Below are 55676 nucleotides of genomic sequence, written 5' to 3' on the forward strand. Positions count from 1 at the left end.
GCGGCCAGCAGATCGGCAACCGGCTGGACGATCCGGGCCTGACTGCCCTCGACATAGGTTTCGGCCGCAACCTTGCCGCGCAGCGAGACATGCGCCACGCGGCCATTCGCCGGCAACAGACGCCGATCCGACGTCACTTCAGCACCTCTGGCAGGGCATCCAGCAAGGCCCGCGCACCCTGCCCAACGCCTCCCCTGGGGCGGGCCGGCGCATCCTTGGGCTGCCAGCCATAGATATCGAAATGAAGATAGCTGCGGCTGTCGCTGACAAACCGGCGCAGGAACAGCGCGGCCGTGATCGACCCCGCCATGCCCCCGGATGGGGCATTGTCCAGGTCGGCAATGCCCGGTTCGATCATTGGTTCGTACGGATCCCAGAACGGCATCCGCCAGACCGGGTCGGCCACCCGGGTGCCCGCCAGTGCCAAGGCATGGGCGCGCGCGTCGTCATCGCAATAGAACGGCGCGAGGTCCGGCCCCACCGCAACACGCGCCGCGCCGGTCAAGGTGGCCATCGACACGATCAGATCGGGCCGTTCCTCATCCGCAAGGGCCAAGGCGTCGGCCAGAACCAGGCGTCCTTCGGCATCGGTATTGTTGACCTCGACCGTCAGCCCCTTGCGGCTTTTCAGGATATCCTGCGGGCGGAAAGAATTGCCCGACACGGCGTTCTCGACCGCCGGCACCAGAACACGCAGGCGGATGGGCAGGTTCAGCGTCATGATCATATGCGCAAGCCCCAGAACGGTGGCGGCGCCGCCCATATCCTTTTTCATCAATCCCATGGACGACCCGGGCTTGAGATTGAGTCCCCCGGTATCAAAGCACACGCCCTTGCCCACAAGCGTCAGCGACGGACCCGACTGGCCCCAGCGCATGTCCAGCAACCGCGGCGCGCGGGGCGACGCGCGCCCAACCGCGTGGATCAGGGGAAAGTTCTGCGCGATCAGCTCCTCGCCCCGGATCGCGCGCGCCTCGGCGTCGTGCCGTCCAGCAAGTGCCATGAAGGCATCTTCAAGCTCGTCCGGGCCCATGTCCGAGGCCGGCGTGTTGATCAGATCGCGCGTCAGGGCTTCGCCCTCGGCGATTGCCAGGATCCGCGCGGCATCGATGCCGTCGGGCGCCTTCAGCCGGGCGATCTGCGCGGGGCGATCGCACGGGCGATAACGGTCGAAACGATACCCGGCCAGCAACCAGCCCAATGCAGCCTCTTCGGCCTGCTTGGGCGTCAGGTCACCGGCCAGATGCCAGTCGCCCTGCGGCAGGCGCGGCGCGGCGGCCGCGACATGGAACCGCCCCCGCTTTCGCGCCGAGGCCGACCCCATGCCGAACACCGCCCCCTGTGGCTGGCCCTCTTCGCCCGGCAGCACGCAAAGCTGCCCCAGGGATCCCGTGAATCCCTGCGCCTTCAGCCAGTTGCGATGCGGCGCGGGGCAGACGGAAAGGAAATCCTCGAGCCGCGATTCCTCGACCAGATGCAACGGCAGGGACGGCGCGGACGGATCGGCAAAGGCAAAGCGCATGGTGTGGGTCTCCTGTCTGGATCTGGCCCCACCCTAGCGCCGCGCGCGTCACCTGCAAGGGGCGCTCAGAGCGTCATGTCCTTCAGATCCCAGACGGCCCGGACCGAACGATCGGCAATGCGCATCAGCCGGGCCACGGTCGCCGCCCGCGCCGCGTCATCGCCGGTTTCCGAAGCCGCGACGACGTCCAGCGCGACGCGCGAAAGCGACTCCATCCCGATCTGATCGGCCATCTTGGACAAGGTCCGGGCCGAGCGGATCAGCGCCGCCACCTGTCCCGTGCGCGACAGGCGGTCGATGTCGTCCAGCCGCGCATCGATGTTTTCCATCGTGCGCAGCATGACGCGTTCCGCGCCGGTTTCGCCCAGCTCTGAATACAGCAGCACCAGCCGATCGGGATTCAGGCAAACCCCTTCGGCGTGGCGCAAGACACGAAGTTCTGCCACCCTTCTACCCCACGTTCATCACCCAAGTTCGTGGTGCCAAGCTGCGGGGAAAGGCTCAAGGTTTTCTTGCGATTGCGCGCAAATACCTCTCGAATTTTCACGGTCTTGCGGCTAATCACGCTGTCGAGAGATCAAAGGTGCACTTCATGCAACACGCACGACCACTGCCCGGTTTCCTCGTCCAGCGCTACCACGGCTGGCGCGCCACGACCTGGAGCGAGAATTCCGCGTGGTATCGTCGCCTGGCCGAGGAAGGCCAGCGCCCGCGCGCAATGGTGATTTCCTGCTGCGACTCGCGCGTTCATGTCACGTCGATCTTCGGGGCCGATCAGGGCGAATTCTTCATCCACCGCAACATTGCCAATCTGGTGCCGCCCCATGCGCCGGACGGTCAGCAGCACGGGACCTCGGCCGCGATCGAATATGCCGTGAACGCGCTGAAGGTCGCCCATCTCATCGTGGTCGGGCATTCGCGCTGCGGCGGCGTTCAGGGATGTCACGACATGTGCTCGGGCAAGGCGCCGGAGCTGGAACAGGCGTCCAGCTTCGTCGGGCGCTGGATGGATCTCTTGCGACCCGGCTATGAGCGCGTGAAGGACCTGCCCGAAGACGAGCAGCTGACCGCCCTGGAAAAGCAGGCGGTGCTGATCAGCCTGGAGAACCTGATGACCTTTCCTTTTGTTGCAAGCGCGGTCGAAAGTGGCGACATGACCCTGCATGGTCTTTGGAACGACATCGGCGAAGGCCGGCTTGAACAATACGACCCGAAGGTCGGCCGCTTCGTGCCGATCTGATCCGGCATCGATTGCATGTGGGCGATAACCATCGCTTAACCATGTTGCGGCAAGGTCGCGGCATGGAACACGCCAAGGCCCTGACCGCCCCGCACTCTCCCCACGACGCCGCGCCATCGTTGCAGATGGCAAGCGATGACGCACGGCGACTGCCTCCTGACGCCGCGCCCCATGCCGCAACCCATCTCGCAAACCCGGTTCGCTGGCGGGAAACTGAATCCATCCGCAAAGCCGCCCACCGGGCAACGGATTGGGTCGATCTCTTCCGGCGGCTCCGGGCGCTGGGCTATGATCTTAGTCCCACGCGCGATGGTGGCCTGATGGTGCGCAGCTGGCCCCGCGGGCGCCCCGTCCTCCGGCTCGAGGAGCTGGGCTTTGACATGGGCGCCCTTGTCATGCGGTTCGGGCAGTCCTGGCCCGGCCCGAACGGGCGCCGCCGCCGTTCGACCATGTCCGTCCCCATGACCCGTGCCGCGATCATGGATCGCGAGGATGTGCGCGCCGAGCCCGGCCATCCGTGATAGAGTGTCACCGATCAACGGAAAGACGGGAGGACGGCCATGATCCGAGCATGCTCCGCGACGCCCCTTCGGGCGATGTCTCTTGCATTCGGGCTGATCCTGGCCGCGGCGCCAGCCCTTGCTGCCGCGACCGGCGGAGACACGGCAACCGTCCTGTCCCCGCTGGCCCAGGCACGGGCCGAGATCGACGCGGGCCGCTACCCGCAGGCCCTGCGCCTGCTGGCCGCGATCGTACGGGATGATCCGCGCAATGCCGACGCGCTGAATCTCATGGGATTTGCCAATCGCAAGATGAAACGGTTCGGCGAGGCAGCGCGATGGTACGACGCCGCACTGAAGGTCGATCCGCGCCATGTCGGGGCGCTGGAATATCAGGGCGAGCTGTTTGTCGAGCTTGGGCAGATGGACCGCGCGCGGCAGAACCTGCTGGTTCTGAAATCGGTTTGCGGAACTTGCGCAGAATACCGCGATCTGGCGGAGGCGATCACGGCGGGCGGCAACAGCTGAACACGAAACGGGGCGCCCGAACGGCGCCCCGCGATCATTTTCCCCGGGATGCAGTCCCTAGCCCTTCTTGAGACAGCGATTTCCCAGAACCTCGGCGATCTGTACCGCGTTCAGGGCTGCCCCCTTGCGCAGGTTGTCGGACACGCACCACAGGTTCAGGCCATTCTCGACGGTCGGGTCCTGACGGATGCGGCTGACGAAGGTCGCATAATCGCCGACACACTCCACGGGCGTGATGTATCCGCCGGGTTCACGCTTGTCGATCACCATGACGCCCGGCGCCTCGCGCAGGATGTCGCGCGCCTCTTCCTCGTCCAGGAAATCCTCGAACTCGATGTTGATCGCCTCGGAATGGCCGACGAAGACCGGCACCCGCACACAGGTCGCCGTGACCTTGATCGCGGGATCCAGGATCTTCTTGGTCTCGACCACCATCTTCCATTCTTCCTTGGTCGAGCCGTCTTCCATGAAGACGTCGATATGGGGAATGACGTTGAAGGCAATCTGCTTGGGGAATTTCTTCGGCGGCACGTCGGCGGTGGGGTTATAGACGGCCTTGGTCTGGTCCCAAAGCTCGTCCATGCCTTCCTTGCCCGCGCCCGACACCGACTGATAGGTGCTGACAACGACCCGCTTGATGCGCGCACGGTCATGCAGGGGCTTCAGCGCCACGACCATCTGCGCGGTCGAACAGTTCGGGTTGGCGATGATGTTCTTCTTCGCATAGCCCTCGACGGCCTCGGCATTCACCTCGGGCACGACCAGCGGCACATCCGGGTCGTACCGGTAAAGCGACGAATTGTCGATCACGACACAACCCTGCGAAGCCGCGATGGGAGCGTATTTCCTGGTGGCTTCGGAGCCGATCGCGAACAGCGCGATATCCCAGCCGGTAAAGTCAAAGCCCTCGATATCCTTGGTCTTCAGCGTCTTGTCCCCGAACGACACTTCGGTGCCCAGCGACCTGCGGCTGGCAAGCGCGACGATCTCGTCGACGGGGAATTCCCGCTCGGCGAGGATGTTCAGCATTTCGCGGCCCACATTCCCCGTGGCGCCGGCGACAACGACCTTGTAGCCCATTGGGGTCTCCTCCAGTTCAGGGACGAGGCCCAATACCGCATCGGCGCGCCTTGTTAAAGACCCCGATCGCCGCGCGCGGCCCTTATTCGTCCAACACGCGCGGGGCGTTGCGCCGACTTCATGCCCCGACCAGCCGCACCCGCCCGTCGCGCGCGATCAGATCCTCGACCATCCTGCGTTCGGCCGCGAAATCGTGCGGCACCTGGTGGGCATCGCGCGACCCGCTGAGCGACTTCGAGGCAAAGAAATCAAATCCGTGCAGGCTGAGCATCCGCAGGCGGCTGCGCATCAGCAGATCGATCATCATGGCCCCGGTCGTGGGCGGCGCGCCCAGACGATCGCGCAGCGTTGTCCAATCCACCAGCGGGTGCAGGTAGAAGCCGGGCGTGTGCGCCACGCGCCAGCTCAGCCTCTTGCGCTTGTGGCTCATCCACAGGATGCGGCGCGGCGCGATACGATCCAGCTCGGCCGGGCGGATCGAGGTTGCAAGCGCCAGCCAGTCGGTGCGCGTGCCGTGCGAGCGGGCCGACGGCATGGGCGCGCGGTTGATGCGGATGACGATATCGGCCGCGTCGATCATCGCGCCCTCTTCCCGCGCGGCCAGGGATCGCGCATTGCCGACAAGCGCCACCGCCCGCCCCTCCAGTTCGTCCATCAGGGACTGCTGCGGCACGGACAGGCGTGCAAGCGGCCCTTCCTGCCGCAGGGTGCGCGCGATCAGGAAGCCCAGCCTTGTCATCTGCCCTCTCCCATCGAATGGGGCAGGGTCGCCGGCGCCTCGCGACTGAAAAGATACAGGACAAGCCCGACCGCAAGAGGGACAAGGAAGAACAGGAACAGCCGCGAAAAGGCCTGGTCGGCCGGACCGGACTCGACCGCCGCCTGATAGACCGGACGCGAGGCGAACTGCATCACGCCCGCCCCGCCGATGCTGAACATGTTCAGAAAGGTCACGCCGCGCCCAACCAGATGCGGCGGAAAGAAGGCCCGACCATGCGCCATGATCGCCGGAAAGGAGGATCCGAACAGACCCAGCCCGGCCAGAGCCAACGCAGCGGGCCACAGCCCGGCCGACGGCGCGACAACAAGGGCAGACAGGCACAGGGCCGCACCAAGATTGCCCATGAAAACCAGACGCTTGCGCGAACCCAGCAGCCGATCCATCGGGCCATAGGCAAAATTCCCCAGCACCATCGCCAGGGCCATCGCCAGCGTCACGTTCCCGATGACGATGGCAGACGCTCCGAAAACCTCCGACAGGTATGGCCCGGCCCAAAGGCCGCGGATCGCCGCGGCCGGGGCGTAATTGACCGCCATCAGCGGCAGGATCGCCCACATGCCCGGCAGCCTGAGGATGTCCAGAAGCGAGCCGCGCGCGCCTTCGGGTGCGACGGCGGGCTCGGGGTCGCGCACAAACGTCCACAGGGCAAGGGAAATCGCGATCGCCACCGCCGCCAGCGCCCAGAGCGCCGCACGCCAGCCCACCGCCTGCACGAACCACGCAAGCGGCGCGGCACCGGCGATATTGCCCAGCGAACCGATCCCGATCACCGCCCCCGCCAGCGCGCCGAAAGCCGCCGGAGGAAAGGTCCGCGCAAAGATGTAATAGGATGCCATCAGCACCGGCGCGCAGCCCATGCCGATCAGCGCCATGGCCACGTGCAGTCCCATCGCCCCCTGCGCCATCGCAAAGACCATGGCCCCGCCACCGCCGCCAAGACCGAGCAGCACAGACGCCGTCAGGCGTGGGCCCAGCCGGTCGAGCGCGGCCCCGACGGGCATCTGCATCGCGGCAAAGGCGATGAACCAGATGCCCGACGAGATTGCCAGATCCCCCGGTTCAAGCCGCAGATCGGCCTGCAGTACCGGGCTGAGAACCGCCAGAAAGGCCCTGTAGAACTGGCTGAGCACATAGGCCGCCACCAGAAAGACCAGTCCCGCTCGCATCGCCTACCTCTTGCATGGGCATGTCTTGCCGGGCAGACCCTGCGCCAGAACGCGCGGTCGCGCAAGGGCTCCACATCGGGCGATGCCTGTGCTCTGATCGCGCCAGTTTGACGGAGCAACACCCGATGCGCAGCTTCATAGCGATCCCCCTGCCCGAAGACCTTGCCGATCGCCTGGCCGATCTGGCGGAGCAGATCGACATGGGCCGGCCGGTGCCCGCCGAAAACATGCATGTCACGCTGGCCTTTCTGGACGACCAATCCGACGCGGCGCTCGAGCGGATTCATGACACGCTGTCGGGCATCGCGGCGCGTCCCTTCGAACTGGTGATCGAAGGCATATCCACCCTGGGCGGGGCAACGCCGCGCATCGTTCATGCCGCCCTGCGACACAGCCCAGAGCTGGCCGATCTGCACCGCCGCATCCGCTCGCGGCTTCACGGGGCGGGCATCATGCTGCCGCGGGAACGCTTTGTCCCGCATGTCACCTTGGCACGCCTGCCCCGCCATCCCGACGCCGAAGAGCTGGCGCGGCTGGCACGCTTCCTGTCCGCGCATGGCACATGGCCCGGCGGCGCGTTCACGGTGCATGGATTTGGCCTGTTCGCGTCTCACCTGCGGCCCGAGGGGCCGCGATACGAGATGCTGGCCGAATATTCGCTGATCTAGCATGAAGCTTCTGACCTTGATCGCCGCGATGGCGCTGGCCCCCGGCCCGGCATTCGCCCATGCGTCCGAGCGCATGGTCATCCAGACGCTGCCGACGGGCTGGTACATGCTGGGCGCTGGCCTGGCCGTTGCGATCACGGCCCTAGCGATACCCTTCCTGCGCCACCTGCCGAAGGTCCGCGCAACATGCCTGTTCGAGCGCCCGCGCCTGCTGCCGCCCGGCGTGACGAACTGGCTGGCATTCGGGTTGTTCTGGGTACTGGTGGCGGTCGGATTATCTGGCACGCCGGACCCCAAGGAAAACCTTCTGCCGCTGACGGTCTGGACCGTGATCTGGGTCGGCATGACGCTGGCCGTCGCCTTGTTGGGGAACCTGTGGCATGACATCGATCCGTGGCGCGCGCCTGTGGGATTGCTGCGCGCTGCCCTTTCACGCTGGCTGCCCCAAAAGGGAATCGGACTTTCGCGGCTGGAGCACTGGCCGGCGGTTCTGGGCTACCTGTCCTTTGCATGGTTCGAGACCGTCTCGCTGGCGCCCTCCGATCCGGCGCATCTGGCACGCGTGGCAGCGTCCTATTACCTACTGGTGCTGATCCTTGCCGTGCTGGAAGGCGAAGACTGGCCGCCACGAGGTGAATTCCTGAACGCCTATTTTGCGCTGGTCTCGCGCGTCGCGCCCTTCTGGGCGGAACCCCGTGGCGACCGACTGCGTATCATGGCCGCGCTACCCGGCTGGCGAATCCCGACCCTGCCGCCGCTATCGGTCTCGGCCATGGCGTTCGTCACGCTTGTCCTGTCGTCGGTCACGTTCGACGGGCTCAGCGAGACATTCCTCTGGGCCGGCTGGATCGGCGTCAATCCGCTGGAATATCCCGGCCGCTCGGCCGTCATGGGGGTGAACACAGCGGGTCTGGTCGCTGTCTGGGCGGCGGCCTCGGCGCTTGTCCTGGGCGCGATTGCGCTCAGCCTCCCCGGGGGCCGATCACGGCATGTCGCCGGCCCCCTGATGCTGTCCCTTTTGCCCATCGCGGCGGGTTATCACATTGCACATTACTTCGTGGCGCTGCTGACGGACGGCCAATACGTTCTTGCCGCGCTGAACGATCCATTCGGCCGGGGCTGGTCGCTGCTGGGTCTACCGGAACACTGGGTCTCGTTCGGGTTCCTTTCGACCCGATCGGGCGTCCTGGCGATCTGGTCCTTCCAGTTCGCGGTCATCCTGGTTGCCCATCTGGCCGCGGTGATCGTGCACCATTCGGTATGGCGCGGGCTGCACCTGCCCCAGACACTGACCGCGCAACTGCCCATGACGGCGCTGATGGTGGCCTATACGATTCTGGGGCTGTGGCTTTTGTCGGCGCAGACCATCGGATGACGCCACAGCAAACTTTTCACAACCGCATCGTCGCGCTACAAGGCTTTCGGGTCCGCAACCTGGGCGGCCCGGCATGAAAGGGCTTGTAACGAATGAAACGTGACGACCTGAAGGTGACGCCGACCCGGCGCGACGTTCTCAAGGGCCTGGGCGCGACCGGCGCGATAGCGCTTGGCGGCCTGTCCGCGCGCTATGCACAGGCGCAGTCGGCCGAACCGATCCGGATCGGGTTCCAGCTGCATCGCACGGGGATCGGGGCATCCTATGGGCGGTGGTATGAACGCACCGCAACCGCGGCATTGAAGGTTCTGAACGACCAGGGCGGGATCAATGGCCGGCCCGTGGAAATCCTGTTCGAGGACGACGGCACCGATCCCCGTCGCGGCGCCGAGGTCGTCGAAAAGCTCGTCATGCAGGCGCGCTGCGACGTGGTGATGGGAACGCTCTTCAGCCATGTGGTGATGGGGTCCGCCCCCCGCGCGGGCGAACTGCGCGTGCCCTATCTCGTGTGTTCGGAAGGGCACCATGTGGCCTCGGGCGCGCTGAACCGCTGGGTGCTTCAGCCGGGCATCACCGATGTCAAGAGCCAGGTCCAGTCCATGGCGCCCTTCGTCACGCAGAACCTGGGCCGCAAGGTCACCATGGTCTTTCCGGACTATGCCTTTGGCCACGATCACCGCGACTTCTTCACCGCTGCGGTGGCCGCACAGGGCGGCGAGGTCATCAAGCATATCGCAATTCCACCGACCGAGACGTCGTTTACCCGCTATTTCCCGCAGATCCCGCGCGAAACCGAGGTTCTTTATCACGTCATGGTCGGCCCGTCGGTTCTGACCTTCGTCAAGGAACTGGGCGAGTTCTATGGCTCGGGCGCGCGTCCGCAGCTCTTCGGTTTCATCGACAGTCTCGAGGCCGTGGCGATCGACTCGCCCGGGCTGGAATTCCTGGAAGGTTCGCATTTCTGGGAAGGCCATCCGCGCTATCGCCAGGACGACGCGGGCGAGCACGAAGACCTCTATCGTGCCGCAGTCGGCGTCGATGCCAACGGTGCGTCGGTCACGGACCCCAGGGACGTGTCCACCTATTCGCACATGTTCTCGGTCTGGGAGACACTGTTCATCCTGAAACGCGCCATGGAAGCGGCCGAATATCGCGGCCCTGCCGATCGTCAGGCCGTGGTCGAGGCGATGGAGGCAATGACCGAGTTCCCCGAAGGTCTGGAACATCCGCAGGGGCCCAAGCTGTTCAATGGCCGCACGCACCAGGCCTTTGGCCTGCAATCGATCAGCCAGGTCCGGAACGGTCGCCTGGTGCGCGTGCATCGCACCGCGATGGAAGATGGCTTCTATCCGGACGAAGTCGATTACACGACCATGAGCTTCTGACCCAACCGCGCCGGACGGGTTCCGCCGCCCGGCGCAAGCCTTCGGGATCGTATCGCGTGGATTTCGGACCGTTTCTGCTGCTGGCCGTGATGGAAGGCCTCGTCTCGGCCGCGGTTCTGGCGCTGACCGCCTCGGGCTTGTCGCTGGTCTTTGGCATCATGCGGGTCGTCAATGTCGCGCATGGGGAATTCTTCATGCTGGGTGCGGTTCTGGCGTGGTTCGTGTCGCAGTTCGTCCCCGGCCCGGCGGCGCTGTCCTTTGCCCTGGCACTGATCCTGTGCCCGCTTGTGGTCGGGTTGCTTGCCGCGATTGCCGACTGGGCGGTGCTCAAGCGGCTGAACTACGAACCCGAAGCGACGATCGTCGCGACGATCGGCATTCTCTACATCCTGCAACAGGCCGCGCTCAGTCTCTTTGGTCCCGACGCCCGACCGGTGCCCGCGCCCGTCGATTTCCGGGTGCAGCTGCCGTGGTTCGGCTATGCCGGCTACAAGCTGGTCGTCGTAGCTGCCGCCGCAATGATCCTGACGCTACTATGGGTCGTTCTGTCACGCTCGCGGGCCGGGCTGATCATGCGCGCCACGCAAGAGGATCGCGACATGGCGCGCGCCTTTGGCATCAATGTCGATCGCGTCTATGCCGGCGTGTTCGCACTTGGCGCGGCCCTGGCGGCGATGGCTGCGGTTCTGGTCGTGCCGATCACCCAGGCGCATTACCTGATGGGCGGTGATCCGCTGCTGTTGTCCTTCATCACCGTCATCATCGGCGGCCTTGGCAGCCTGCGCGGCACCCTGATCGCGGCCATCGTGATCGGGTTGACGGACGGCATCGTCTCGACCTTCTTCGCACCTACCCTGGCGCGTATCGTCGCCACGCTGGCCGTCGCGCTGATCCTTGTCGTCCGGCCTCAGGGCCTTTTTGGACGGACCGCGCCATGACGGCGCGCATCCTGTGGACGCATGTCGGTGCGCTGGCCGCCCTTCTGGCCGCGCATGTCCTGCTGCCGGCCTATCACCACGGCAACCTTGCGCGCATCATGGTGCTGGCGATCTACGCGACGGGCTACAACATCGCCTTTGGCTATACGGGCCTACTGAGCCTTGGCCATGCGCTGTTCTTCGGGGCGGGACTGTATGCTGCGGGCCTCACAGCCTATTACACCGGCCTGCCGGGCTGGCTGGCGCTTCTGGCAGGCCCCGTGGCGGGCGGGGCGGTTGCCCTGGCGCTGGGATCGTTCGCGCTGCGCACGGCCGGGGTGGCCTTCATGATCGTGACGCTGATGTTTGCGCAGGCCTTCCACCTGGCGATCCTCTATCTTGGGCGCTGGACACGGGGCGATGAAGGGCTGGTGATCGCCCGCGCCTCGCGCCAGCTCTTCGGGCTGGACCTGGCCGACGGGTCGGTGCGCTTCCTGGTCGCATGGGCGCTGTTTGCTCTGACCATGGTCGCGGCACTGATCATCGCCCGCAGCGGACTGGGCCGCGTCATGGTCGCCATGCGCGAGAACGAGGAACGCTCGCGCATGCTGGGCTATGATCCCTATATGACGAAACTGATCGCGCTTGGCCTGTCCGGTGCGATGTCGGGCCTTGCGGGCGGGGCTTATGCGCTTCTGTTCGGCTATGTCGGCGCGTCGCTGGCCTCGGTCCAGTATTCGATCCTGCCGCTTCTCTATGTCCTGCTGGGAGGTGCGGGAACCGTCCTTGGGCCGCTGATCGGAACCGTCGCGATGTTCTACCTGATCGATCTGGCCAGCAACGTGACCGACGCCCATCAGCTTGTCACCGGCGCGGCATTGGTGCTGCTGATCCTCTTTGCGCCCCGCGGCATACTGGGATCGATAAGGGACAGGTTCGCCCGATGGATTCCATGACGCTGCTGGAAACGCATGACCTGACCCGGCATTTCGACGGCATCCGCGCCGTCGATGGCGTAGATCTGTCCCTGCGACAGGGAGAGATCCACGCCTTGATCGGACCGAACGGGGCCGGCAAGACGACGCTGGTCAGCCTGCTGTCGGGCCGCATTCGCGCACAGTCCGGCCGCATCCTGTTCCAGGGGCGCGACATCACCGCCATGCCGGCCCATCGCCGCGTGCGGCTGGGCATTGCCTATACGTTCCAGATCACGCAGATCTACCGGGCGCTGACGGTATTTGACAACGTGGCCCTGGCCGTCCAATGGCAACGCCCCGCGAATGCCGCCGCCATGGTGATGGAGGCGTTGGAGCGTGTAGGGCTGCAAGCCGAACGGGACGCGATCGCCGGGACACTCAGCTATGGCCATCAGCGCCTGCTGGAACTTGCGATGGGGCTGGCCCTGAATCCCCGCCTGCTGATCCTTGATGAACCGACGCAGGGCCTGGCCGAGTCCGAGATCGCGCGGTTTGACGCGATCGTGCGGTCAGTGGTGCCGCAGGCGACCGTGCTGCTGATCGAACACAACATGGATGTCGTCATGCGGCTGGCCCAGCGCATCACCGTGCTGGACCTGGGTCGCGTTCTGGCCACCGGGACGCCCGAAGAAATTCGTGCCAACCGGGCCGTGCAGGCGGCCTATCTGGGGGAATGAATGCTGACGCTCGATCGGGTCACATCTGGCTATGACGCGGTGATCGTGTTGCGCGACCTTTCCCTGTCCGTTTCCGGCGGAGAGGTCCTGTGTCTGATGGGCCGCAACGGCGCTGGCAAGACAACGATCCTGCGGACCATCATGGGGCTGGTTCGCCCACGCTCGGGCCAGATCCGGCTGGACGGCCGGCGCCTGGACACGCAGCCCGCCCATGGCATTGCGCGCGCCGGCATCGGCTATGTGCCCCAGGGCCGACGCCTGTTCGGAGATCTGAGCGTAGCGCAGAACCTGACGATCGGCCTGATGGCCCGCGACCGGCCCCAGCGCACAAGGGAAACCGTCCTGCAGCTTTTCCCCCGCCTGCGCGAGCGCCTGAACCAGCCCGCCCGGACGCTTTCGGGCGGCGAACAGCAGATGCTGGCCATCGGCCGCGCGCTGTGCATGGAGCCCAAGGTGCTGTTGCTCGACGAACCCAGCGAGGGGTTGCAACCCTCGATGATCGCGCTGATCCGCGACACGATCGATGCACTCAGGCGCACCGGCGTTGCCACGATCCTGGTAGAGCAACGCGTGGACACAGCCCTGGCCGTGGCGGACCGGATCGGGTTTGTCGCGGGCGGACGGATCGCCGAATGCCATCCGGCAAGCGACCTTGGCCCCGATTCCGAAGCCTTCCATCGGCATGTCGGGGTCTGACCGGATCAGATCCGCGGTCGCCCGCGCCAGGTATCCAGCCAGTTGCGAAAACGCGCCCACAGGCCCCGCGCGTTGCCGCGAACGCGGTCGGCGCGCTCATCCACCCTGTCCCATGCATCGCTGACATCCTCGACGACCGGGTCGATCATCCGCTCGCGGAACTGCAGCCACATGCGGCGCAGCACCAGAAACAGGATGCCCAAAAAGACGAAGAAGAAGATGTTGAACCACGGGATGATGGTCACATCCGGGCCCTCGACCGGCTCGATATCGATGGCGTTGGGAAAGACCGACAGGAACACGATGCGCCATCCATAATGGGTGACGACGACCCATTTGGGATTTTCGGCGGTGGATTTCAGATCCTCGGCCTTGGTCTGCAGATTGGCCGTGTCGAACTTGAAATAGGGCGGCCAGTTCCAGCCCGTATCCTCGTTGCGATAGACCATCGGCTTGCCGTTCGGCTTCACCGCCTGAATGAACTGGACATCGCGATTGATCAGCCCGGTGGACTGGTCATCGGGCGTCGCCCAGAAGATGCGCGTCCAGTCGTTCAGGTCCTGCCGCTCCTGGTAGGTGTTCACGATGCGCACGATGTCGTGCTGTGGCAACGTGTAGTGCAGGAAAGCCCCGACGATCAGCACCGTCAGCGAAATCAGGGTCCATTTAACGTATCTCATTGGCGCCTCAGGTTCGATTCGTCAGGTAGATCAACAGCAGAACGGCCAGAGTGGGCAGGACATAGACCAGCCAGATCAGCTTGTGGCGCAGGCTGCGTTCATATTCCTGCATGCCGCGTTCGATATAGGCATCGCGCGCTTCCGCGTCACCCCCGCCGGGGTGCCGTTCGTCCCATTCCTTCTCCAGCCGTTCACGTTCGACCGATCGCGAATAGATCGACAGAAGGAAATACATCACCGTCATGCCCGCAACGCCCAGAACCGCCAGCCGGATGAAACCGATCATTTGCTCCTCCTGCCCCAGGGGCCTTCGGCGGTGTCGCGCCGCGTACGCTCCCACGGCCCGGGCGTTCGGATGGCCGCACTGTCGATCTGCCAGTCATGCCGGACGGGCATGTCGTCCATCCCCGGCTCTGCGCCGAACAGGGCGCGACGCGCGCCGGCCTTGTCGATCTGGTATTCGCGTTCCAGGTAATCGGCGACGAACTGCTTCTTGGCTTCGGGCCAATCGCGATAAAGCTGGTAGAACAGCTGCTTGTGGCAGATGAACAGCTGGCGCACATCCATCGGCGCAAGCTCGGCCAGGGCCATGTTCACCAGGTCCCGGTCCGGGCCCGGCCGCGCGCGCAGCGTATAGAAATAGGCGGGATGCATGGCCGTGATGCGCGGCCGGGGGCCGCCGGTCTCGACCCAGCGCAGGATCGCGGCGAGCCCGTGAAACTCGGGCGGCAGCCTGTCACCCAGTTCGGCGGCCGCCTTTCGCAGTTCACGCCGCGACCCATGGCCGATATCCAGCCCCAGTTCCGCCGCGACGGACACGACGATGAAATCCATCTTCTGGCGCAGGATGGCCGCCGCATCGACGCCGCGCGCCTCGTGGATGGGCTCGACCAGGTGGTTGATGTCCAGAAGCCGGGCGATCTGGTTCCGGTCGCGCAGATCCTGCACATAGTCGACCGGCAATTCGCCCAGCTTCTCTTTCGGCCCTACCGAGATGACAAAGGGTTCGGCGACGTCGCGGAACAGGTACAGGCCACCGAAATGCGCGGTCCAGAAATTGCCCTGCTCGAACGTGGTCGAGGTCAGCCGCAGGGGCGATCTGGTGACATCTCCGGCCTTTTCGGCCAACTGGATCATCTGCGCGATCAGCACGTCATCGAACCACGCATCCGTTTCGGTGCGGAACCTTTCGACCAGGCGCGACAGTTTTTCCGCCTCGGCCAGATGATTGCCGGTCGTGTCGGCCAGCACGGTGATGCGCCGGATGTCGAACAGCCGCGCGGGGCTGTCGAGGGAATAGACGGTATTGTCCAGCTCCCCCGCCACGGCATCGCGCGCGGTCAGAGAGAAGAGCTGCGGCTCGTTTTCCTCGATGAAGCGGCGCAGGATCCCGCGCGAGGTCGAGAATTTGGCGTTCAGCAGCGGCGCGCGCTTCTGTTCGGTGGTCAGAAGGATGAACTGGCGGTTGCAGCCATCCGGGTTCAGATACAGGTGGTCGTCAAGTTCATCACCGATCTCGGGGCTGTAGCCCGAAATGTCGATGTGAAACTCCTCCAGCGCCGTCTCGCGTCCGGTCAGGGCCTTCATCGCACGGCGATAGCGTTCGACCAGCGCGGGGCTGTCCACCCGCACCAGGTTGCCGAACATCAGGCCCTTTTCGATCAGGCGTTTCAACCTTTGGCCTCCAGGTACCGCCGCTTGGCCTCGTCCATCAGGCGCATCTCGCGCACGGCCTGTGCGATCGCGGCTTCGTCCGCCGTCTCGGCATAGCGGAACTCGCTGTCGGCATAGCGGTTGATTTCCTGCACGACCATGTCAACCGTGATCGGCCGACGAAGCTCCTCGATCATGGCCTTCTTGGTGTCATAGTCCTTGCGCAGGAACAGGTCGGGGTTCTCCATCCATTCGTCAGGCAGTTCGAAATCCATCGAACGGACCTTCACGGCATCGGTGATGTTCTTGATTGCACGACCGGTGAAGCGCGGATCGGCTTCCTGGATCGCCTTCAGATAGGCACCCAGCTTGGCGATCGTGTCCAGTTCGCCCAGCTCCTCGCGCACGCGGTCAAAGACCTGCGCCAGGCGCGGCTCCAGAGGCCGGGAATGCCGCTCGAAGCTTTCGGCGACGGCGACGCGGATCTCCTGCGCGGCAAACAGCTCGTGATCGCCGATCGGGATCTGGTGGTTGCGCCCCAGAAGCAGGGCCAGGATGTCGATGTAATCCTCTCGCGTCTGCGGGCCATCGACCAGGAATCGTGCGCCGGCTCGCTGGCGCAGCGCATCGTCCACGTTCTCGGGGTGGTTCGAGAACATGCCGAACGTGCAATTGCCCCGCACGACCGTGTTCGCGCCGGCAAAAGCCTCCATGAGAACGGCTGTGATCTCCTGCTGGCCGGCGCTGGACTGTCGGTCGCCGCGCTTGCCCGCGATCTGATCGATGTCGTCGATCGTGCCGAACCCGATCACGGCCGGGTCCATCACGTTGTGGATGAATGCCCGCGCGTTCTGCGCCGACTTGCCCTGATAGGAATCCACGTTGTCGATGGACAGGTTCTGGTATCGGAACGGATACCCGGCAACCGCGCAGTAGTCGTTCAACAGCCCGGCCATCATCTGGATCAGGGTCGTCTTGCCTGTGCCGGGCTTGCCATCCCCCATGAAGGTAAAGATGAACCCGCCAAGTTCGGCAAAGGGGTTCATGCGCCGGTCGAAATCATAGGCCATCATCATCTTGGCCAGCCGCATGGCCTGATACTTGGCGATATGGTTGCCGACGACCTCGTGGGGTTTCTTGAAGCTCATGACCAGCGCCGCGCCGCGCGCCTTTCGGGCCGGTTCGAACCCCGAGATCGGCAGATCGTCGGCCTCGACCCGGTAGTTGGCGGCGGTAAACGCCTCGAGCCGCGGGGCGGTTTCGGCCCGCTGGCGCACCTTGTCCATCAACTGCTCGGCAAATGCCAGGATCGTGGCGATCATCGTCGGCTCGTCCTGCGCGAAGGCGCCGATGTCCTGATCAAGTTCCCACAGGACGCCCTGCAGGGCCAGAAGCGCATTGTCGGTCAGCACTTCTTCGACGGGCCCGATCTCGATGGACGTCTCACCCGCCCGCTCGGACAGAAGAAACGCGGTCGCACTGGCAAAGACCCACAGGACAACCAGCGACTCAGCCGCCAGCAATTCGCGGAATTCCGACGCACGCGCATCCGGCAGACGGTTTTCCAGATTGGCCTTCTTCAGCTCGGTCAACCCGGTCCGATCGGCAAAGGTCTGGCCCATTGCCAGGGCAATCGCGATCGCCCGGCGCAGCGCATGCGCCGCTGCGGCCTGCGACGGCGAGATCAGGGGATCGCCGCCATCGGTCGCCCCGATCCGTTCAATCAGCCGGACACCCGCCGGCCGCACGGTCGAGCGGGTGACGAATCCGGGCGTGGTGGACCGAAACCGCCGAGTCTGCGCACCGATCCCCGGCGACCGCTCGTCCGTCTCATGCGCCAGCTTCGGGCGTGCCAATCGCGGGGCATGATCGAACCCCATCAACAGGTCATTGGCGGCCGGGTAATGGACGCGGATCGCCTCTTCCTTCAGTTCCATCTCGTTGCGCTCGGCGGTCATCGTGACTCCGCTTTGATCCGTTTCATTCCAGTTTGCGCCGGTGGCTAGCCATCCAGCACCGCACGTCCCGTCCGATCGACAACAAATTTGCGTATGCGGCGGAAAGACACAGGGTCCTTCTCGACCAGGACCTGATAGGGCCGCTCGGGCAGGATCATGAACTGCCGCGTGCGGGTCGCGCCACTTTCCCCAGCCGCACCGCCATGCGGGTCCAGCCGGAACACCTGGCGCTCGACCGAGGAAAACCAGCCCTTCTCGACTTCGCTGCGTTCGGCCTCGAGATCCTCGATCGTCCAGAACAGCGCCCAGTCCTCGCCCGACGGCGCGCGCGCCTCTTCGAGGATCTCGCGAATGGGACCTGTCTGCAACGTGAAGGCCTGAGAATACATCGGGCCCAGATGGATGCGCCGCAAGTGCTTTGGGTGAAGATCCTCGAAGTCACCATCGAAACCGCGCGCGATGGTGATCAGCTTCAATCCGCCCACCGACTGGGCCAGAAGATGCGCCTGCACCGCGGGCCAGCGTGTTTCGTCCAGAGGCAGCGCCTTGCGCCCCGAATCCTCGACCCGCATCGTGTACAGGACCGGCAGGTTGCGCTGGCTGTCATAGACCGCCCAGTGCACCAGGTATTCCCGCCGCCCGCCGGCCAGATCCCGCATCCAGACGGCACGGGGATGCACCTGCGCAAAGAACAGCCCGCCCCGCGCCAGGGCCTCGTAATACAGCCGTTGCGACATTGCATATTGCAGCCGGGTCGGCACGCGGCGTTCGGACAGGATCTGCCGGATCATCCGATCCTTCAGCTCGTCCGGGCCGGGCATCGTCTCCAGATGCGCGGCCGCCTGCGCGGCATCGTTGGCCATCGTGACCAGTTCCTGAAAGATCGGAAATCCGCTTTCGTGCAGGTCGATCGTCAGATGCTTCTGTCCGACACCGTCAAGCCGGCCGGACACCAGGTATTTCAGGCTCAGCGCATCGAACGTGGCCGCGATGCGCGTCAGGTGGTCCTGGATCGCCTCGGCTTCGGCGGGCGCGAAGACGCCGTCACGCTGCAGCCGGTCCACGACGGCCACAAGGCGGTCGATGATGCCGGCGAACTTGGCGAAATAGCGCCGCGCCGCGATATCGTCATCCAGCGCCTTGTGGTCCGTTGTCAGATCCAGCTCGGACACCTAGCCACCATACAGGTTCTTGTCGTGCTTCTCGACGATCGCGGCAAAGCGGCGGGCAAAGCGTTCGTCCGCCTTCGCCTTCTCTTCCAGCACCTTGCGCGCGAAGACCATCTGATCCTCATGCGCCTCCAGCATCTCGGCCATGCGGCGGTTGGTGGCCGCGCCGATGCCGGCCATGGCGGCCTGGGCCTCCTGGTCGGTCTTGACGCCGATCTCGTTGATGCGGTGGGCGACATCCTGCTGCTGCGCCGTCTTCAGCGACTTGGTCAGCGCATCATACAGGACCACACGCTGGCGCGTATCTGTCTGCAGCTTGTTGATCAGCACCATCTGCGTGGCCGCCTGGTTCTGAAGGCTGTCCACCCAGGTCTTGCCCTTCTCGATATAGCGTTCGAGCGTCTGCGAACGGGCCAGCTTGACCTGTTCATCCTGCACCAGCGCATTGTAGCGCCGGTTCAATTCGGCCAGCTTCGTCTCCAGCTGAGTGCGCCGGGTCGCGTCCTGTTCGACGCTGATTTCGTTTTCCAGCTTGATGATCTCGGGGTCCAGCGCCTTGATCTCGGCGCGCAGGGCCTCGAGCTCGGCCACGGTGGCCTCGCGGTCGGCCAGCGTCTCGGTCAGATTGGCCTCGACACGTGCCTTGTGTTCCTCCAGCACCGCCAGCTGATTTTCCAGAAGCCTGACGATCGTGTCGGACTTGGCGATCAGATCCTGCAGCTTGTCGTCGATCGAGGCCGCGCGCAGGCGCTCCTGCCGCATCGCCTCGGACTTGGCGGGGGCAAAGATGCCGACGAACTTTTCCCATCCCGTCTTGGAACGAAGCTGCTCGAAATCGCGCGAGAATCCCGCGGTCACGTCGTCCAGCCCCATGATCAACTCGGCGATGTTGGCATTCATCATCTCGGCATGGGCATGCACATCGTCCAGCGTGGCGTTTTCGATATCGATCGACAGGTCCTCACCCGTCTTGATCTTTTCACGCGCCGTCTCGACCCAGCTTGTCAGCTCCGAGATCCGGGCCTGAGTCTGGGCAACCTGTTCCTGGCTCTCGCGGATCCGGGTTTCGAAGTCTGACATGAAACATCCCTATGTTAACAGTATTCACAATATGGGAACGGCGAGCGCCCTCGTCCAGCCCCATGACTTGCAGACTTTATGACAAAAGCGGTTGGGCGCGTCACCCATGAAGTGAGCGCGGCGCGACTTGCGGCGGGCCTGAAGGTCCGCGTCAAAGAGGAACGGCGATATTGTCGATCAGCCGCACATCGCCCAGCATCGCGGCGGCCAGCAGGCGCGCGGGTCTGTCCGTCAGCGCATCCAGCGGCTGCAGGGTCTCGGCATCGCGCAGATCGAGATAGTCGATCGATGAAAAACCCGCCTTCAGAATTTCCCTGCGCGCCTGTCCCAGCGCGTCGGCGACCGGCGCACCGTCTGCAATGGTCCGCGCCGCCTGCACCATCTGGGCATAAAGCACCGGCGCAATACGCCGTTCGTCGGGTGTCAGGCGCACATTGCGCGAGGACATGGCCAGGCCGTCTGCCTCGCGGATCGTGGGGCAACCGATGATCTTGACGGGGATGTTCAGATCCCGCGCCAACCGCCGGACCACCTGAAGCTGCTGCCAGTCCTTTTCGCCAAAGAAGGCCCGGCCTGCCTGCGTCATGCCGAACAGCTTGGTCACCACCGTCGCGACGCCGTCGAAATGGCCGGGGCGGAACTGCCCCTCCATCGGCTCGGAGACACCCGCGACCGAAACCTTCGAGGCAAAGCCTTCGGGATAGACCTCGTCGGGTCCGGGCGCGAACATCACGTCCACGCCCTCGGCGTCCAGCAGGGCAAGGTCACGCTCCTCGTCGCGCGGGTACTTGGCCAGGTCGTCGGGGTTGTTGAACTGCATCGGGTTGACGAAAACCGTCACGATCACCCGGTCCGACTGGGCCCGCGCGGCACGGGCCAGGCTGAGATGGCCGTCATGCAAGGCACCCATCGTCGGCACCACGCCCACAAGCGCACCCGCTCGCTTCCAGCCGGCCACCTTGTCGCGCAGCTCGGCCGCAGTCCGGATGATCTGCGTCATTTGCCGCGCCCCTCGCCAAAGACATGGTCGGGGCCCGGGAAGGCGCGCGATCGCACGTCGCGGGCATAGGCCGAAATCGCCTCTTCCGCAGCCTTGCCCAACTCGGCATAGCGCTTGACGAATTTCGGATGGAAATCGGCGAACAGCCCCAGCATGTCATCGACGACCAGAACCTGGCCGTCGCATTCGGCCGAAGCCCCGATGCCGATGGTGGGTATGTCGATCGCGCGCGTGATCTCGTTTGCAAGGCTCTCGGTCACCTTTTCAAGCACCACCGAAAAGGCCCCGGCTTCGGCCACGGCGCGGGCGTCGGCCATGATCCGGGCCGCGTCCTTGCCCCGCCCCTGCACGCGATAGCCGCCAAGCGTGTTCACCGATTGCGGGGTCAGTCCGACATGGGCCATCACCGGGATGCCACGCTGGACGAGGAATTCAATCGTGTCCGCCATGTGGGCGCCACCCTCCAGCTTGACGGCCGAGGCCCCGGTTTCGGCCATCAACCGCGCCGCATTGCGGAAGGCCTGCTCGCGGCTTTCCTCATAAGACCCAAAGGGCATGTCGATGACCATCATCGCACGTCGCAGGCCGCGCGCCACGGCCTTGCCGTGAAGGATCATCATCTCCATCGTCACGCCAAGCGTCGACTCCAGGCCATGAACGACCATCCCGACGCTGTCGCCAACCAGAACGATGTCGCAATGCGCATCGACCAGGCGCGCGATCGGCGTGGAATAGGCCGTCAGCACGACCAGAGGCGTGCCCCCCTTGCGCGCCCGTATGTCGGATGGAACGGGACGTCGGGTTTCGTTGGTCGCACTCATCGCGCTGCCTCCGCTGGAACTTGCGCGCGGACTATAGCTGCGCCGCAGCACCCTTTCCAGCCCGTCCGCGCGCGACGCGGCGGCGCGTCATTCCAGCCGGGTCAGCACACCATCGGGATCGGGCGGCATGCCGTCGGCCGCGACGATGTCGGTCGCGCCATAGATCGTCTCGGGAGAGATGATCTTGGGAGGCAGTTCCACCCCCCTGGGACTGAGCGCCGGCCCCAGCAGTCGCAAGGATTCTTCGGCGCTGCGGACATAGACCGTGGTCGGAATATCGACCAGGTCGTAGAGATGGATGATGTCGTGATTGAACAGACGAATGCAGCCTGCCGATCCCGAATTTCCGATCGATTCCAGATCGTTCGTTCCATGGATGCGATAATGCGTGTCACGCTTGCCGCGATACAGGTACAAGGCCCGCGCGCCAAGCGGGCTGGCAGGGCCGCCGGGGATGCCCCGGGCAAAGGGGCCATAGACCTCGGGCTGGGTGCGCAGCATGTTGGCAGTGGGCTGCCAGCCGGGCCATTCCTTCTTGGCCCGCACGACGGTCGTCGATCTCAGAGACAGGCCCGCGCGGCCGACCGCGATCGGATAGCGCCACGCCGTTCCATCGTCCAGGACGTAGTAGAGGAACTTGGCATGTGGATCGATGACGATCGAATGCGCGGGATCCCCACCTTCATAGATGAAACGCTGGCGCCGGTTGGGCCATTGCAGGTATTGCGGCGGGACCGGGGGAATGATGTGCCCCCCATCCTCGATCAGGCCATAGCCCTCGACCGGCTGGAAACCGAAACGGGTCACGTCATCGAGCGGTTCGGGTGCCTCCATGGGCCGCGCACAAGCCGACGCCAACGCCGCGCATGACAGCGCCAGAAAGTGTCTGCGACCGGATCGTGTCGTGGCCATTTTCCCCCCGCGGCTGGTTCTTCCCCAGCCCTAGCACGGCTGGACCACCATGCAAGCGCGCAGATGACGTGGACGCGGCATCGTTGCGGCAATGCCGCGCCCAGAACGTCAGAGGATGTTGTATTCCGGCCCGTAAGGATAACCCGTCACGTTTTCGGCCCCATCATCCGTGATGATCAGGATATCGTGTTCGCGATATCCGCCCGCGCCGGGCTGGCCTTCGGGGATGGTCAGCATCGGCTCCATCGACACGACCATGCCGGGCTCCAGAACCGTGTCGATATCCTCGCGCAGCTCCAGACCGCCTTCGCGCCCGTAATAGTGGCTGAGGATTCCAAAGGAATGGCCATAACCGAAGGTCCGGTATTGCAAGAGGTCACGTTCCGCCAGGAACGCATTCAGACGCGCCGTGACTTCGGAACAGCCGATGCCCGGACGCAGCAGGCTGATCCCGTATTCGTGCGTCGCCACGTTCTGTTGCCAGATGCGCAGCGAAGCGGCGTCTGGCTGGCCCAGGAACATCGTGCGCTCCAACGCCGTGTAATAGCCCGAGATCATCGGAAAGCAGTTCAATGACAGGATGTCGCCGCGCCCCAGCCGCCGGGACGTGACCGGGTTGTGCGCGCCATCGGTATTGATCCCCGACTGGAACCAGACCCAGGTGTCGCGATACTCGGCCTGCGGAAACCGGCGGGCGATCTCCAGTTCCATGGCATCGCGCCCCGCCATGGCCACGTCCAGTTCGCGCGCGCCTTCGACGATCGCGTCGCGCATCGCATGACCGCCATGATCGGCCACTGCGGCACCCTGTCGGATCAGTTCGATCTCGGCGGCAGACTTGCGCATCCTCTGTCGCATGGTCGGACCCGAGAGATCCACCTTGCGCGAGGGAGACAGAAAGCTCTCCAGCCGCTCGGATTGCGCAAGCGTCAGGTGATCGGCCTCAAAGCCGATCGCGCGGCCCGTTCCGGCGACATGCGCGACCGCGCGCCAGAAATTGTCCCGTTTCCAGTCCGTGTAGGTCAGGGCATCGCCGTAGCTGCGACGCCAGGGCTGACCCGCATCGATACCCGCGGCGATCGTCACCGCCTGCGTTGCGGTCACGACCAGCGCATAGGGCCGCCCGAATGCGCAATACAGAAAGCCCGAATAATAGGCCACGTTGTGCATCGAGGTAAGCACCGCCGCCTCGACACCCTGCGCATCCATGATGGCGCGCAACCCGCCAAGGCGGTTTTCGTATTCCTCGGGCGCAAAGGGCAGCACCTTTTCACCCTGATGAAAGCGATAGAATTCTGGACGTTCCATCCGTCAGACCTCATGTCTCGAGGCCCGATCGCCGGGCCCCGCAAGGTCCCGGCGTACAGGACGGTTGCGGAGCCATCATCAAGGCCCCGCGGGCTGGGGACTGGCCGTGGCATGGCGGCCGTGGATCCCTGCGGCGACGCCATCGCCGCAACCCACCGTGACGATTGCACCCAAGGGCCCCACCGGTCTGGTCAGAAAGCGACACGGGCGAAACGATTGCGCAGGCCCGCCGCGCGGCCTAGCCTGACGGTGCAGCCGTCAAGGAAAGTGGTCACGATGCGCGCGGGTCCAGGGAATTGCATCACCGATATTTCCGGATTGCTTGTCGGCAATGCACAGGATGACGGGCTGCGCTCCGGGGTGACGGTGGTTCTGGGCGAAAGCCCGATGGTCGCGGCCGTCCACGTGATGGGCGGCGCGCCCGGAACGCGGGAAACCGACCTGCTGGCACCCGACAAGCTGGTGCAGGAGATCGACGCCATCGTGCTTTCGGGCGGATCGGCTTTCGGCCTCGACGCGGCCTCGGGCGTGGCGGACGGTCTGGCGCGAAAGGGGCGGGGATTTTCCGTCGGCCACCGGCGCGTGCCGATCGTGCCCGCCGCGATCCTGTTCGATCTGCTCAATGGCGGTGACAAGGATTGGGACGAAAACCCCTATCGCGCCCTTGGGCAACGGGCGCTTGACGCGGCCGGGCATGAGGTCGCGCTGGGATCGGCCGGGGCAGGCACGGGCGCGCTGACCCATGACCTGAAGGGCGGGCTTGGCACGGCTTCGGCCATTCTGGACAGCGGGATCACCGTCGGCGCGCTGGTGGCCGTCAATGCCGTGGGTTCCGTCACGGTCGATGGCGGTCCCCATTTCTGGGCCGCCCCGTGGGAGATCGGTGACGAGTTCGGCGGCCTTGGCCTGCCGCGCAACTTCCAACCGCATGCCGAGCCGGCCATCGAAAAGCGCGCGGGGCAGGCAACGACGATTGCCGTCGTCGCGACCGACGCCGTGCTGACGCGCGCACAGGCCCAGAGGATGGCAATCGCCGCCCATGACGGGCTGGCCCGCGCGATCGTGCCCGCCCATACGCCCGTCGATGGCGACCTGGTCTTTGCCGTGGCGACCGGCGCCCGGCCACTTGGCGACCCGTTGCGCGACACGATGCTGATCGGTCATGCCGCGGCCTGCTGCCTTGCCCGGGCGATTGCACGCGGGGTCTATCTGGCCGCCCCCCGGCCGGGGGACGCGATGCCCTGCTGGCAGACCCGCTTCAGCGCGCCCCCAGAAGCGCATTGAGCAACGGCGAATCCGGGCTTTCCAGCCCCTCGATCACATCGAAATGGTGACGTCCGGCTTCTATCGTGACCGGACAGGCCCAGGCATTTCCCAGCCGCCTTGCCTGATCCAGAAAGGCCGGGCGTTCGTCACCCCCGACCCAGACGTGAACCGCCTTGCCCGGTCGCGGCGGGATCAGCGCCGGGCTTTCTGCCGCAGCCATGGCCGCATCGAGCCCAAGATCGCGGTTCATCGAAGTTTCGATCAGAGGGCGCAGATCGGCGACCGGCGATATCGGCATCACCCGCAGCAGACGCGCATCGATCTCGCCAGGCAGCACGATGTCCGCGCCGACCATGCGCGCCGCCAGGTGACCGCCCGCAGAATGGCCGCAAAGCGCGATGGGTCCTGCAACCTCTGCCGCCATGGCCGGCAGGGCGGTTTCGATCTCGCGCCGGATCTGGCTTATCGAGGCCCTGGGCGCCAGCGTATAGGCGGGCATTGCGACCGCCCAGCCACGTGCCAGCGCGCCCGCGGCCAGATGCGAGAAATCGCGCGGGCCAAAGCGCAGCCAGTATCCCCCGTGGATGAAGATCATCAGCCCCGCGGGCTGATCCTCGGGCAGGAACAGGTCGAACCAGTTCCGCTCGGCCGGGCCGTAGCGGATCGCAAGCCTTGCCCGCTCGCCCAGCCCGGATCGGAACGCCCTTGCCGCCTTTTCCCAACGCGGCGGATAGTCCTTGCCGCCGGGGATGAAATCGGCATTGCTGTAGGCCAGATCGTGTCTCATGCCACGGCCTCCATCCACAGCGGATGGACAATCCGACTGTCCTGTGGCATTTGATCAAATTGCAATTCAAGGGGGGTTACCATGCTCGACACCGCCACCGATCTCCGCTCGCTTCTTTCGGATCCGACCCTGCTGGCCACCAAGGCCTATGTCGCCGGAGAATGGATCGACGCCGATGATGGCGCAACCTTCGAGGTGCGCAATCCCGCCCGTGGCGACGTGATCTGCACGGTTCCCGATCTTGGCCGCGCCGAGACCGCCCGCGCGATCGAAGCCGCAGACCGGGCGCGCCGTGACTGGGCCGCGATGACCGGCAAGGAACGCGCGGCGATCCTGCGCAAGTGGTACGATCTGATGGTCGAGAATGCCGACGACCTGGCGCGTATCCTGACCGCCGAGATGGGCAAGCCCTTTGCCGAGGCGCGCGGCGAGATTCTCTATGGCGCCTCGTTCGTCGAATGGTTCTCGGAGGAGGCCAAGCGGATCTACGGCGAAACCATCCCGGGCCATCAGCGCGACAAGCGCATCACCGTGATCAAGCAGCCGATCGGCGTTGCGGCATCGATCACGCCGTGGAACTTTCCCAACGCCATGATCGCGCGCAAGGTCGCGCCGGCGCTGGCCGTGGGGTGCGGGTTCGTCGCGCGCCCTGCTGCCGAAACGCCGCTGTCGGCGCTGGCGATGGCGGTGCTGGCCGAGCGCGCGGGCGTGCCCGCCGGCGTCTTCTCGGTCGTCACCTCGTCGCGCGCATCCGATATCGGCAAGGAATTCTGCGAAAACCCGATCGTGCGCAAGCTGACCTTCACCGGCTCGACCGAAGTGGGTCGCATCCTGCTGCGCCAGGCGGCCGATCAGATCAAGAAGTGCAGCATGGAGCTGGGCGGCAACGCGCCCTTCATCGTGTTCGACGACGCCGATCTGGATGCAGCCGTCGAAGGCGCCATGATCTCGAAATACCGCAACAACGGCCAGACCTGCGTCTGCGCCAATCGCATCTATGTGCAGGCCGGTGTCTATGACGCCTTTGCCGAAAAGCTGGCACGTGCCGTCGAGCGGCTGAAGGTCGGCGATGGCCTCGAGGACGGCGTGACCACGGGTCCGCTGATCAACGAGGATGCGGTCAAGAAGGTCGAGGAACATATCGCCGACGCGCTTGCCGGCGGCGCCGAGATCGTGACGGGCGGCAAGCGGCATGAACTGGGTGGAACCTTCTTCCAGCCGACCGTGCTGAAGGGCGTGACACACGACATGAAGGTTGCCTCTGAGGAAACCTTTGGCCCCGTCGCCCCGCTGTTCCGGTTCGAGACCGAGGAAGAAGTCATCGCCAAGGCGAATGACACGATCTTCGGCCTTGCAAGCTATTTCTATGCCCGCGACATCGGCCGGATCACCCGCGTGCAGGAGGCGCTGGAATACGGTATGGTCGGGGTCAATACGGGCCTGATCTCGACCGAGGTCGCCCCGTTCGGCGGCGTCAAGCAATCGGGCCTGGGCCGCGAGGGCAGCCGCCACGGGGTCGAGGACTACCTGGAAATGAAATACATCTGCCTGTCGGTCTGATCCGGGACTGACCGAAATGCGGCGCCGCCCGATCGGGCGGCGCCTTTCGTTTGCACGCCTTGCGCCGTGTTATCCGATAGCAGGCCCGCGTTTTTGCCTATCCCATGGCCGTCGGGTCAGATCGGTCGCAGGCAAAGACCGGAGGAACTGAACATGCCGATACTCAAGAAGACCCGCAACGGCCTGATCGCAGCGATCGCCGCGGGCGCCATGATCTCGGCCACGGCCGTGCCGGCCCAGGCCTGGGGCAAGAAGGAACAGAACCTGCTGAAGGGGCTTGCCGCAGCGGCCATCGTCGGCGCCATGATCATGAACAGCCGGCAGGGTCAGGCCCAGACGACCCGGCAAGGCTGGCAGCCCGCGCCGGCCCCGACCTATCGCAGCCCAGCGCCGCGCTATGAAAGCCCAGCCCGCTATGAGCCGCCCGCCACGCCCCGCTATCGCTCGGGCATTCATGACACGGCCGCCGCGCGTGCCTTCAATGCCCTGTCGTTGTCCGAACGCAAGCTGGTCCAGACGCGGCTTGCCGACTGGGACTATTACCACGGCGCGATCGACGGCACGTTCGGCCCGATGACCTACCGGGCGGTAAGCTCTTACGCAACCGACACGACCGGAACCGCCCAGCTTGAGACGACCGCGGGCGCTTTCGGCTTTTACGATTCGATCATTCGCTGACGCAAGAGGGGGCGCCGACAGGACCCGTGCCCCCCTGATCGCGCACGACTCAGGTCAGGCGTCGGCCTGTTCGGGCTTGGGCATTTCTTCCGCGGCCTGCGTAACCGCCTTGGGGGCGTCAGAGCTTGCCTCGATCGCGCGGGGCTCGACCTCGCGCGAGGCTCCGTCGTCGCGCGCAATCTCGATTCGGCGGGGCTTCAACGCCTCGGGCACCTCACGCACCAGGTCGATATGCAGCATCCCGTCGGCGTGGCGTGCGCCCGTCACGCGCACATGATCGGCCAGGGCGAAGCGCCGCTCGAACGCGCGTGTCGCAATTCCGCGATGAAGATAGACCTTGCCTTCATCCTCGGTCGCCTTCCGGGCGGAGACGACCAGAAGGTTGTCGCGCACCTCGACATTCAGCTCATCCGTCGAAAAGCCCGCGACCGCGATCGAAATGCGATAGGCGTTCTCGTCGGTCTTTTCGATATTGTAGGGGGGATAGGATTGCTGGCTGGTGTCGGCGGACAGGACACGATCCATCAGGTCGGCGATCCGGTCAAAACCGACGGTTGCCCGGTAAAGCGGTGTGAAATCATAGCTGCGCATCTCATCCTCCATCGAGCGATGTGTGCAGGCCGCCCGGAATCCGCGACGGCCGGGAAAGCCGGAGGCCCGTTTCGGCGCCTTCCGCGAATTGAGTTGGGACCCGTGGGCCTTCTGTCAAGTGGTCAGGGCCGGACGAACTTCGCGCCCCCGGCAGAGAGGCCCGCAGACGCCGGGCTCACCTTGCGAAACCGCGAGGCCGTGGCGTCGAATGCGGCGCGCAGTTCGGCCAGCGGCGCCCGCATCGCAGTGCCCAGCGCAACCGGCTGGCCATCCATCTCGGCCTTGGCCGATACGACGGACACGATCTGCGGCTGGCCGTTCTGCATCTGGAAGATGGGTGCTCCCGACGATCCAAAATCGACCGAGCAGGTCAGGACAAGGATCCCGGGCTGGCGGCCCAGAACCTTGCAGGCAGGCTCGAGCGATGGCGCTTCGGCCCGGTCGATGGCGTATGAAACGATCCCGACCGTGTCGCCCCGATGCGGGTCGGCCCCGATGGCAAAGGGGCGCACCATGCTGACCCGGACGGGCTGATCGAGCTCCAGGATGGCCAGATCATAGGCCACCCGATCGATCCGGTCCTGGCCTTCGTAGACATAATCGGGATGCGCCACCGCACGGCGGACCTTGCGATAGGCCACCGCGCGGCCCTCGCGCCAGCCTGCAAGGAACGTCATCTCTGACGGATCATGCGGCCGACCCGTCGTGCGGTCATAAAGGCAATGCGCAGCCGTCAGGACCTGGCTGGGCGATATCAGCGTTCCGGTGCAAAAGGCCTTGCCGCCGATATCGATCCGCCCGACGGCCTCCCAGCCACGTCCTTCGTCGAGGGTGCGCAGCCGGACCAGACCGCCCCCCTGCGCGGTGGCCGTCGTGACAAGCAGCACCCATGCCAAAGCCATAGCCAGTATCGACCGCATCCCGTTCGCCCCGGTTCCTGCCAGGAAAGGACTTTTACTGCCCGCTTGCGGCAGGATTATGACCGCCCATCGCCGGGTCCAGCGCCGAAGGCCGTGGTCCACCCGCCGCCCAATCCAGCAATTCCACCGTGTGCACGACCGGGATCTTCGTCCCCGACCCGATCTGCATCATGCAGCCGATATTGCCCGCGGCGATCACCTGGGGCGCGCGCGCCTCGAGCGTCGCCACTTTCCGGCGCTTCAGCTCGTCCGAGATTTCGGGCTGCAGCAGATTGTAGGTTCCGGCCGAACCGCAGCAAAGATGCGAATCGGCGGGTTCGACAACCTCGAAACCCGCGCTGCGCAGCAGGGCCTTGGGCGTGTCCTTGATCCCTTGTCCGTGCTGCAGCGAGCAGGCCGCGTGATAGGCGACGCGCAGGCTTTGGGGCGCCTGCCCCCGATAGCCGAGGCGTTCGAGCAATTCGGTCACGTCGCAGGCAAGCGCCGCGATCTCGGCGGCCTCGGCGGCCAGATCGGTGGTGCGGAACATGTGGCCGTAATCCTTGACCGTCGTGCCGCAGCCGCTGGTATTGATGACGACGGCATCCAGCCCCTCGCCGCGCTTCTCGGCGATCCAGGCGCGGATATTGGCGGCAGCGGAACGATGCGCCTCGTCCTCGCGCCCCATGTGATGGGTCAGCGCCCCGCAGCAGCCCGCCCCGCGCGCCACCACGACCTCGCACCCCATGCGCCGCAGCAGCCGGATCGTGGCGTCGTTGATGTCAGTATTCAGGGCCCGCTGCGCGCAGCCGGTCAGAAGCGCGACCCGCGCACGGCGGGCGCCGATCGCGGGAAAGACCTGTGGATCGTCGTTGCGGCTGACCGGCGGAATGCGCCGCGGCGCCATCCGCAGCATCGCACGCAATCGGGCATCGGGCATCAGCCCGGCAAGGGGCCGGGCGATCTTCGCGCCCAGAAGCGCCAGTCGGAACCGGCCCGGATAAGGAATGATCCGGGCCAGCGTCCAGCGCAGCAGCCGGTCGAACCAGGGGCGCCGATAGGTCCGCTCGATATGAACACGGGCATGATCGACCAGGTGCATGTAATGCACGCCCGACGGGCAGGTCGTCATGCAGGCCAGGCAGGACAGGCAGCGGTCGATATGCCGCACCGTACGTACGTCCGCCGGCCGCCCGGCCTCGAGCATGTCCTTGATCAGGTAGATACGTCCCCGGGGGCTGTCCAGCTCATCCCCCAGAACCTGATAGGTCGGGCAGGTTGCCGTGCAGAAGCCGCAATGCACGCAGGCGCGCAGGATCTCGTTCGCGCGCGCGATGGCGGGGTCCTTCAGCTGCTCGGGCGTGAAATTCGTCTGCATCAGTCCATCACCCCCGGATTGAGGATGCCCCGTGGGTCGAATTTCGCGCGCAGTGCGCGTTCGATCCGGGCGATCGGCTCGGGCTGGGGCTGAAACGGAGGGATGCGGCTGCGTGTCTGTTCACTGGCCCGGATCAGGGTCGCGTGACCGTCGAACCTGCCCAGCCGCTCGCGTGCGTCCTCGCCCTCGGGCAAGACCGCCCAGATCAGTCCGCCGCCCCAGTCGAGCATGTAATCCCCCGCAAGACGCGCTACCAGATCCGGCGCTGCCGATGGCCGGGTCGAGATCCGCCAGATCTCGCCGCCCAGATCCGCAAGCGGCGCGACCCTGGCAACCCTGTCCCACAATCCCGCCACCTCGACCGGGTCGATTTCGGTGCGCACCTCGCCATGGCGCCCGAGAAGGGCCTCAAGCCGGCCGGCGCGGTAGGCGACGGATTTCTCGAACCCTTCGACGCGGATCATGACGCCTTCGCCCGGAACATAGGCCGCCCCTGTCACGTCATAGGGCGAGGATAGCGCGGCGCTCATCGCCGCGACCGCGGCCGTGGCGCCATGAACGTCAACGATGATCGTTGCCGCCAGATCGGGCGCAGGCAGGGTCTTGAACGCAATCTCGGTGATCACCCCCAGCGTGCCCCAGCTGCCGGCCACCAGTCGCGCAAGATCGTAACCGGTGACATTCTTCATCACCCGGCCGCCATTCTTCACGATCTGGCCGGTGCCATCGACAAAGCGCACCCCCAGGATCGCATCGCGGCAGGCGCCGGCCTGTACCCTGCGCGGCCCCGAAACATTGGCCGCCACCATCCCGCCGACCGTTGGCTCGCCCTGGCTGTCCATCAGCAGACGCCAATCCGCAGGTTCGAAGGCAAGGCGCTGGTTCTCGGCCGCAAGCATGCCTTCGAGCGCGGACAAGGCCAGCCCGGCCCGCACGACGATCGTCAGCGCTTCGGGCTCGTACATCACGACGCCGTCAAGCCCCGAGACATCCAGCAGCTCGCCCGCGACGGGCCGCCCCACCGGCCGGGTTCCGCCCCCGCGAATGCGCAACGGCCCCCTGGCGTCGCGGATTGCTTCGGCCAGTTCGTTCTCGGACGTTACCCTCACTTTGCCGCTCCCTCGCTGTTGAAGGCCTGATGAAGTGGCGCGCCCGCGATCAGGCCGCGCGATGCCGGGCGCTGACGGTCAGGGGAAAGACCTTGCCCGGGTTCAGCAGCCAGTCGGGATCGAAGACATCCTTGACGCGCATCTGCGCCTCCATGTCGGCGGGGGAATACTGCACCGGCATCAGATCGCGCTTCTCGATTCCGACGCCATGCTCGCCCGTCAGACAGCCGCCGACCTCGACACACAATTTCAGGATCTCGGCCCCGAGCGCCTCGCATTTCTCCAGATCGCCGGGCTTGTTGGCATCATACAGGATCAGCGGATGCAGGTTGCCATCGCCGGCATGAAAGACATTGGCGACATCCAGGCCGAATTGCCGGGACAACGCGCCGATACGTCCCAGAACCCGCGACAGGCTGGACACAGGGATGGTGCCGTCCAGACACATGTAATCGCTGATCTGCCCCATCGCGCCAAAGGCCGACTTGCGGCCCAGCCAGATGCGCGCGGCCTCGGCCTCGTCGTGGCTTTCCCGGAACTCGACCGGGTCATGGCGTGTCGCGATCTGGCGGATCAGGCCAAGCTGCTCGTCGATCTCGGCATCGCTGCCCTCGACCTCGACGATCAGCAGCGCCTCGCAATCGGGGTATCCGGCATGGGCGAATGCCTCGCATGCACGAATGCAGGGCCGATCCATGAATTCGATCGCCACCGGCAGCACGCCCGCCCGGATGATGTCCGCGACACAAGCCCCGGCCACTTCGTTCGAATCGAAGGCGATCAGGACGGGGCGCGCGCCCTCGGGCTTGGGCAGCACGCGCAGCGTGGCTTCGGTGACGATGCCCAGCTGCCCTTCCGACCCACAGATGACCCCAAGCAGGTCCAGACCGCCCGCATCCATCCATGGGCCGCCGATATCGACCACGGTGCCGTCCATCAACACCATGCGCACACCCAGCAGGTTGTTGGTCGTGACGCCGTATTTCAGGCAATGCGCGCCGCCCGAATTCATCGCGATATTGCCCGCGATCGAACAGGCCAGTTGCGAGGAAGGGTCCGGCGCATAGAAGAATCCCTCGCCCTCGACGGCCGAGGTGACGGACAGGTTCGTGCGCCCGGCCTCGACCCGAATGAACCGGTCGGCGGGGCTGAATTCCAGAACCCGGTTCATGCGCGACAAGCCGATCACCACGGAATCCTCGGTCGGCATCGCCCCTCCGGCAAGTGAGGTCCCCGCTCCGCGCGGCACGACCGGCACCTTCATCCGGTGACACAGCCTGAGCACCTCCGAGACCTCCCTGGTCGATCGCGGCAAAACCACGGCCAGCGGGGGACAGCGATAGGCCGTCAGCGCGTCGCATTCATAGGCACGCAGCTCCACGGGATCTTCGATCACTGAATCCGGGCCAAGTGACGCGCGCAATTGGGCAACGATTTCGGCCTTGCGCCGGACAATCTCGGGGTTGGGTTCGGGAATCTGCATGGTCTCCTCCGGATTGGATAGGAAATATAACCAATTTCCCCAACTGGCAACGTTCAAACGTTTCTCTTCCCCCCGGCCATGTTACCAGTCCCCAACCACTCGGGCACAAAAAAGTGACTCCAGTCCCGCGCAATATCTGGCATGATCCTGCAATGCGAGTCGCGCTGCTGTTCATCCTGCTTGCCTGCCCTGCATTTGCCGACAGCCCGAACATTCTGGCGGCCGAGGCGGCAAGATCGTCGGATGGACGCTGGACGATCAGCGTCACGATCTCTCACCCAGACACGGGATGGGATCACTTCGCCGATGGCTGGGAGGTATTGGACCCGCAAGGCGCACGCCTGGGCCTGCGGCCGCTGGCACATCCGCATGTGAACGAACAGCCCTTTACCCGCAGCCTGAGCGGCGTCGCGATTCCCGCCGGCACTAGCCACGTCGAGATCCGCGCGCGCTGTTCGATGGATGGCTGGTCGGGCTCTCGGTTCCGGCTGGATCTGGACAACGCGGGCGGCTGACCCCACATCCGGAACGAGAGTCAAGTGCAAGACCGGCAGGGAATCGCCAGTCATGCGCAGATCGCGCAATGCAAGAATCTTGTGAGTCGCGCGAATCGTTTCTCGCCGCTAGTTTACGTTACGTAAACAAAAAGAAACCGCCGTCGCCACCTGGGAGGAAGACATGACAACCGAAGCCAGGCGTCGAGATGAAATCGACGCCATCGTGGACGATATCCTGGCCGCGCCCGAACGCGCCGAAGAACTGAAACGCCTGTTGCGTGCGCGTCTTCTCCGGCTCGAGAGTGCCCGAAGAAGACCGCGCCTGCGGCTTGTGAAGGACGATCGCGGAGATCCGGATACGTTCTGGGACAATGTTCCCGTCTGAGACCTGACACGCGGGCAGATCCAACTCCGGGCTGCAAGCCCGGCAGGCAGGATCGCCGCATGCGCGGGCGGCGTTTTCAGCGTCGCCCTTCGCGCAGCCATGCCCCGACGACCAAGGCGGCGGCAATCAGCAGGAAGGCCCAGGCCGGCAAGAGCGGCGCGATCCGCAGATCCAGCGCCTGATAGGCATCCCGCGGCGTGATCCCGATCCAGCCCCGTCCCAATGCTGGCCTGCCGGGTCGTACCTGCCGCAAGGCGGGCAGCCCATCCTCGACAAGGATCGCGCCCCCGTTGGTTGGCCGCACCACGGGCAGCAACTTCTCGGATGTGGCAATGGTTTCCTCGAATTCGCGCGGGGCTGCGGGGGCCAGCGCGACCACGCGCTCGATATCACCATCGCGCAAACGGTAAAGGCCAATCTGGCGCGCATCGATGCGCGCCTCGAACCGCCCCGGCGCGGTTTCGTTCAACGGAAGGGTCGTCTCGGTCCCGTCCGGCGCGGTCACGGTCACTTCGTGCGCCTCGTCGGTCAGGCTGCGGCGCGTGATTGTCAGAGATCCGCCCTCGGCGCGTGCGGTCAGCGACTCCTCCTCCAGTTCGGGCTCTTTCATCATCCAGTGCGCCAGCCGCCGCAGAAGCTCGAGCTGCGGCCCGCCGCCTTCGAAGCCGCGATCCCAAAGCCATGCCTGGTCCGAGGCCAGCAGCGCCACCCGCCCCTCTTCGACCCGATCCAGCACCAGCAGCGGACGCCCGTCGGCGCCTTTCATCACCACATGACCCGATGGCTCGGCCAGATCGATCTGGCGCAACCAGCGCCCCCAGGCCGGGGCGCCCGCACGGCCGTGCTCGCCCCCATCAGGACGGAACTGCTCCAGCCGCTCGGTCACCGGGTGGCGTTGGCCAAGCTCGGTCACCTCGGGCAGATAGCCACCTTCAATGACCCGCCCGGTCGGGCGGGCGGGCAGGATTTCACCCAGGCCGGAATAATACAGGCTCTCGGCCGAGGCGAATTCCGGTCCCGCGGCAACGAGAACCGCGCCCCCCCTGCGCACATAGTCGCGGATATTGTCCAGGTAATGCGCCGGCAATATGCCGCGCAGTCGATACCGGTCGAAGATGATCAGATCGAATTCGTCGATCTTGTCGATGAACAGCTCGCGCGTAGGGAAGGCGATCAGCGACAATTCCGATACCGGCACCCCGTCCTGTTTCTCGGGCGGGCGCAGGATGGTGAAATGGACCAGATCCACCGCGCTGTCGGATTTCAGCAGGTTGCGCCAGGTACGCTCTCCGGCATGAGGCTCGCCCGAAACCAGCAGAACGCGCAGACGGTCGCGCACGCCGTTGATCTGGACAACGGCAATGTTGTTCCGGTCGGTCAGTTCGGAGGGATCGGCAGCGACCTCGATCTGGACCACGTTCTGGCCCGCATGATCCAGAACCAGCGGAAGCGTCAGATCCTCGCCCACCGGGGCGCGCACGCGCAGTGCCTCGCCGCCATCCAGGGCAATCGACACCTCTACCGGGCGACCGGACAGATCAGACGGAACGGCGCCCTGTTCCTCGATCCGCAGCACCAGTTCGACACGCTCACCGATGATGCCATAGGTCGGCGCGGCCAGGATTTTCAACCGCCGATCCCAGTCGCTGCGCGACCCCGTCAGCAGCACATTGACGGGTGCGGGGAAAGGGGGCGCAGCCTGCAGGTCATGCACCTGACCATCGGTCACCAATATCGCGCCCGCCACCCGCGCCCGCGGCTCCTCGGCCAGTGCCTGCGCCAGGGCCGTCATCAGCGCGGTTCCGGTATCGTCCGCGCCATCGCCCACGACGATCTTTCGCAGCTCGGTATTGGGCAGGGCGGCGACCTCGGCCTCGATCCGGGCCACGGCCGCGCGGGTCTGGTCCAGACGATCGGACAGGCCCTGGCTTGCGCTTTCATCCACAACAAGCAGCACGATGTCCGACAAAGGGCGGCGGTTTTCCCTCTGCAGCGAAGGCTGCAGGATCGCGGCCAGCAGGCAGATCGCGGCAAGACCACGCAGCCACCACCCGGCCAGCCCGCGCCAGGCCGAAATCCCCACGACGACCAGCGCCAGCGCAGCCAGCGCGGCGATCAGCGGCCAGGGCAGCGACGGGTTCAGAACGATACGGTCGATCATTGGCCCAGCCTTTCCAGCAGCGCGGGCACATGAACCTGGTCGGATTTGTAGTTCCCCGTCAGCACATGCATGATCAGATTGACCCCAAAGCGATAGGCAAGCTCGCGCTGGCGCTCTCCGCCCAGGCCCCGGCCGACCGGGCGCAGGAAACGTCCGGCTTCATCCACCGCCCAGGCCGCGGCCCAGTCATTGCCGCCAATCACGACGGGCGTGACCCCGTCATTGAGGTTGCGAAAGGGCATGCCATCGGCCTGTTCCGCGTCGTCCGGGGCCGCTTCGACCCATACCGTGCGGCCGGCATGGCGGCCGGGAAAATCGCGCAGAAGATAGAAGCTGCGCGTCAGGACATGGTCGGGAGGGATCGGCTCGAGCGGCGGAATGTCCAACGCCGCCGCAATGGCCTGCAGCCGCCGGCCCTCGGGGGTCGCGGCGCCAAAACCGGCAATATCCGCGTCGCGCGTGTCGAACAGGATCATGCCGCCTGACCGCAAGAAGCGGTTCAGCTTCAGATAGGCCTGCGCCGAGGGCAGCGCCTGATCAGCCGTGATGGGCCAGTACAGGAAGGTAAAGACCGACAGTTCGTCGCGCTCCAGATCGACTGCCATCGGGCTGATCGGCTCGACAGATGTGCGGGCATTCAGAACCCGCGACAAGCCCAGCAGGCCCGCCTGCGCGATGCGATCGACCTCGGCATCGCCCGTCACCACATGCGCCAGGACGACATTCCCCGCCGCGCGTATCAGGCGGTCCTCCTGCTGCGCATGGGCCGGGCGAACCGCAGGCACGAGTAGAGCCAGGACAACCAGCGCAGCCACGCCGCGCGACAGCCGCCCCGACAGGGCCAGCGACGCCAGCGCATCGGCCAGAAGCAGCGTCAGCGCCGCAGCCAGCGCCCAGCCCTTCAGCGGCAGCTCGCGCGACCGCGACATTCCCTCGATGACGGCCCCTGCCGGCCATTCGGCGGGCATCAGCTCACGCCCCTGCGCGATCACGTTCACGGCACGAAGGCTTCGATCCGAACGATACAGCCCCGGCGGCAGGTCGGGGCCGACCGGCTGGCCCAGCCGCTCGCCCGGCACGCCCGGCATGTCGACGGCATCGTTCAGCGCACCAAAGCCATCCAGAACCTTTTCAGGCACCCATGTCGTACCGCTCAGGTCCTCGGGTTCGCCCCCCGTGGGCCGTCCCGCGACCGCAAGCCGGTCAAGCATCTGCACGAACAGACCCGACAATGGCAGGCTGGACCATTCCGCATTCGCGGTCACGTGGAACAGGACGATCTGGCCCTGCCCCACGATGCGCCGGGTCACCAGGGGCGTTCCATCCGACAGGCGTGCGATCGTTGCCTGGGCCAGATCCGGGCCCGGCTGGGCCAGAACCTGGGCGCGCACGGTCACGTCCGACGGAATGGTCAGCCCCGCAAAGGGCGAATCCGCATCGAACGGGGCAAGGCCCCGGGGCTGCCCCCAGCTCATCGTGCCGCCGCTGCTGCGCCCTCCGAGGCGCAAACGCACGGGCAACAGCGGGTCAAGCCTGTCCCGCCCCACATCCGAGGCGGCCAGATGCGGGCCGGCAAAGCGCAACAACAGACCGCCCGAGGCGATCCAGTCCGACAGCGCCTGCGACTCGGCCACCTGTGCGATGTCCGCAAGGATCACGACATCGGGCGCCGCGCGCAGTACGTCGGCAACGGTTCCCTCGATCAGGTCGGCATGGGCGTCCAGAGCCCGGCGAAGGTAGTAATCCGGCGCGAGCAGCTCCAACCCCTCGGCCCGCCCGGAATCCGAAACGATGGCGACCTTCGGGCGACGCAGTGCATCGCCGGCCAGCACCGTCGCGCCCGCACTGGTTTCGCCCGCGATCTGGAACCGTGTCACGCGGTTGCGCAATTCGGGTGGAAGGTCGAACCGGGCCTCGGCCCGGCGCGCATCGGTGTCGAATCGGGCCGTGGTCCGGGCAAGCTCGCGTTCGATACCCGCCGGGTCGAGCCCATGGGCAACGACTTCGGCTTCGGCCTGCTGACCGGACTGCGCGCGCAGCACCGGCAGGACGGCAGCCCCCTGATCGATCTGGGCAGGGCCCAGCGCCCGCATTGCGCGACCACCCAGCGCCACGGTCAGCCGCCCCCGTGCGGCCAGGTCGCGGGCCAGCGGCTCCTGCCCCGCGCGCGCCAGCCCGTCGGACAGCCACAGCGTGTCAAACCGCCCCTCGGGCAGGATCGACGCCAACAGCGCATGGGCATCCGCGGCAGGCTCCCACGGTCTGGGGGAAAGTCCGGGCAGGCGATCGGCCAGATCCTCGGGCTCCTGCCACACGATTTCCGGTGGCGGATCGGTCAGCTGAACCAGGGCGACGGGCCGGCCGTCGCGCCGGGCCTCGGAGATCGCCGTCTCGAGACGCGCCAGCCTTTGCGGCCAGTCCCGCGCATCGCCCCAGCCGCCATCGACCACGACCAGAAGCGGCGCGGACTGGTCCTCGGGCACGGCGTCGGGATTGAGGACGGGCCCGGCAAATCCAAGGATGACCAGCGCCGCCGCGGCCATGCGCAAGAGCAGAAGCCACCAGGGCGTCCGGTCGGTCGTGCTGTCGTCGTCCTTCAGCCCCAGAAGCAGCGCAACCCCCGGGAAACGGCGCCGGATCGGCGCGGGCGGCACCGCACGCAACAGGACCCACAGGACCGGAAGCGCGGCCAGCGCCCACAGAAGCGCGGGCGACAGAAATCCTATCGGCCCCAGCACCAGCATCAGCGCTCCCTCAGCGCCGCATACAGCCACAGCAGCGCGGACTGCGCGGCCTGATCCGTATGGTGGGTGGAAAACACCCAGCCCGCCCGCGCGGCCAGCGCGGTCAGACGCGCGCGCCGTTCCGCCATGCGGTCAAGATAGCGCGCGCGCAGATTGCCCGCCTTCAACGTCTCGTGCCGCAGGGTACCGGCCATGCTTTCGAAGATGGCGCGGCCATCGAAGGGGAAGGATTCCTCGACCGGATCAAGGATCTGCACCATGACACCTCGCACGCCCAGATCGGCGGCACGGGCCAGCGCGGCCTCGACCGGATCGAGGGGCCCCAGGAAGTCCGACAGGAACACCGCCCGCGCGCCGGGCAACAGGGCCAGCGGCGCGGGGGCGCCATAATCCTGAGGGGTCTGGGCCGTGGACAGGACATGCGCAAGGCGCATCAGCTGCACCTCTCCCGCGCGGGGCGGGCTGGCCGGTTCGGACAGCCCCACGCGCTCGCCTGCGCGGATCATCAGGACCGCCAGCGCCAGCGCCAGAAGGCGCGCCCGGGCGCCCTTGGCCGGGCGGTTGCGATCCCCGGCAAACTCCATCGAGCGCGAACCATCGACCCACAGATGCACCGACTGCACCGCCTGCCATTCGCGTTCGCGCACGAAGGTCTGATCGGAGCGCGCCGATCGGCGCCAGTCGATGAAACGCGCCTCGTCACCCGAATGGGCCGGGCGATACTGCCAGAATTCCGACCCCATGCCGGAACGTCGGCGCCCATGTTCGCCCAGCTGCACATTGGCGGCCAGATGGCTGGCCTCGACCAGCAGGGGCGGCAGCGGCGCGGCAAGGCCTTGCGCGGCACGGCGCAGGCCCATGGGCCGCGCGGCGGTATCGCGCAATGCACTCATGCGGCCTCGGCGCGGGTTGCAGACTGGGCGATCTCGTCGATCAGCGCGCCCAGATCCTCGCCCCGTGCGCGGGCGGCAAAGGACAGGGCCATGCGATGGATCAGCACGGGCCGCGCCATGGCCGCCACGTCCTCTGGAACCGGTGCCAGCCGACCACGCAGCAAGGCCCGTGCGCGCACCATCAGCATCAGCGCCTGCGCCGCGCGCGGTCCGGGCCCCCAGCTGACCGAATCGTTGACGCCCTGCGCGGATTCCGGCTGGCCGGGCCGGCAGGCGCGCACCAGGTCAAGGATCATCTCGACCACGCGCTCTCCGACCGGCATCCGTCGCAGGATCCTTTGCGCATCGGTCAGCTCTTCGGCCGTGAAGACCTGCGGGCTTTCCGTCTCCTCGATCCCGGTGGTCGCGATCAGGATGTCACGCTCGGTCGCCCTGTCGGGCCAGGCCACGTCGATCTGAACCAGAAAGCGATCGAGCTGGGCCTCGGGCAAGGGATATGTGCCCTCCTGCTCGATCGGGTTCTGGGTCGCCAGAACGTGGAAGGGGCGCGGCAATGGGCGATGCTGGCCGGCAACGGTGACCTCGCGCTCTTGCATCGCCTGAAGCAAGGCCGATTGCGTGCGCGGGCTGGCGCGGTTGATCTCGTCCGCCATCAGAAGCTGACAGAAGACGGGCCCCTGTATGAAGCGGAAGGCCCGCGTGCCATCGGCGGCGGTTTCCAGCACTTCCGAGCCAAGTATGTCGGCGGGCATCAGGTCGGGCGTGAACTGCACCCGGCCGGTCTGCAGGCCCATGACGCGGCCCAGCGTGTCCACCAACAGCGTCTTGCCCATGCCGGGCAGACCGACCAGCAGCCCATGCCCCCCGCACAGCAGCGCCGACAGGGCCAGGTCGACAACCTGGTCCTGACCGATGAAACGACGTGCAACGGCCTGGCGTGCCGCATCTATCCGGTTGCCCAGCGCCTCGATCTCGGCCACCAGCTTGTCGGGCTCGGCCATGACAAGTCCTCCGTCATTGGTCATAGTGGTAACATAAAGGCAGAAATCGGGGCGGGCACCAATGTCGAAATCGAAGAAGGAACAATTGATCGTGAAGCCGTCCGCGGAAAACCTGGCCAGCGCCGCGCAGAAGGCCGCGAAAAAGGAACCGCCGCCCGTGCATCTTTGGAACCCGCCCTTCTGTGGCGACCTGGACATGGAGATCCGGCGCGACGGCACCTGGTTCTATCTGGGCACCCCCATCGGGCGCGAGGCATTGGTGCGGTTGTTTGCCTCGATCCTGCGCAAGGAGGGCAACGAATACTTCCTCGTCACCCCGGTCGAAAAGGTCCGCATTCGCGTCCAGGACGCACCCTTCGTGGCGGTCGATGCCACCGTTTCGGGCAGCGGGCGCGACCAGACGATCACCTTCTTGACCAATGTCGGCGACGAGGTCACCGCAGGCCCGGAAAACCCGATCCGTGTCGAACGCGACCCGGAAACGGGCGAGCCTTCGCCCTATGTTCACGTTCGGCGGGGGCTGGAGGCGCTGATCGACCGCAAGACCTTCTATCGGCTTGTCGAGATCGGCAGCCACGAGATGCACGAGGGCGAGCGCTGGTTCGGCCTGTGGTCTCGGGGCGTGTTTTTCCCCATCATTCCGTCGGCGGAACTTGGCTGATCGGCCTTCGGGGGCTATCGATACTTCGGCGCACGCCCTGCCATGCGGGACATTACGGATTCGATCTGGTTCGGCCCGCCTATGATTTCCGCCTGTAACTCGGCCTCGATCCGCAGGCCTTCGCCCGGCGGCAGGGACCACGCCCGATCGACCAGCCGCTTGGCCGCGCGCAGGGCATCGGGCGAGGTCTGCATCAGCGTGGCCGCAAGATCGCGCGCCGCCGCCAAAGGGGTATCGTCAATTCGCGTCACAAGACCCATGGCCAGGGCCTCGTCCGCCGAGAGGACGCGCGCGGTCATGATCAGGTCCTTGGCCTGATCGGCCCGCACCAATCGGGGCAAGGACTGGCTGATCCCCATGTCGGGGATCAGGCCCCAACGCGCCTCCATCACCGACAGACGCGCATCGGGTGCACAGATGCGGAAATCCGCGCCCAGCGCAAGCTGCATGCCCGCGCCAAAGACGACGCCCTCGATGGCGGCGATGACGGGCACGTCCAGCTCTGCCCAGGCCGTGACCGGCTTCTGGAAACGGTTGGCGTATTCGCCCGGCAATGGGGTCAGGATGTCGCGCTTCAGCCCGGCGATGTCCCGGGCGAAGGATTGCATGACCGACAGATCAAGCCCCGAAGAAAAACACCCGCCCGCACCATGCAGAATGACAGCACGCAGGCCCGCCCGGCCGGAAAGATCCGCCGCGGCCCTGGCGAGCGCAGCGAACATCTCCATCGTCCAGGCATTCTTGCGGTCCGGCCGGTTCAGCAAGACCTCGGCCAGGCCGCTTTCGTCCATCGTCACGCGCACCACGTCTTCCATGACATCCTCCGCCCCTGACTGGTTGCGGCATGATGGCGCATCGCCGCCGGCGCCAGAAGGGGGCGCGGCGACGCAAGACGCAAGGTCACGGATTTCTCAGACGCCGCCCAGCCCGGCCTCGGCCGCGATCTGCGCACGGCTCTTGCGGGCGCGTTCGGTGGCCGATTTCAGCTGGCCGCAGGCGGCCATGATGTCCTCGCCGCGTGGCGTACGAATGGGCGAGGCATAGCCTGCCTTGTAGATGATGTCGGCGAAAGCCTCGATCCTTTCCCAGTCCGAACGTTCATACGGACAGCCGGGCCATTCGTTGAACGGGATCAGGTTGATCTTGGCCGGGATCCCGGCAATCAGCCGCACAAGCCGACGCGCGTCGTCGTCGCTGTCATTCACGCCTTTCAGCATGACATATTCAAAGGTGATGCGCTCGGAATTCGACAGGCGCGGATATTCGCGCAGGGCGTTCAGAAGCGTTTCGATATTCCATCGCTTGTTGATTGGCACCAGCTTGTCACGGACCTCATCGGTCGTCGCGTGAAAGCTGACGGCCAGCTGACAGCCGATCTCGGTCGCACAGCGGGCGATCTCGGGCACGACGCCGCTGGTGGACAGCGTGATGCGACGGCGCGAGAGCGACAGCCCCTCGCCATCCATGACGACCTTCATCGCGTCGCGAACGTTCTCGAAGTTGTACAGCGGTTCGCCCATGCCCATCAGCACGATGTTCGAGACAAGCCGGGTTTCGTTCTTCGGCGCGCCGGGGACAGGCCATTCGCCCAGGTCATCGCGCGCGACCATGACCTGTCCGACGATCTCGCCCGCCGTCAGGTTGCGCACCAGCCGCTGCGTGCCGGTATGGCAGAAGGTACAGGTCAGCGTGCAACCGACCTGACTGGAAACGCACAGCGTGCCGCGGTTCTCTTCGGGGATATAGACGGCTTCGACCTCGTGCCCGCCGGCGATGCGCAGCAGATACTTGCGCGTCCCGTCGGCCGAAATCTGACGGGTGACGACCTCGGGCACGGCGATCTCGAATCGCTCGGCCAGCATGGCCCGGTAGTCCTTGGCGAGGTTCGTCATCTGCGCGAAGTCGCGCACGCCCCAATGATAGACCCACTGCCAGATCTGGCCCACGCGCATGCGTGCCTGGCGTTCAGGCGTGCCGGCCTGGATCAGGGCCTCGCGCAGCTGATCGCGCGTCAGGCCGACGATGTTGACCTTGCCCGATTCGGGCATCTTGCGGGGAATCGTCACCACATCCGGCTGGATCGGCGTCGTCGCGTTCTTGTCGGTCATTGGCCTTGTCCCGAAAATCGAAGCGCAGGATATAGGGCAAAAGCGCTCTCGCCTCAACCACCGTGGCAAAATCGGCAAGCTGCGAGAGCATTCAGCCCGTTGACCATCACCGCAACGCGCGATAGACAGACGACGCCTTGGATCCGGCGGGTTGGCGGAGAGGTTACGCAGCGGATTGCAAATCCGTGTAGACCGGTTCGATTCCGGTACCCGCCTCCAGGCGCTTTCCCCGGCAAATCAATATCTTCCCACGGCGGGACAGGCGCTGCCATGCGCAGCGGCGCGTCGGCATTCCAGCATCAGCATGCCCGGCGCGGATCACTCCTACCCCTCACCGAACGTCGCCTTGACCGCAGAAGACATAGGGCGACGCGGTCTGGCCGCGTCGCCCCGTGCCTGTCAGACATGCGGATCGGGTTCCAGAAAGGGGTCGGGGTTGAAATCGGACAGCGGTATGTCCTCGGGACCCCAGCTGCGTTCGATCTCGTGCGCGTGAACGTGCCGCGCGCCCGATTCCTTCAATACGCGCAGGGCCGTCTCCTCGGCCTCCTTGTCGGGAGTATCGACCCAAAGCACGATGCCGCCCGATTGCATCGCTTCTGCCAGCTGCCTGGCATGGCGCTCCTCCAGCGCTTCGGCCAGATAGGCCCCAAGGCCAGCGCCCGCAGCGCCGCCCGCCGCAGCCACGGCAAGCGCCAGCGCCGCCGCCCCGCCCGTGGCCACAACGCCAAGGGCGCCACCCAGCCCCAGGGCAAACATCGGCAGGCCGGTGACGGCGGATTCGATCAGCTTGCGCGTCGGTCTGGGAATATAGGCGCGGCGCGGAACCCTTGGATCATCGGCCAGTTTCTCGACCGGCTCCAGCCGCTCGGACAGCTTGTCGCGCACGGTCTGATCGGTCGCCATGACGTTGAAATCGCCGTCCTTGAAACCTTCCTGTGTCAACTTCTCGACGGCTGCGTCAAGGCTGGCAAGGTCGTCAAAGACGGCAGCCACTTCGCGCAGCCTGTATTTGCCAAATTCGGACTCGTTCATCTGCTGCCCTCCTTCACTTGCATCCGCATTACGGGGACGGAAACGCCGTGCGGATCGGCGTTCGGGAGCGTCGATTCAGGCCGCATATGGGTCAAGAATCCAAGGATTCAAGGATCATGGGCCAGGCAGCGCAACCCGATGCACGCATGGGAAAGGCCCGCCCCGTTTCCGGGGCGGGCCGCGATCCCGCAAAAGCGGGATCCGCGCCTTACAGCACCACTTCCTTCGACTTGAAGGAAATACCCTTTACCTCTTTCGGCGCATCCGCGATCTTCCGGATGTCGGCCCAGACATGCTTGTAATCCGGCAAGACCAACTCGTTGACGCCAGGGTTGACGATGTTGCCCTGGGCGCCCATCGGGCTGGCGAAGACCATGAACACATGGCCGCGCTTTGCCGTCGGCGTGGGATAGACCATGCCCTGAGTCGCCCCGTTTCCATTGTAAAGCTCGATCAGATCGCCCGCGACCAGGCCAAGTTCGGCCATGTCCTCGGGGTTCATCTCGACGAACGGATAGGGATAACGGTCCATGACGAACTCGTTCTCCTGGTCAAGGAACCAGTTCTGCCAGAAGATGTTCGCGCGGCCGTTATTGACCCAGAAGCGATGGCTCTTCTTCTCCTCTTCCTTGCCGGCGGCCTGCCAGCCGCGCCACGCGCCGCCGCAGAACAGCGCCTTGCCGTCCTCGCGCCCGTGACGGGTGAACACACCATCTGCATACAGGCGGGGCGTGCCGACAAGCTTGCCATCCTCGAAGCCCACGACCGGCTCCTGAACGCCGTTGTTGCCCATCGCGCGCAGTCGCTCGTAGGTCACTTCGGGATTGGCAGAGTGATAGCCGTCCATGAAGGCGTCTTCTTCGGATTCCCAATCGAAGCCCTTGAACTGGTCGGCATACTCGTTCTTGCCCATTTCACGCAGGACACGCTCCATGTGCTGGGCGATGCCTGCCGCGATCAGGCAGTCGGGCTTGGCCTGGCCCGGTGGGTCCATGTACCGTTCCGACAGCCGCAGACGGCGCTCGCCGTTCATCGAGGCGAGATTCATCTCATTGGATTCGGCCGCCGGCAGGATCACGTGGGCGTTCTGACCGATCTGGCTGTGGATGATGTCCACATCCACCACGAACAATCCGCCCCTGTTCACCGCATCCACGATGGCATCGACCAGTTCCTCGCGCGTCTTGCCGGCCGCGGCGTCGATCGCGTCCTTGACCATGTCCGCGCGCTTCTTGTGGATGCGCTTGAACTCGCTGGCATTGAGCGTGGTCTTGTAATGGTCGCAGGCCCAGATGTGGTGAACCTTTCCGCCGCCATTGATCAGCAGCCGGTCGACATAGGTCGGCGGACGGCCGACATGGGCGTCGGAGGGACGGAAATAGCCTTCCTGGTGACCACCCAGACGACAGACGCCACCGCCTTCGCGACCGATATTGCCGGTGGCCAGAGCGATGTTCACCAGGGCGCCGATCGTGCGATAGTTGTCGTTGCCCCAGATCACGCCCTTTTCATAGGCAGTGACGCATTTGCGGCGCGTGCCATCCTCATGCGGCTTGGCAATCCACTCCGCGGCCTTGACGATGTCCGCAGCGGGCACACCGCAGATCTCGGCCGCCTCGTCCACCGAGATGCGGCACTTCTCGACCGCCATTTCGAAGGATCCCAGCGGCGCGGGATGCGCTTCGTCCTCGCCCACGGCGACATCACCGCGGAACGTGGACTTTTCGATGAAGTCGCGGTCCACCCAGCCCTGATCGGCGATATGGGTGAAGATCGCATTGGCAAGGGCAAGATCCGTGCCTTCGTTGATCGCCAGGTGCAGCACGTTTTCCGGTCCGGCGACCTGTTCGCAATGCTGAACGGTCAGGCTGCGCCGCGGATCGACGATCACGACGCGCGCGCCGTTCTGCATGCCGGGAACCCAGTGGTTGAAGAACAGGTTGGTCTGGGTCTCGGTCGGGTTGCCGCCGATCAGGAAGATCGTGTCGGTCAGCTGATAGTCCTCGTAGGCGTAGTTCAGCTCGTCCACGCCCATGTCTCGCGAGGCGTGCACCTCGGAGTTGTAGGCGGGGCGGTTGTGAATCCGGCAATTCTTGACCTTCATCGAGCCGAAATACAGCTTGCCCGTGCCCCATGTATTCTCATAACCGCCGGCAGAACCGCCATGGTCGAACATCGAGACGACCAGATCGTCCTCGGAGCCCTCGGCAATGATCCGCGCCGTGACGCGCGCGACAAGATCCAGCGCATCATCCCAGGTCGTCGGCTGCCAGGTGCCATAGCGCCACACCAGCGGGTCGGTCAGGCGCTGCTGCTGAGTGCCCGTGACCTCGGAGGGCCGGTTCTCGGCCATGCGCGAGCCCCGGATCGAGGCGAGGCCGCCGTTCACCACGCATTCCTGATCGGGCAGCACCATCAGGTGCACGTCCTGCCCGTTCTGCTTGACGATGTTGTACATCGACGGCGAGGCCCATTCGCCCATCGCGCCCTGCTGCTGGGAAAGGTCGATCCCCAGCGCATTCTGGTCAGGTGCCGTTCCACCCTGCTTGTTGCGCGGCCATGTATACGCCTTGTAGCCGCAACCGACGATGCAATAGTGGCAGGTCACGTTGTGAACCTTGGCATCGGCGGGCGGAATCGGCAAACGATCGATCTGTCGCTTGAAAGCCATCTTGTGGTTCCTCCCTTATGCCAGCACGTTGGACATGCGACCGAAGATCAGGTCGGTGCAGCCCTCGGCATAGATGTCGCCCTTGTCGTCAACGCGCAGGACGAACTGGGGCAGGTTTTCGGTCGCATGACCCCAGATCTGCTGTCCGCCCGCTTCGGCGTCAAAGCGCGAGAAATGGCCGGGGCAGTTCAATGTGCGGTCCTCGCCGCTATAGGACAGGATGTATCCCTTGTGCGGACACAACACCGAAAAGGCGACAATGTCGCCATCGGGGCCGACGCCGCCCTCGACCGGGGTGCCAAGCTTCAGCAGCACCCCCGGACTGTCGGCATCGGGATAGGCGATGTCCATCGGCTCGTTGACCTTGAGGTCCGCCACATTGGCGAGCCGGTTCGAGGGGTATTCGACCTGCGCAAGCGCCGGCGTGGCCCGGGCCTCGCCCGCCCCCACGACCGTCGAGGCCGCAGCCCCTGCCGTGGCCACAAGGCCCCCACGCAGGAACTGGCGGCGGCCAACATCGACCAACCGATTGCATTTCATGGCTGGGTCTCCTCCCTTGTTGTCTGCTCACACAAGTTTAAGGGGGCACCCGGTTTCGCGCGACACCGCGCCTGACGTCTCTGCGATGCGGCAAAAAATTGATTTTCAGAATTAAATTCCCGCGTTCGGATTTCCGAACAGGGCGGCGCGGATCACAGCCCGAATTTCTGCATCTTCTCCCACAACGTCGTTCGCGAGATGCGCAGCAGACGCGCCGCCTCGCCAACCTGTCCGCCTGTGCGCGCCAGAACCGCCGCGATATGCGCCCGCTCGGCGGCCTCGCGGACCTCGGACAGGGGTTTGACGTCGTCGGCTGCAAGCCGTTCGGGAAACAGATCGACGGGCAGGATCAGACTTTCGCGGGACGATTCGATCGCCCGCGTGAGACGCGCGCGCAGCTCCCGGCCGTTTCCCGGCCAGTCATGTGTACGGATGGCCTCGATCGTCGGATCGGCAAGACCGGCCCGACGCCCGTCATTCAGCGCGGCAAACAAGCGCACGGCCAGCCAGACCGCGTCTTCGGGCCGCTCTGACAATGGCGGGATCACGATCGCATGGGCGCATAGCAGATCGAAAAGATCGGCCCGAAATCCGCCATCGGCCACGCGCGCCTCAAGCCCCATTCCCGCGGTCGCGACCAGGCGAAAGGCCGCACCGCGCAACAGCTCGGCCAGCCTGTCCTGCGTGGACAGTGACAGCCGGCCGATGCCAACGATCAACAGCGTGCCTTCACCTGCCCGGCGGGATGCATCATCCATCGCGGCAGGTGATATCTCCTCGCGCAGCGCATCCAGCACGATCAGCGGCGCTGCCCGACGATCCGAAGACTGATGGATCTGCCTGGCAAGGCGCACCTTGCCAAGCCCGGACAATCCCCGGATCATCAGCGGCTGGTCCGTCCGGGCAAGTTCGGCCGCCTGACGGTCAACGGCACGGGCCATTGCACTGATCCCCGTCTGTTCGAACGCCGCCCCGTGATCGCGCGGCTGCATGACCCGCGCCAGTTTTTCCAGAAACCTTCGCATCTCGAAGGGCTTGGTGATGTAATCGGCTGCGCCGGATCGGATCAGCCGCACGGCCTGGGCGACATCGCCCTGACCGGTGATGAACAGGAATGGCGGCGGGGCCGAGGTTCCGATCAACCTCGTGTAAAGCTGCTCGCCCGTGCCATCGGGCAGGCGAATGTCACAAACCACGGCGTCGATCGGGCGGCGCGGCGTGCGAATGGCGGGAAGGGCGCGCGCGATCCGGCGGTGCCATTGCACCTCGGCACCCTCCAGTGTCAGTCTCTGAGCCAGCGAGGCCCCCATGATCTCGTCGTCCTCGACCAGGACGATTCGCCGTTCATGCAGCATCGGCCGCCTGTCCCCCAAGTTCGACGTGCAACCGTATACGGGTGACGCCTTCTCGGCGTTCATGCAAGATGCGGCCGCCAAGCCGCATGGCAAGTTCTCGGGCCAGCCGAAGTCCGACCCCGCCGCCCGGGGCAAGCGGCGCATCCGTCAACAGGCGGTCCAGCGCCGAAGGCGACATGCCCGGCCCGGTATCGGTGATCTCGATATCCAGCCCTTTCGAATCGACACTTGCAGACATGCCGACATGGCCTCCCTGCCCTGCAGCTGCGCTGGCATTGAGGATGAGATTCAACACGATCTGACGGACCGGCCCGGCGGCAACCGCCACGCCGGCGGCCGGAATGCTTGCCGACCAGTCAAGCCGCTGCTGCAGTCGGGCGATCTCGGGCTGAATCAGCGCACGAAGGTCCTCGAAGTCCTCGGGCAGCAGATTTCGGCCGCCATGATCGACCCGGTTGTGATCCAGGGTCACGCGCACCACGTCGCGCAGATGCCGCAGGCCACGATCCAGAAGCTCGGCCGATTGCAGCACGATCTCCGGCCGGTCGGGAAAGCTTCGGATCGTGTCGGTCGCATTCAGAAGCCCGCCCAGGGGGTTGTTGATCTCGTGCGCAAGCGACGACGACAGCCGCCCCAGAGCCACGAATCGCTCGCGTTCCGCAAGACGGCGTTCGGCTTCGGCCTTGGCCGCAATGGCTGCGGTCATGGCATTGTAGGTCTGGGCCAGGCGGGTCAGCTCGTCGTCGCCTTCGGGGATCTCTGCTTGCGGAATCGGGTGCGGCCGCCCCGACGTATCGGCCATTTGCGTGGCGATCGCGCTGAGCGGCCGCAGCATACGCCGCAGCACCACATAGCCGGCCACCGCAAGTACCAGCGTGGCCAGCGCATTGCCCACCACCAGTATCACCAGCGCATGACGGCGCTCGGCGATCAGGTCCGATACGTCCAGCTCGCTGACGATCGTCCCGACCGTCCGGCCCTGATAGACCAACGGCGCTCCCAGTCGCAGGATCGGACTGCTGGAGCCGACTGTCAGGTCGCCGGGCGCCGCGGCGCCCCGCGCCAGATCGGAGATCAAGCTGTCCACGGGCACCTTTCGCGGGTCGGTCGCTGCCAGAACGTGCCCGGTTTCATCCGCAACGACCGTCAGAACCATCCGCTGCCCCTCACTGCCCTTCGAGGCACGGTCAAGCGTGTCATAGATCTCCCAGATGTCGCGCCGCAGGACAAGCGGCCCCAGCGCAACCGAAAGCCCCTCGACATGCATCTGGGCGAGTTCGCGCACGCGGGCATCCTGAACGCGCGTCAGCGCGCGCAGGACCTGTTGCGAAGCGACGACGCCCACCAGCACCATCATCGCCGCGGCCAGAAGCGGCAGGCGCAGGGACAAGGGCAGATGACGCCAAAGCCGCATCTCTCAGCGCTCCAGATCCGCCATGCGCGCGGCAATCCCGTCAAACAGCGAAGGGTCGGCCGGTTCGAACCCGTCAAGCTGAAGGGCAGACAATGCCCGTTGTCCCTCGGGCGTTTCGGCCATGGTCAGCAATGCCTTGCGCAGCGCCTCGACCGGCTCGGCCCCCGCCGATCCGGCCCGCGCGCAGATCGGCGGGAATCCCAGCCATTCCGACCGGGCAATGACCCGCGTGCGCTCTGTCAGGGACGGTTCGATCTTCGCCAGCGCCTCCCAGACATATCCGTCCACGCTGCCCGAGCGCGTCAGCCCGTTCGCCACGGCCCGCACCACGTTGCGATGGCCATAGGTAAAGATCGCGCGGGCAAAGAAGGTTTCGACCCGTTCGCCCATCCGACGAAGATCGGTAACGGTCACGAGATAGCCCGAATTCGAATCCGGGTCCGAAAAGGCATGCAGCGCGCCGCGCAGATCCGGCAACCCGGCGGCCGGATCATCGGCCCCGGCGATCAGATAGGATTGGTAAAGCGACCGCCCACGCCAGACGGGAACGGCTACCAGCTCCAACGCACTTGCGTGCTGCAGATAGGGATAACCGCACAGCCATGCCGCATCCAGTGCGCCTTCCAGCAGCAGTCCGGTGACTTCTTCGTAGGTCCGGCGCTGGACCAGTTCGATTTCGCGCCCCATCAAGCGTGACAGGGCCAGCCGCAGACCATCGATCACCGCCGCGTCGTTGTCCAGGAAAACCGGCGTCAGGCCCAGGCGGAAGATGCCGGCGGCACGCGCGGGCCGCACCGGGCTGACGACCAGGGCCGCCACCGCTGCGCCAAGAACCCGCCGCCGGGTAAAGGTCTCGTCCATCAGCGCGCTCCTCCCCTCGCCTTGGGCCATTCTCGTCTGGACCGCGGCCCACCCGGGTCATCCGCGCGTGTCGACACCCGGGACCGGCAGAATAGCCCGAGGCCTGGCATCGGGCAAAGCGGTTTCCCGGCGCGGCAAGGCGTGCAGCCCGGCGCACGATACCGACCCGCGCGCCTGACACCCGCATCAGGCCCGAAGCCCCCCGAAGCCCCGAATGAATACCCGCGTGACGGCCCAGGATGGCACTTCCCGCACCGCACCCAAACCGATCTGCCCCTGCCAATGCGCATGAATGCCGGGCGAGGCGCGATGGTCGCGCGCAAGCCCCCAGCGATGGCCGCGAAAATCGCGGATGAAATCCGCGGCAAAACCTGCCAAGACTGTGGGCACGATGCCCGGCCGGAAGATCCAGGACAGCCCAGTGCGATGAGTTCACCGCCCAGCTCCTCCCCTTGTCATCTGCCTTCCACGGATGGTCGTTCATGGCCACGATTGGCGCCTCTGGGCGTCGATGGGCTGCTGGTCAGCTTTGGCGATCGGCTTGGGGAAACTGCAAATCGCGCGGCGCTTTCCTTTCGCGCGGCGGTCCAGTCTGCCGGATTGCAAGGGCTGGCCGAAACCGCCGCCAGCCTTGCCTCGGTCTATCTGCGGTTCGACCCGGAAGGATTCGACCCGGCGAAAGCCGAACAGGCCGTTTGCGCCTTACTGGCGTCGCGCGACTGGTACGGCGCCGAGCTGCCCAAGGGGCGGCGTCTTTGGCGTATCCCCTGCATCTTCGATCCGGCCCTTGCCCCGCAGCTGGCCGAGGCCGCGCAGGCGGCCGGCATGACGGTCGAAGCCGCGATCCGGTCGATCACGCGGACCCGCCTGCGCGTGCAGACCATCGGCTTTGCGCCCGGCCAACCCTATCTGGGCGAACTTTCCGCGGAATGGGACATCCCGCGCCAGACCCGGCTGACCGACCGCGTGCCCGTCGGCGCGCTGTGCGTGGCGATCCGGCAGATGGTGCTGTTTTCCGTATCGACTCCGACCGGGTGGCGTCATGTCGGACAGACCGCCTTTCGCGCCTTCCGGCCGGATTCGGATCAGCCATTCGTGCTGCGCGCCGGAGACGAGGTGCTTTTCGTCCCGGCACCAGCCGAAACCTATCCGTCCCTGTGCGAAAGCGGCCCGGACGGAGGCGCCACGGTGGAGCCGATCGCATGAGCGGCCTGCTTGTCCTGCGCGCGGGCCCCGGCATGACCGTCCAGGACATGGGCCGGCCGGGCTACATGGAATTCGGCCTTTCGCGCGGTGGCGCGATGGACAGGCTGGCCCTGCATGAAGGCGCGGCGCTTCTTGGGCATTCGCCCCGGCTGGCGGCCATCGAGATGGCCGGCATTGGCGGCGAGTTCGAAGCCATGCGCGACCTGCGGATCGCCTTGACCGGCGCGCCGATGGCCGCGCGGATCGACGGCGCTGCAGTTGCGTGGAATGCCTGCCACAAGCTGCCACGGGGCGCGCGCCTGACGATCGGTTCCGCAACGAAGGGAGTCTATGGCTATCTGTCCGTGGGCGGGGGGATCGACACCGGGATCTTCCGGGGGTCGCGCTCGGCTCATCTTGCCGCCGGGATCGGCGCGCCGGTCGCGGCGGGCCAGATACTAGCCGTGGGCGATGACCCGACGCCCGACAGGGTGGGTCTTGGCCTGCGCCCGGCCGATCGCCTTGGCGGCGGGACCGTGCGCATGGTCGCCGGACCGCAGACGCATCTTTTCGATTCCGACACGCTGAGGCGCTTTACGGAAGAACCCTTGCGGCGGGACAATCGCGGCAACCGGATGGGGCTGCGTCTGCTGCCCGACGGGCCGGGCTTTGGCAGTGCCGCGGGGCTGACGATCCTGTCGGAAATCGTGATTCCGGGCGACATCCAGATCACGGGCGACGGCACGCCCTATGTCCTGATGGCCGAATGCCAGACGACCGGCGGCTATCCCCGGATCGGAACGGTCCTGCCTGCCGATCTGCCCCGGATCGCGCAGGCTGCGCCGGGGACGGTCCTGCGGTTTGCGCTTGTCGACCGGGCGGCGGCCATCGCCATCGAACGCGCCGAACGCGCGCGGATCGGGAAACTTGCCCGCCAGACATTCCCTTTGCTGCGCGATCCGGCGACAATCCCGGACCTGCTGTCCTATCAGCTGATCAGCGGTGTGACCGCTGGCGATGAACTGGAAGGCGACCGACAATGATCCGTTCCATTGATCTGAACGCCGACATGGGAGAGGGCTTTGGCCCCTGGAAACTGGGCGACGACGATGCCCTTCTGGATATCGTCAGCTCGGCCAATATTGCCTGCGGAATGCATGCGGGCGACTGGGACACGATGGCGCGCACGATGCGCATGGCCGCCGAACGGGGCGTCGGCATCGGCGCGCATCCCGGTTTCGCCGATCTGCAGGGCTTTGGCCGGCGGCGGATCGACATGCCAGTCGCCAGCATCGCCAACCTGGTGGCCTATCAGGTCGGCGCGGCGCGCGGGATCGCGGCGGCCTGTGGCGCACGGCTGCGCCATGTCAAGCTGCACGGGGCGCTGGCCAACATGGCCGCGACCGATGAAACGCTGGCGCAGGCCTGTTTCGAGGCGGCGCTGAAGGCCGCGCCGGGCATCACGATCATGGCCATGGCGGCCACCGCTCAGGCGCGCGCGGCGCAGGAACTGGGCTGCCCGACCGCGTTCGAGATCTTCGCCGATCGCAGCTATGAGGATGACGGCACGCTGATGGACCGCCGTCGGGCCGGGGCCGTCATCCATGACCCCGATCGCGCCGCGGACCGTGTCCTGCAGATGCTGGACACGGGCGCCATCATCACGCATGGCGGCGGGCGCATCCCCTGCCGGATCGACACGATCTGCCTGCACGGGGACACACCCGACGCCTTGCGAATGGCCGAAACGATCGCCGCGCGGCTGACACGGGCCGGTATCGCGATCAGGCCCTTTCCCGAGGCGGTCGGCTGATCAGCGCCTAGCCGCGGCCGCGATAGGGGGCGACGCCCTGGTCGGGAATCCACGCCCCTTCGGGCGCGGATCCCGTCTGCCAGAAGACGTCGATCGGAATCCCGCCACGCGGATACCAATAGGCCCCGATCCGCAGCCAGACCGGGTTCAGCAGATCGACCAGCCGCTTTGCAATCTCGATCGTGCAGTCTTCGTGAAAGGCGCCATGATTGCGAAAGGAATGCAGGAACAGCTTCAGACTCTTGCTTTCGACCAGCCATTCGCCGGGAATGTAGTCGATCACGATATGGGCGAAATCGGGCTGACCCGTCAGCGGACACAGCGAGGTGAATTCCGGCGCGGTGAAGCGCACGACGTAATTCAGGCCCGAATTCGACGCGGGCACCTTTTCAAGGATTGCCTCCTCGGGCGATTTCGGCATCTCGGCCTTGGCACCCAGCTGGGTCAGGCCGGAAACATCGGTCTTTGCCATCTTCTTCTCCCCAAATGGCTTGGGCGGCAGCCTTAA

56 protein-coding genes and 1 tRNA gene (2 of these 57 only partly in view) are annotated in these 55676 nt (G+C 65.7%); 20 read left to right on the forward strand and 37 right to left on the reverse strand.

What is annotated here, in order from left to right:
- From LV82_RS01155 to LV82_RS01165, 3 genes are all read right to left on the reverse strand, one after another.
- On the reverse strand, positions 1–137 hold the 5' portion of the coding sequence (locus tag LV82_RS01155) for a C40 family peptidase (protein ID WP_245873023.1). 706 nt of this gene lie to the left of the window's left edge; 137 of the gene's 843 nt are visible here — the first part of the coding sequence; it begins with the start codon at positions 135–137; its stop codon lies off the left edge, out of view.
- Positions 134–1522: a leucyl aminopeptidase family protein gene (locus tag LV82_RS01160; RefSeq protein ID WP_104068874.1), complete on the reverse strand. Its 1389-nt coding sequence runs from the start codon at positions 1520–1522 to the stop codon at positions 134–136. Before LV82_RS01160 ends, LV82_RS01155 begins: the two co-directional genes overlap by 4 nt.
- Before the next feature lie 65 nt (positions 1523–1587).
- Positions 1588–1968, reverse strand: a complete 381-nt coding sequence (locus tag LV82_RS01165; protein ID WP_245873024.1) for a hypothetical protein — start codon at positions 1966–1968, stop codon at positions 1588–1590.
- Between the two features lie 146 nt (positions 1969–2114).
- Here LV82_RS01165 and LV82_RS01170 point away from each other — a divergent pair, with 146 nt between their 5' ends.
- The 3 genes from LV82_RS01170 (at position 2115) to LV82_RS01180 (ending at position 3790) form a co-directional block, all read left to right on the forward strand.
- Positions 2115–2762 carry a carbonic anhydrase gene (locus tag LV82_RS01170; RefSeq protein ID WP_104068875.1) on the forward strand — a complete coding sequence of 216 codons (648 nt, stop codon included), beginning with the start codon at positions 2115–2117 and terminating at the stop codon, positions 2760–2762.
- A 62-nt stretch (positions 2763–2824) separates the two neighbouring features.
- Entirely contained in the window at positions 2825–3283 is a 459-nt protein-coding gene (locus tag LV82_RS01175; protein WP_104068876.1) for a hypothetical protein, read from the forward strand.
- Positions 3284–3322: 39 nt separating this feature from the next.
- A complete protein-coding gene (locus LV82_RS01180) occupies positions 3323–3790 on the forward strand; it encodes a tetratricopeptide repeat protein (protein WP_104068877.1) in 468 nt (155 codons plus the stop codon).
- A 57-nt stretch (positions 3791–3847) separates the two neighbouring features.
- Here the strand turns inward: LV82_RS01180 and LV82_RS01185 are convergent, their stop codons facing one another.
- The 3 genes from LV82_RS01185 to LV82_RS01195 form a co-directional block, all read right to left on the reverse strand.
- Complete coding sequence (locus LV82_RS01185) at positions 3848–4870, reverse strand: aspartate-semialdehyde dehydrogenase (RefSeq protein WP_104068878.1); 1023 nt, start codon at positions 4868–4870, stop codon at positions 3848–3850.
- A 118-nt stretch (positions 4871–4988) separates the two neighbouring features.
- Positions 4989–5609: a glycosyltransferase family 29 protein gene (locus LV82_RS01190; protein ID WP_104068879.1), complete on the reverse strand. Its 621-nt coding sequence runs from the start codon at positions 5607–5609 to the stop codon at positions 4989–4991.
- Positions 5606–6817: an MFS transporter gene (locus tag LV82_RS01195; RefSeq protein ID WP_104068880.1), complete on the reverse strand. Its 1212-nt coding sequence runs from the start codon at positions 6815–6817 to the stop codon at positions 5606–5608. The genes LV82_RS01190 and LV82_RS01195 overlap by 4 nt, the downstream gene beginning before the upstream one ends.
- A 125-nt stretch (positions 6818–6942) precedes the next feature.
- Here LV82_RS01195 and thpR point away from each other — a divergent pair, with 125 nt between their 5' ends.
- The 7 genes from thpR (at position 6943) to LV82_RS01230 (ending at position 13512) form a co-directional block, all read left to right on the forward strand.
- Positions 6943–7485 carry an RNA 2',3'-cyclic phosphodiesterase gene (gene thpR, locus LV82_RS01200; RefSeq protein WP_170063327.1) on the forward strand — a complete coding sequence of 181 codons (543 nt, stop codon included), beginning with the start codon at positions 6943–6945 and terminating at the stop codon, positions 7483–7485.
- A gap of 1 nt (position 7486) precedes the next feature.
- Complete coding sequence (locus tag LV82_RS01205) at positions 7487–8860, forward strand: hypothetical protein (protein ID WP_104068882.1); 1374 nt, start codon at positions 7487–7489, stop codon at positions 8858–8860.
- 92 nt (positions 8861–8952) lie between these two features.
- Positions 8953–10245: an ABC transporter substrate-binding protein gene (locus LV82_RS01210; protein WP_104068883.1), complete on the forward strand. Its 1293-nt coding sequence runs from the start codon at positions 8953–8955 to the stop codon at positions 10243–10245.
- 56 nt (positions 10246–10301) lie between these two features.
- Positions 10302–11183, forward strand: a complete 882-nt coding sequence (locus LV82_RS01215; RefSeq protein WP_104068884.1) for a branched-chain amino acid ABC transporter permease — start codon at positions 10302–10304, stop codon at positions 11181–11183.
- Positions 11180–12118, forward strand: coding sequence for a branched-chain amino acid ABC transporter permease (locus LV82_RS01220; protein WP_104068885.1), 939 nt, complete (start codon positions 11180–11182; stop codon positions 12116–12118). The genes LV82_RS01215 and LV82_RS01220 overlap by 4 nt, the downstream gene beginning before the upstream one ends.
- On the forward strand, positions 12115–12816 hold the full coding sequence (locus LV82_RS01225) for an ABC transporter ATP-binding protein (protein ID WP_104069268.1): 702 nt from the start codon (positions 12115–12117) through the stop codon (positions 12814–12816). Before LV82_RS01220 ends, LV82_RS01225 begins: the two co-directional genes overlap by 4 nt.
- Entirely contained in the window at positions 12817–13512 is a 696-nt protein-coding gene (locus LV82_RS01230; RefSeq protein ID WP_104068886.1) for an ABC transporter ATP-binding protein, read from the forward strand.
- A 5-nt stretch (positions 13513–13517) separates the two neighbouring features.
- Here the strand turns inward: LV82_RS01230 and LV82_RS01235 are convergent, their stop codons facing one another.
- The 10 genes from LV82_RS01235 to LV82_RS01280 form a co-directional block, all read right to left on the reverse strand.
- Positions 13518–14192 carry a DUF1523 family protein gene (locus LV82_RS01235; RefSeq protein WP_104068887.1) on the reverse strand — a complete coding sequence of 225 codons (675 nt, stop codon included), beginning with the start codon at positions 14190–14192 and terminating at the stop codon, positions 13518–13520.
- Positions 14193–14199: 7 nt separating this feature from the next.
- Positions 14200–14478, reverse strand: a complete 279-nt coding sequence (locus tag LV82_RS01240) for a hypothetical protein (protein ID WP_104068888.1) — start codon at positions 14476–14478, stop codon at positions 14200–14202.
- A complete protein-coding gene (locus LV82_RS01245; RefSeq protein WP_104068889.1) occupies positions 14475–15866 on the reverse strand; it encodes a DUF6638 family protein in 1392 nt (463 codons plus the stop codon). Before LV82_RS01245 ends, LV82_RS01240 begins: the two co-directional genes overlap by 4 nt.
- Positions 15863–17803: an AAA family ATPase gene (locus LV82_RS01250; protein ID WP_104068890.1), complete on the reverse strand. Its 1941-nt coding sequence runs from the start codon at positions 17801–17803 to the stop codon at positions 15863–15865. The genes LV82_RS01245 and LV82_RS01250 overlap by 4 nt, the downstream gene beginning before the upstream one ends.
- 44 nt (positions 17804–17847) lie before the next feature.
- Complete coding sequence (locus LV82_RS01255; RefSeq protein WP_104068891.1) at positions 17848–18975, reverse strand: hypothetical protein; 1128 nt, start codon at positions 18973–18975, stop codon at positions 17848–17850.
- Entirely contained in the window at positions 18976–20052 is a 1077-nt protein-coding gene (locus LV82_RS01260) for a hypothetical protein (protein WP_104068892.1), read from the reverse strand.
- Between the two features lie 151 nt (positions 20053–20203).
- Positions 20204–21052, reverse strand: coding sequence for a pantoate--beta-alanine ligase (gene panC / locus LV82_RS01265; RefSeq protein WP_104068893.1), 849 nt, complete (start codon positions 21050–21052; stop codon positions 20204–20206).
- Positions 21049–21873, reverse strand: a complete 825-nt coding sequence (gene panB / locus LV82_RS01270) for a 3-methyl-2-oxobutanoate hydroxymethyltransferase (RefSeq protein WP_104068894.1) — start codon at positions 21871–21873, stop codon at positions 21049–21051. Before panB ends, panC begins: the two co-directional genes overlap by 4 nt.
- 87 nt (positions 21874–21960) lie before the next feature.
- Positions 21961–22707, reverse strand: a complete 747-nt coding sequence (locus LV82_RS01275) for a L,D-transpeptidase (protein WP_245873025.1) — start codon at positions 22705–22707, stop codon at positions 21961–21963.
- A gap of 186 nt (positions 22708–22893) precedes the next feature.
- Positions 22894–24093 (reverse strand): aminopeptidase P family protein, encoded by a 1200-nt coding sequence (locus tag LV82_RS01280; protein ID WP_104068896.1) that lies wholly within the window; start codon positions 24091–24093, stop codon positions 22894–22896.
- A gap of 276 nt (positions 24094–24369) precedes the next feature.
- Here LV82_RS01280 and LV82_RS01285 point away from each other — a divergent pair, with 276 nt between their 5' ends.
- The gene (locus LV82_RS01285; RefSeq protein ID WP_104068897.1) at positions 24370–25377 is read left to right on the forward strand and encodes a P1 family peptidase; all 1008 of its coding nucleotides are present in this window, start codon (positions 24370–24372) and stop codon (positions 25375–25377) included.
- Here the strand turns inward: LV82_RS01285 and LV82_RS01290 are convergent.
- Positions 25352–26146, reverse strand: coding sequence for an alpha/beta hydrolase (locus tag LV82_RS01290; RefSeq protein WP_104068898.1), 795 nt, complete (start codon positions 26144–26146; stop codon positions 25352–25354). The genes LV82_RS01285 and LV82_RS01290 overlap by 26 nt on opposite strands.
- 81 nt (positions 26147–26227) lie before the next feature.
- On the opposite strand from LV82_RS01290, the gene LV82_RS01295 reads away from it, so the two are divergent.
- Positions 26228–27706 carry an NAD-dependent succinate-semialdehyde dehydrogenase gene (locus LV82_RS01295; protein ID WP_104068899.1) on the forward strand — a complete coding sequence of 493 codons (1479 nt, stop codon included), beginning with the start codon at positions 26228–26230 and terminating at the stop codon, positions 27704–27706.
- Between the two features lie 153 nt (positions 27707–27859).
- A complete protein-coding gene (locus tag LV82_RS01300) occupies positions 27860–28384 on the forward strand; it encodes a peptidoglycan-binding domain-containing protein (RefSeq protein ID WP_104068900.1) in 525 nt (174 codons plus the stop codon).
- Positions 28385–28438: 54 nt separating this feature from the next.
- Here the strand turns inward: LV82_RS01300 and LV82_RS01305 are convergent, their stop codons facing one another.
- The 5 genes from LV82_RS01305 to LV82_RS01325 all read right to left on the reverse strand — a co-directional run bounded on the left by LV82_RS01305 (position 28439) and on the right by LV82_RS01325 (position 33844).
- Positions 28439–28975, reverse strand: a complete 537-nt coding sequence (locus LV82_RS01305; RefSeq protein WP_104069269.1) for an Hsp20 family protein — start codon at positions 28973–28975, stop codon at positions 28439–28441.
- A 122-nt stretch (positions 28976–29097) separates the two neighbouring features.
- On the reverse strand, positions 29098–29895 hold the full coding sequence (locus LV82_RS01310; RefSeq protein ID WP_245873026.1) for a trypsin-like serine peptidase: 798 nt from the start codon (positions 29893–29895) through the stop codon (positions 29098–29100).
- A 34-nt stretch (positions 29896–29929) separates the two neighbouring features.
- Positions 29930–31252 (reverse strand): glycolate oxidase subunit GlcF, encoded by a 1323-nt coding sequence (gene glcF / locus LV82_RS01315; RefSeq protein ID WP_104068902.1) that lies wholly within the window; start codon positions 31250–31252, stop codon positions 29930–29932.
- The gene (locus LV82_RS01320; RefSeq protein WP_104068903.1) at positions 31252–32361 is read right to left on the reverse strand and encodes an FAD-binding protein; all 1110 of its coding nucleotides are present in this window, start codon (positions 32359–32361) and stop codon (positions 31252–31254) included. The genes glcF and LV82_RS01320 overlap by 1 nt, the downstream gene beginning before the upstream one ends.
- 49 nt (positions 32362–32410) lie before the next feature.
- Positions 32411–33844, reverse strand: a complete 1434-nt coding sequence (locus tag LV82_RS01325) for an FAD-linked oxidase C-terminal domain-containing protein (protein ID WP_104068904.1) — start codon at positions 33842–33844, stop codon at positions 32411–32413.
- A 152-nt stretch (positions 33845–33996) separates the two neighbouring features.
- Between LV82_RS01325 and LV82_RS01330 the strand changes: the two genes are divergently transcribed.
- Both LV82_RS01330 and LV82_RS01335 read left to right on the forward strand, forming a co-directional pair.
- Positions 33997–34359, forward strand: a complete 363-nt coding sequence (locus LV82_RS01330) for a hypothetical protein (RefSeq protein ID WP_104068905.1) — start codon at positions 33997–33999, stop codon at positions 34357–34359.
- 163 nt (positions 34360–34522) lie between these two features.
- Positions 34523–34726, forward strand: coding sequence for a hypothetical protein (locus LV82_RS01335; protein WP_104068906.1), 204 nt, complete (start codon positions 34523–34525; stop codon positions 34724–34726).
- Between the two features lie 76 nt (positions 34727–34802).
- Here LV82_RS01335 and LV82_RS01340 read toward each other — a convergent pair whose 3' ends face one another.
- From LV82_RS01340 to LV82_RS01355, 4 genes are read right to left on the reverse strand one after another with little or no spacing between them, the layout of a single operon-like run.
- Positions 34803–36887: a VWA domain-containing protein gene (locus LV82_RS01340; protein WP_104068907.1), complete on the reverse strand. Its 2085-nt coding sequence runs from the start codon at positions 36885–36887 to the stop codon at positions 34803–34805.
- A complete protein-coding gene (locus LV82_RS01345) occupies positions 36884–39631 on the reverse strand; it encodes a DUF4159 domain-containing protein (RefSeq protein WP_104068908.1) in 2748 nt (915 codons plus the stop codon). The genes LV82_RS01340 and LV82_RS01345 overlap by 4 nt, the downstream gene beginning before the upstream one ends.
- The gene (locus LV82_RS01350) at positions 39631–40524 is read right to left on the reverse strand and encodes a DUF58 domain-containing protein (protein WP_425427721.1); all 894 of its coding nucleotides are present in this window, start codon (positions 40522–40524) and stop codon (positions 39631–39633) included. Before LV82_RS01350 ends, LV82_RS01345 begins: the two co-directional genes overlap by 1 nt.
- On the reverse strand, positions 40521–41525 hold the full coding sequence (locus LV82_RS01355) for an AAA family ATPase (RefSeq protein WP_104069271.1): 1005 nt from the start codon (positions 41523–41525) through the stop codon (positions 40521–40523). Before LV82_RS01355 ends, LV82_RS01350 begins: the two co-directional genes overlap by 4 nt.
- Positions 41526–41586: 61 nt before the next feature.
- Between LV82_RS01355 and LV82_RS01360 the strand changes: the two genes are divergently transcribed.
- Positions 41587–42186: a DUF1285 domain-containing protein gene (locus tag LV82_RS01360; protein ID WP_104068909.1), complete on the forward strand. Its 600-nt coding sequence runs from the start codon at positions 41587–41589 to the stop codon at positions 42184–42186.
- A gap of 14 nt (positions 42187–42200) precedes the next feature.
- Here the strand turns inward: LV82_RS01360 and LV82_RS01365 are convergent, their stop codons facing one another.
- Both LV82_RS01365 and rlmN read right to left on the reverse strand, forming a co-directional pair.
- Complete coding sequence (locus tag LV82_RS01365) at positions 42201–43001, reverse strand: crotonase/enoyl-CoA hydratase family protein (RefSeq protein ID WP_104068910.1); 801 nt, start codon at positions 42999–43001, stop codon at positions 42201–42203.
- Between the two features lie 96 nt (positions 43002–43097).
- Positions 43098–44294 carry a dual-specificity RNA methyltransferase RlmN gene (gene rlmN, locus LV82_RS01370; RefSeq protein ID WP_104068911.1) on the reverse strand — a complete coding sequence of 399 codons (1197 nt, stop codon included), beginning with the start codon at positions 44292–44294 and terminating at the stop codon, positions 43098–43100.
- A 145-nt stretch (positions 44295–44439) separates the two neighbouring features.
- Here rlmN and LV82_RS01375 point away from each other — a divergent pair.
- Positions 44440–44513 (forward strand) — tRNA-Cys (locus LV82_RS01375).
- A gap of 180 nt (positions 44514–44693) precedes the next feature.
- Here LV82_RS01375 and LV82_RS01380 read toward each other — a convergent pair.
- The 7 genes from LV82_RS01380 to LV82_RS01410 form a co-directional block, all read right to left on the reverse strand.
- Positions 44694–45329, reverse strand: a complete 636-nt coding sequence (locus LV82_RS01380) for a hypothetical protein (RefSeq protein ID WP_104068912.1) — start codon at positions 45327–45329, stop codon at positions 44694–44696.
- 208 nt (positions 45330–45537) lie between these two features.
- Positions 45538–48000 (reverse strand): arsenate reductase (azurin) large subunit, encoded by a 2463-nt coding sequence (locus LV82_RS01385; protein WP_104068913.1) that lies wholly within the window; start codon positions 47998–48000, stop codon positions 45538–45540.
- Positions 48001–48015: 15 nt separating this feature from the next.
- Complete coding sequence (locus LV82_RS01390) at positions 48016–48540, reverse strand: arsenate reductase (azurin) small subunit (RefSeq protein ID WP_104068914.1); 525 nt, start codon at positions 48538–48540, stop codon at positions 48016–48018.
- Positions 48541–48692: 152 nt separating this feature from the next.
- Positions 48693–49895 (reverse strand): sigma-54-dependent transcriptional regulator, encoded by a 1203-nt coding sequence (locus tag LV82_RS01395; RefSeq protein WP_104068915.1) that lies wholly within the window; start codon positions 49893–49895, stop codon positions 48693–48695.
- Positions 49885–51309, reverse strand: coding sequence for a sensor histidine kinase (locus LV82_RS01400; protein ID WP_104068916.1), 1425 nt, complete (start codon positions 51307–51309; stop codon positions 49885–49887). Before LV82_RS01400 ends, LV82_RS01395 begins: the two co-directional genes overlap by 11 nt.
- Before the next feature lie 3 nt (positions 51310–51312).
- Positions 51313–52170, reverse strand: coding sequence for a substrate-binding domain-containing protein (locus LV82_RS01405; protein WP_104068917.1), 858 nt, complete (start codon positions 52168–52170; stop codon positions 51313–51315).
- Positions 52171–52356: 186 nt separating this feature from the next.
- Positions 52357–52560, reverse strand: coding sequence for a hypothetical protein (locus tag LV82_RS01410; protein WP_146065112.1), 204 nt, complete (start codon positions 52558–52560; stop codon positions 52357–52359).
- A gap of 102 nt (positions 52561–52662) precedes the next feature.
- Here LV82_RS01410 and LV82_RS01415 point away from each other — a divergent pair, with 102 nt between their 5' ends.
- Genes LV82_RS01415 through LV82_RS01425 form a run of 3 tightly spaced genes read left to right on the forward strand, consistent with a single transcriptional unit; the run spans position 52663 to position 55168 of the window.
- On the forward strand, positions 52663–53376 hold the full coding sequence (locus LV82_RS01415) for a 5-oxoprolinase subunit B family protein (RefSeq protein ID WP_342750166.1): 714 nt from the start codon (positions 52663–52665) through the stop codon (positions 53374–53376).
- The gene (locus LV82_RS01420; protein WP_104068920.1) at positions 53373–54398 is read left to right on the forward strand and encodes a 5-oxoprolinase subunit C family protein; all 1026 of its coding nucleotides are present in this window, start codon (positions 53373–53375) and stop codon (positions 54396–54398) included. Before LV82_RS01415 ends, LV82_RS01420 begins: the two co-directional genes overlap by 4 nt.
- Positions 54395–55168, forward strand: a complete 774-nt coding sequence (locus LV82_RS01425; protein ID WP_104068921.1) for a LamB/YcsF family protein — start codon at positions 54395–54397, stop codon at positions 55166–55168. Before LV82_RS01420 ends, LV82_RS01425 begins: the two co-directional genes overlap by 4 nt.
- Positions 55169–55175: 7 nt before the next feature.
- Here LV82_RS01425 and queF read toward each other — a convergent pair whose 3' ends face one another.
- Both queF and metK read right to left on the reverse strand, forming a co-directional pair.
- Entirely contained in the window at positions 55176–55640 is a 465-nt protein-coding gene (queF, locus tag LV82_RS01430) for a preQ(1) synthase (RefSeq protein WP_104068922.1), read from the reverse strand.
- Between the two features lie 32 nt (positions 55641–55672).
- Positions 55673–55676, reverse strand: partial view of a methionine adenosyltransferase gene (gene metK, locus LV82_RS01435; RefSeq protein WP_104068923.1) — the 3' portion only. It continues 1163 nt past the right edge of the window; 4 of the gene's 1167 nt are visible here — the last part of the coding sequence; its start codon lies off the right edge, out of view — the gene reads right to left on this strand; its stop codon occupies positions 55673–55675.

This window comes from Albidovulum inexpectatum (assembly GCF_002927635.1).
Classification (GTDB): Bacteria; Pseudomonadota; Alphaproteobacteria; order Rhodobacterales; family Rhodobacteraceae; genus Albidovulum; species Albidovulum inexpectatum.

What these genes read in the sequence shown, in the direction of transcription:
- LV82_RS01160 (WP_104068874.1), bottom strand. Translation starts at nt 1,522, where the DNA reads ATGCGCTTTGCCTTTGCCGATCCGTCCGCGCCGTCCCTGCCGTTGCAT.
- LV82_RS01170 (WP_104068875.1), top strand. Translation starts at nt 2,115, where the DNA reads ATGCAACACGCACGACCACTGCCCGGTTTCCTCGTCCAGCGCTACCAC.
- LV82_RS01175 (WP_104068876.1), top strand. Translation starts at nt 2,825, where the DNA reads ATGGAACACGCCAAGGCCCTGACCGCCCCGCACTCTCCCCACGACGCC.
- LV82_RS01180 (WP_104068877.1), top strand. Translation starts at nt 3,323, where the DNA reads ATGATCCGAGCATGCTCCGCGACGCCCCTTCGGGCGATGTCTCTTGCA.
- LV82_RS01185 (WP_104068878.1), bottom strand. Translation starts at nt 4,870, where the DNA reads ATGGGCTACAAGGTCGTTGTCGCCGGCGCCACGGGGAATGTGGGCCGC.
- LV82_RS01190 (WP_104068879.1), bottom strand. Translation starts at nt 5,609, where the DNA reads ATGACAAGGCTGGGCTTCCTGATCGCGCGCACCCTGCGGCAGGAAGGG.
- LV82_RS01195 (WP_104068880.1), bottom strand. Translation starts at nt 6,817, where the DNA reads ATGCGAGCGGGACTGGTCTTTCTGGTGGCGGCCTATGTGCTCAGCCAG.
- thpR (WP_170063327.1), top strand. Translation starts at nt 6,943, where the DNA reads ATGCGCAGCTTCATAGCGATCCCCCTGCCCGAAGACCTTGCCGATCGC.
- LV82_RS01205 (WP_104068882.1), top strand. Translation starts at nt 7,487, where the DNA reads ATGAAGCTTCTGACCTTGATCGCCGCGATGGCGCTGGCCCCCGGCCCG.
- LV82_RS01210 (WP_104068883.1), top strand. Translation starts at nt 8,953, where the DNA reads ATGAAACGTGACGACCTGAAGGTGACGCCGACCCGGCGCGACGTTCTC.
- LV82_RS01220 (WP_104068885.1), top strand. Translation starts at nt 11,180, where the DNA reads ATGACGGCGCGCATCCTGTGGACGCATGTCGGTGCGCTGGCCGCCCTT.
- LV82_RS01225 (WP_104069268.1), top strand. Translation starts at nt 12,115, where the DNA reads ATGACGCTGCTGGAAACGCATGACCTGACCCGGCATTTCGACGGCATC.
- LV82_RS01230 (WP_104068886.1), top strand. Translation starts at nt 12,817, where the DNA reads ATGCTGACGCTCGATCGGGTCACATCTGGCTATGACGCGGTGATCGTG.
- LV82_RS01235 (WP_104068887.1), bottom strand. Translation starts at nt 14,192, where the DNA reads ATGAGATACGTTAAATGGACCCTGATTTCGCTGACGGTGCTGATCGTC.
- LV82_RS01240 (WP_104068888.1), bottom strand. Translation starts at nt 14,478, where the DNA reads ATGATCGGTTTCATCCGGCTGGCGGTTCTGGGCGTTGCGGGCATGACG.
- LV82_RS01250 (WP_104068890.1), bottom strand. Translation starts at nt 17,803, where the DNA reads ATGACCGCCGAGCGCAACGAGATGGAACTGAAGGAAGAGGCGATCCGC.
- LV82_RS01260 (WP_104068892.1), bottom strand. Translation starts at nt 20,052, where the DNA reads ATGTCAGACTTCGAAACCCGGATCCGCGAGAGCCAGGAACAGGTTGCC.
- panC (WP_104068893.1), bottom strand. Translation starts at nt 21,052, where the DNA reads ATGACGCAGATCATCCGGACTGCGGCCGAGCTGCGCGACAAGGTGGCC.
- panB (WP_104068894.1), bottom strand. Translation starts at nt 21,873, where the DNA reads ATGAGTGCGACCAACGAAACCCGACGTCCCGTTCCATCCGACATACGG.
- LV82_RS01275 (WP_245873025.1), bottom strand. Translation starts at nt 22,707, where the DNA reads ATGGAGGCACCCGAACCGCTCGATGACGTGACCCGTTTCGGTTTCCAG.
- LV82_RS01280 (WP_104068896.1), bottom strand. Translation starts at nt 24,093, where the DNA reads ATGGAACGTCCAGAATTCTATCGCTTTCATCAGGGTGAAAAGGTGCTG.
- LV82_RS01285 (WP_104068897.1), top strand. Translation starts at nt 24,370, where the DNA reads ATGCGCGCGGGTCCAGGGAATTGCATCACCGATATTTCCGGATTGCTT.
- LV82_RS01290 (WP_104068898.1), bottom strand. Translation starts at nt 26,146, where the DNA reads ATGAGACACGATCTGGCCTACAGCAATGCCGATTTCATCCCCGGCGGC.
- LV82_RS01295 (WP_104068899.1), top strand. Translation starts at nt 26,228, where the DNA reads ATGCTCGACACCGCCACCGATCTCCGCTCGCTTCTTTCGGATCCGACC.
- LV82_RS01300 (WP_104068900.1), top strand. Translation starts at nt 27,860, where the DNA reads ATGCCGATACTCAAGAAGACCCGCAACGGCCTGATCGCAGCGATCGCC.
- LV82_RS01305 (WP_104069269.1), bottom strand. Translation starts at nt 28,975, where the DNA reads ATGCGCAGCTATGATTTCACACCGCTTTACCGGGCAACCGTCGGTTTT.
- LV82_RS01310 (WP_245873026.1), bottom strand. Translation starts at nt 29,895, where the DNA reads ATGCGGTCGATACTGGCTATGGCTTTGGCATGGGTGCTGCTTGTCACG.
- glcF (WP_104068902.1), bottom strand. Translation starts at nt 31,252, where the DNA reads ATGCAGACGAATTTCACGCCCGAGCAGCTGAAGGACCCCGCCATCGCG.
- LV82_RS01325 (WP_104068904.1), bottom strand. Translation starts at nt 33,844, where the DNA reads ATGCAGATTCCCGAACCCAACCCCGAGATTGTCCGGCGCAAGGCCGAA.
- LV82_RS01330 (WP_104068905.1), top strand. Translation starts at nt 33,997, where the DNA reads ATGCGAGTCGCGCTGCTGTTCATCCTGCTTGCCTGCCCTGCATTTGCC.
- LV82_RS01335 (WP_104068906.1), top strand. Translation starts at nt 34,523, where the DNA reads ATGACAACCGAAGCCAGGCGTCGAGATGAAATCGACGCCATCGTGGAC.
- LV82_RS01340 (WP_104068907.1), bottom strand. Translation starts at nt 36,887, where the DNA reads ATGATCGACCGTATCGTTCTGAACCCGTCGCTGCCCTGGCCGCTGATC.
- LV82_RS01345 (WP_104068908.1), bottom strand. Translation starts at nt 39,631, where the DNA reads ATGCTGGTGCTGGGGCCGATAGGATTTCTGTCGCCCGCGCTTCTGTGG.
- LV82_RS01350 (WP_425427721.1), bottom strand. Translation starts at nt 40,524, where the DNA reads ATGAGTGCATTGCGCGATACCGCCGCGCGGCCCATGGGCCTGCGCCGT.
- LV82_RS01355 (WP_104069271.1), bottom strand. Translation starts at nt 41,525, where the DNA reads ATGGCCGAGCCCGACAAGCTGGTGGCCGAGATCGAGGCGCTGGGCAAC.
- LV82_RS01360 (WP_104068909.1), top strand. Translation starts at nt 41,587, where the DNA reads ATGTCGAAATCGAAGAAGGAACAATTGATCGTGAAGCCGTCCGCGGAA.
- LV82_RS01365 (WP_104068910.1), bottom strand. Translation starts at nt 43,001, where the DNA reads ATGGAAGACGTGGTGCGCGTGACGATGGACGAAAGCGGCCTGGCCGAG.
- rlmN (WP_104068911.1), bottom strand. Translation starts at nt 44,294, where the DNA reads ATGACCGACAAGAACGCGACGACGCCGATCCAGCCGGATGTGGTGACG.
- LV82_RS01380 (WP_104068912.1), bottom strand. Translation starts at nt 45,329, where the DNA reads ATGAACGAGTCCGAATTTGGCAAATACAGGCTGCGCGAAGTGGCTGCC.
- LV82_RS01385 (WP_104068913.1), bottom strand. Translation starts at nt 48,000, where the DNA reads ATGGCTTTCAAGCGACAGATCGATCGTTTGCCGATTCCGCCCGCCGAT.
- LV82_RS01390 (WP_104068914.1), bottom strand. Translation starts at nt 48,540, where the DNA reads ATGAAATGCAATCGGTTGGTCGATGTTGGCCGCCGCCAGTTCCTGCGT.
- LV82_RS01395 (WP_104068915.1), bottom strand. Translation starts at nt 49,895, where the DNA reads ATGCTGCATGAACGGCGAATCGTCCTGGTCGAGGACGACGAGATCATG.
- LV82_RS01400 (WP_104068916.1), bottom strand. Translation starts at nt 51,309, where the DNA reads ATGCGGCTTTGGCGTCATCTGCCCTTGTCCCTGCGCCTGCCGCTTCTG.
- LV82_RS01405 (WP_104068917.1), bottom strand. Translation starts at nt 52,170, where the DNA reads ATGGACGAGACCTTTACCCGGCGGCGGGTTCTTGGCGCAGCGGTGGCG.
- LV82_RS01420 (WP_104068920.1), top strand. Translation starts at nt 53,373, where the DNA reads ATGAGCGGCCTGCTTGTCCTGCGCGCGGGCCCCGGCATGACCGTCCAG.
- LV82_RS01425 (WP_104068921.1), top strand. Translation starts at nt 54,395, where the DNA reads ATGATCCGTTCCATTGATCTGAACGCCGACATGGGAGAGGGCTTTGGC.
- queF (WP_104068922.1), bottom strand. Translation starts at nt 55,640, where the DNA reads ATGGCAAAGACCGATGTTTCCGGCCTGACCCAGCTGGGTGCCAAGGCC.